Annotated in this window: 49 protein-coding genes, 2 pseudogenes and 1 riboswitch (1 of these 52 running past the window's edge); of the genes and pseudogenes, 28 read left to right on the forward strand and 23 right to left on the reverse strand. The window is 73.9% G+C overall.

Features of this window, described 5'->3' with window-relative positions; genetic code table 11:
* Positions 1 to 395 precede the first annotated feature (395 nt).
* Both ACIGW4_RS15565 and ACIGW4_RS15570 read left to right on the forward strand, forming a co-directional pair.
* The gene (locus ACIGW4_RS15565; protein ID WP_399580871.1) at positions 396 to 1,556 is read left to right on the forward strand and encodes an enolase C-terminal domain-like protein; all 1,161 of its coding nucleotides are present in this window, start codon (positions 396 to 398) and stop codon (positions 1,554 to 1,556) included.
* A 259-nt stretch (positions 1,557 to 1,815) separates the two neighbouring features.
* The gene (locus tag ACIGW4_RS15570; protein ID WP_399580873.1) at positions 1,816 to 3,012 is read left to right on the forward strand and encodes a Rieske 2Fe-2S domain-containing protein; all 1,197 of its coding nucleotides are present in this window, start codon (positions 1,816 to 1,818) and stop codon (positions 3,010 to 3,012) included.
* A 53-nt stretch (positions 3,013 to 3,065) separates the two neighbouring features.
* Here the strand turns inward: ACIGW4_RS15570 and ACIGW4_RS15575 are convergent, their stop codons facing one another.
* Together ACIGW4_RS15575 and ACIGW4_RS15580 are read right to left on the reverse strand one after the other, a co-directional pair.
* Positions 3,066 to 4,364 carry a zinc-dependent alcohol dehydrogenase gene (locus tag ACIGW4_RS15575; protein ID WP_123458171.1) on the reverse strand — a complete coding sequence of 433 codons (1,299 nt, stop codon included), beginning with the start codon at positions 4,362 to 4,364 and terminating at the stop codon, positions 3,066 to 3,068.
* Positions 4,365 to 4,592: 228 nt separating this feature from the next.
* Positions 4,593 to 4,829, reverse strand: a complete 237-nt coding sequence (locus tag ACIGW4_RS15580; RefSeq protein WP_399580876.1) for a hypothetical protein — start codon at positions 4,827 to 4,829, stop codon at positions 4,593 to 4,595.
* 219 nt (positions 4,830 to 5,048) lie between these two features.
* Between ACIGW4_RS15580 and ACIGW4_RS15585 the strand changes: the two genes are divergently transcribed.
* Complete coding sequence (locus tag ACIGW4_RS15585; RefSeq protein ID WP_398709585.1) at positions 5,049 to 7,505, forward strand: molybdopterin oxidoreductase family protein; 2,457 nt, start codon at positions 5,049 to 5,051, stop codon at positions 7,503 to 7,505.
* Positions 7,502 to 7,996: a hypothetical protein gene (locus ACIGW4_RS15590; RefSeq protein WP_123458174.1), complete on the forward strand. Its 495-nt coding sequence runs from the start codon at positions 7,502 to 7,504 to the stop codon at positions 7,994 to 7,996. The genes ACIGW4_RS15585 and ACIGW4_RS15590 overlap by 4 nt, the downstream gene beginning before the upstream one ends.
* Positions 7,997 to 8,117: 121 nt before the next feature.
* On the opposite strand, the gene ACIGW4_RS15595 is transcribed toward ACIGW4_RS15590, so the two are convergent.
* On the reverse strand, positions 8,118 to 9,029 hold the full coding sequence (locus ACIGW4_RS15595; RefSeq protein WP_399580879.1) for a UbiA family prenyltransferase: 912 nt from the start codon (positions 9,027 to 9,029) through the stop codon (positions 8,118 to 8,120).
* Between the two features lie 78 nt (positions 9,030 to 9,107).
* Between ACIGW4_RS15595 and ACIGW4_RS15600 the strand changes: the two genes are divergently transcribed.
* The 4 genes from ACIGW4_RS15600 to ACIGW4_RS15615 all read left to right on the forward strand — a co-directional run bounded on the left by ACIGW4_RS15600 (position 9,108) and on the right by ACIGW4_RS15615 (position 12,969).
* The gene (locus tag ACIGW4_RS15600) at positions 9,108 to 10,190 is read left to right on the forward strand and encodes a type III polyketide synthase (protein ID WP_399580880.1); all 1,083 of its coding nucleotides are present in this window, start codon (positions 9,108 to 9,110) and stop codon (positions 10,188 to 10,190) included.
* Positions 10,191 to 10,203: 13 nt separating this feature from the next.
* A complete protein-coding gene (locus ACIGW4_RS15605; RefSeq protein ID WP_399581281.1) occupies positions 10,204 to 10,740 on the forward strand; it encodes an isoprenylcysteine carboxyl methyltransferase family protein in 537 nt (178 codons plus the stop codon).
* On the forward strand, positions 10,737 to 11,768 hold the full coding sequence (locus tag ACIGW4_RS15610) for an NAD(P)/FAD-dependent oxidoreductase (protein ID WP_399580882.1): 1,032 nt from the start codon (positions 10,737 to 10,739) through the stop codon (positions 11,766 to 11,768). Before ACIGW4_RS15605 ends, ACIGW4_RS15610 begins: the two co-directional genes overlap by 4 nt.
* Before the next feature lie 148 nt (positions 11,769 to 11,916).
* Positions 11,917 to 12,057: riboswitch (SAM riboswitch) on the forward strand.
* A gap of 189 nt (positions 12,058 to 12,246) precedes the next feature.
* Complete coding sequence (locus ACIGW4_RS15615; protein WP_123458178.1) at positions 12,247 to 12,969, forward strand: IclR family transcriptional regulator; 723 nt, start codon at positions 12,247 to 12,249, stop codon at positions 12,967 to 12,969.
* Between the two features lie 25 nt (positions 12,970 to 12,994).
* On the opposite strand, the gene ACIGW4_RS15620 is transcribed toward ACIGW4_RS15615, so the two are convergent.
* Together ACIGW4_RS15620 and ACIGW4_RS15625 are read right to left on the reverse strand one after the other, a co-directional pair.
* Positions 12,995 to 13,363 (reverse strand): VOC family protein, encoded by a 369-nt coding sequence (locus ACIGW4_RS15620; RefSeq protein ID WP_399580885.1) that lies wholly within the window; start codon positions 13,361 to 13,363, stop codon positions 12,995 to 12,997.
* Between the two features lie 169 nt (positions 13,364 to 13,532).
* Positions 13,533 to 14,258: a DJ-1/PfpI family protein gene (locus tag ACIGW4_RS15625; RefSeq protein WP_398709595.1), complete on the reverse strand. Its 726-nt coding sequence runs from the start codon at positions 14,256 to 14,258 to the stop codon at positions 13,533 to 13,535.
* 141 nt (positions 14,259 to 14,399) lie between these two features.
* Between ACIGW4_RS15625 and ACIGW4_RS15630 the strand changes: the two genes are divergently transcribed.
* From ACIGW4_RS15630 to ACIGW4_RS15640, 3 genes are read left to right on the forward strand one after another with little or no spacing between them, the layout of a single operon-like run.
* Positions 14,400 to 15,035: a metal ABC transporter ATP-binding protein gene (locus tag ACIGW4_RS15630; protein WP_399580887.1), complete on the forward strand. Its 636-nt coding sequence runs from the start codon at positions 14,400 to 14,402 to the stop codon at positions 15,033 to 15,035.
* Entirely contained in the window at positions 15,032 to 15,910 is an 879-nt protein-coding gene (locus tag ACIGW4_RS15635) for a metal ABC transporter permease (RefSeq protein WP_123458182.1), read from the forward strand. Before ACIGW4_RS15630 ends, ACIGW4_RS15635 begins: the two co-directional genes overlap by 4 nt.
* A complete protein-coding gene (locus ACIGW4_RS15640) occupies positions 15,859 to 16,668 on the forward strand; it encodes a metal ABC transporter solute-binding protein, Zn/Mn family (protein ID WP_359586945.1) in 810 nt (269 codons plus the stop codon). The genes ACIGW4_RS15635 and ACIGW4_RS15640 overlap by 52 nt, the downstream gene beginning before the upstream one ends.
* 61 nt (positions 16,669 to 16,729) lie before the next feature.
* On the opposite strand, the gene ACIGW4_RS15645 is transcribed toward ACIGW4_RS15640, so the two are convergent.
* Together ACIGW4_RS15645 and ACIGW4_RS15650 are read right to left on the reverse strand one after the other, a co-directional pair.
* Positions 16,730 to 18,388, reverse strand: coding sequence for a class I adenylate-forming enzyme family protein (locus ACIGW4_RS15645; RefSeq protein ID WP_399580891.1), 1,659 nt, complete (start codon positions 18,386 to 18,388; stop codon positions 16,730 to 16,732).
* Positions 18,385 to 20,202, reverse strand: a complete 1,818-nt coding sequence (locus tag ACIGW4_RS15650) for a CoA transferase (RefSeq protein WP_399580894.1) — start codon at positions 20,200 to 20,202, stop codon at positions 18,385 to 18,387. Before ACIGW4_RS15650 ends, ACIGW4_RS15645 begins: the two co-directional genes overlap by 4 nt.
* A gap of 24 nt (positions 20,203 to 20,226) precedes the next feature.
* Here ACIGW4_RS15650 and ACIGW4_RS15655 point away from each other — a divergent pair, with 24 nt between their 5' ends.
* Positions 20,227 to 21,540, forward strand: a complete 1,314-nt coding sequence (locus ACIGW4_RS15655) for an acyl-CoA dehydrogenase family protein (RefSeq protein ID WP_399580896.1) — start codon at positions 20,227 to 20,229, stop codon at positions 21,538 to 21,540.
* On the opposite strand, the gene ACIGW4_RS15660 is transcribed toward ACIGW4_RS15655, so the two are convergent.
* Complete coding sequence (locus ACIGW4_RS15660; RefSeq protein WP_399580899.1) at positions 21,527 to 22,699, reverse strand: sugar ABC transporter permease; 1,173 nt, start codon at positions 22,697 to 22,699, stop codon at positions 21,527 to 21,529. The genes ACIGW4_RS15655 and ACIGW4_RS15660 overlap by 14 nt on opposite strands.
* A complete protein-coding gene (locus ACIGW4_RS15665) occupies positions 22,696 to 23,904 on the reverse strand; it encodes an MFS transporter (RefSeq protein ID WP_399581283.1) in 1,209 nt (402 codons plus the stop codon). Before ACIGW4_RS15665 ends, ACIGW4_RS15660 begins: the two co-directional genes overlap by 4 nt.
* Before the next feature lie 229 nt (positions 23,905 to 24,133).
* Between ACIGW4_RS15665 and ACIGW4_RS15670 the strand changes: the two genes are divergently transcribed.
* The 4 genes from ACIGW4_RS15670 (at position 24,134) to ACIGW4_RS15685 (ending at position 28,390) form a co-directional block, all read left to right on the forward strand.
* Positions 24,134 to 24,856: a hypothetical protein gene (locus ACIGW4_RS15670; RefSeq protein WP_399580901.1), complete on the forward strand. Its 723-nt coding sequence runs from the start codon at positions 24,134 to 24,136 to the stop codon at positions 24,854 to 24,856.
* Between the two features lie 152 nt (positions 24,857 to 25,008).
* Positions 25,009 to 25,707: a sigma-70 family RNA polymerase sigma factor gene (locus tag ACIGW4_RS15675; RefSeq protein WP_398709608.1), complete on the forward strand. Its 699-nt coding sequence runs from the start codon at positions 25,009 to 25,011 to the stop codon at positions 25,705 to 25,707.
* A 152-nt stretch (positions 25,708 to 25,859) separates the two neighbouring features.
* Positions 25,860 to 26,105: a hypothetical protein gene (locus ACIGW4_RS15680; protein ID WP_399580902.1), complete on the forward strand. Its 246-nt coding sequence runs from the start codon at positions 25,860 to 25,862 to the stop codon at positions 26,103 to 26,105.
* Between the two features lie 65 nt (positions 26,106 to 26,170).
* Positions 26,171 to 28,390: a heavy metal translocating P-type ATPase gene (locus ACIGW4_RS15685; protein WP_399581285.1), complete on the forward strand. Its 2,220-nt coding sequence runs from the start codon at positions 26,171 to 26,173 to the stop codon at positions 28,388 to 28,390.
* A gap of 88 nt (positions 28,391 to 28,478) precedes the next feature.
* Here ACIGW4_RS15685 and ACIGW4_RS15690 read toward each other — a convergent pair whose 3' ends face one another.
* Positions 28,479 to 28,697 carry a hypothetical protein gene (locus ACIGW4_RS15690; protein ID WP_123458191.1) on the reverse strand — a complete coding sequence of 73 codons (219 nt, stop codon included), beginning with the start codon at positions 28,695 to 28,697 and terminating at the stop codon, positions 28,479 to 28,481.
* Between the two features lie 532 nt (positions 28,698 to 29,229).
* On the opposite strand from ACIGW4_RS15690, the gene ACIGW4_RS15695 reads away from it, so the two are divergent.
* The 7 genes and pseudogenes from ACIGW4_RS15695 (at position 29,230) to ACIGW4_RS15725 (ending at position 36,838) form a co-directional block, all read left to right on the forward strand.
* Positions 29,230 to 29,742, forward strand: coding sequence for a hypothetical protein (locus ACIGW4_RS15695; protein ID WP_399580906.1), 513 nt, complete (start codon positions 29,230 to 29,232; stop codon positions 29,740 to 29,742).
* Positions 29,743 to 29,848: 106 nt separating this feature from the next.
* Positions 29,849 to 31,305, forward strand: a pseudogene (locus tag ACIGW4_RS15700) (PepSY-associated TM helix domain-containing protein).
* Between the two features lie 117 nt (positions 31,306 to 31,422).
* A pseudogene (locus ACIGW4_RS15705) lies at positions 31,423 to 31,710 on the forward strand (molybdopterin-dependent oxidoreductase); the annotation flags it as partial.
* Between the two features lie 110 nt (positions 31,711 to 31,820).
* On the forward strand, positions 31,821 to 32,210 hold the full coding sequence (locus ACIGW4_RS15710; protein ID WP_399580908.1) for a molybdopterin-binding protein: 390 nt from the start codon (positions 31,821 to 31,823) through the stop codon (positions 32,208 to 32,210).
* 95 nt (positions 32,211 to 32,305) lie between these two features.
* Complete coding sequence (gene modA, locus ACIGW4_RS15715) at positions 32,306 to 33,121, forward strand: molybdate ABC transporter substrate-binding protein (RefSeq protein WP_398709617.1); 816 nt, start codon at positions 32,306 to 32,308, stop codon at positions 33,119 to 33,121.
* Between the two features lie 93 nt (positions 33,122 to 33,214).
* Complete coding sequence (locus ACIGW4_RS15720) at positions 33,215 to 35,179, forward strand: ABC transporter permease (protein ID WP_399580912.1); 1,965 nt, start codon at positions 33,215 to 33,217, stop codon at positions 35,177 to 35,179.
* A gap of 150 nt (positions 35,180 to 35,329) precedes the next feature.
* Positions 35,330 to 36,838: a DUF4246 domain-containing protein gene (locus ACIGW4_RS15725; RefSeq protein ID WP_399580914.1), complete on the forward strand. Its 1,509-nt coding sequence runs from the start codon at positions 35,330 to 35,332 to the stop codon at positions 36,836 to 36,838.
* A gap of 114 nt (positions 36,839 to 36,952) precedes the next feature.
* Here the strand turns inward: ACIGW4_RS15725 and ACIGW4_RS15730 are convergent, their stop codons facing one another.
* Positions 36,953 to 37,807 carry an RNA polymerase sigma factor SigF gene (locus tag ACIGW4_RS15730; protein ID WP_398709622.1) on the reverse strand — a complete coding sequence of 285 codons (855 nt, stop codon included), beginning with the start codon at positions 37,805 to 37,807 and terminating at the stop codon, positions 36,953 to 36,955.
* Positions 37,808 to 38,066: 259 nt separating this feature from the next.
* Between ACIGW4_RS15730 and ACIGW4_RS15735 the strand changes: the two genes are divergently transcribed.
* Positions 38,067 to 38,489, forward strand: coding sequence for an ATP-binding protein (locus ACIGW4_RS15735; RefSeq protein ID WP_123458198.1), 423 nt, complete (start codon positions 38,067 to 38,069; stop codon positions 38,487 to 38,489).
* A 31-nt stretch (positions 38,490 to 38,520) separates the two neighbouring features.
* Here ACIGW4_RS15735 and ACIGW4_RS15740 read toward each other — a convergent pair whose 3' ends face one another.
* The 4 genes from ACIGW4_RS15740 to ACIGW4_RS15755 all read right to left on the reverse strand — a co-directional run bounded on the left by ACIGW4_RS15740 (position 38,521) and on the right by ACIGW4_RS15755 (position 42,781).
* Complete coding sequence (locus ACIGW4_RS15740) at positions 38,521 to 38,925, reverse strand: STAS domain-containing protein (RefSeq protein WP_359589727.1); 405 nt, start codon at positions 38,923 to 38,925, stop codon at positions 38,521 to 38,523.
* Positions 38,922 to 40,040: a B12-binding domain-containing protein gene (locus tag ACIGW4_RS15745; protein ID WP_399580917.1), complete on the reverse strand. Its 1,119-nt coding sequence runs from the start codon at positions 40,038 to 40,040 to the stop codon at positions 38,922 to 38,924. Before ACIGW4_RS15745 ends, ACIGW4_RS15740 begins: the two co-directional genes overlap by 4 nt.
* The gene (locus ACIGW4_RS15750; protein ID WP_398709627.1) at positions 40,037 to 41,719 is read right to left on the reverse strand and encodes a PP2C family protein-serine/threonine phosphatase; all 1,683 of its coding nucleotides are present in this window, start codon (positions 41,717 to 41,719) and stop codon (positions 40,037 to 40,039) included. Before ACIGW4_RS15750 ends, ACIGW4_RS15745 begins: the two co-directional genes overlap by 4 nt.
* A gap of 231 nt (positions 41,720 to 41,950) precedes the next feature.
* Positions 41,951 to 42,781: a DUF1206 domain-containing protein gene (locus ACIGW4_RS15755; protein WP_399580919.1), complete on the reverse strand. Its 831-nt coding sequence runs from the start codon at positions 42,779 to 42,781 to the stop codon at positions 41,951 to 41,953.
* A gap of 154 nt (positions 42,782 to 42,935) precedes the next feature.
* Between ACIGW4_RS15755 and ACIGW4_RS15760 the strand changes: the two genes are divergently transcribed.
* Entirely contained in the window at positions 42,936 to 43,193 is a 258-nt protein-coding gene (locus ACIGW4_RS15760; RefSeq protein ID WP_399581288.1) for a WhiB family transcriptional regulator, read from the forward strand.
* Positions 43,194 to 43,314: 121 nt separating this feature from the next.
* On the opposite strand, the gene ACIGW4_RS15765 is transcribed toward ACIGW4_RS15760, so the two are convergent.
* Together ACIGW4_RS15765 and ACIGW4_RS15770 are read right to left on the reverse strand one after the other, a co-directional pair.
* On the reverse strand, positions 43,315 to 43,851 hold the full coding sequence (locus ACIGW4_RS15765; RefSeq protein WP_398709630.1) for an ATP-binding protein: 537 nt from the start codon (positions 43,849 to 43,851) through the stop codon (positions 43,315 to 43,317).
* A 46-nt stretch (positions 43,852 to 43,897) separates the two neighbouring features.
* Complete coding sequence (locus ACIGW4_RS15770; RefSeq protein ID WP_399580921.1) at positions 43,898 to 45,112, reverse strand: PP2C family protein-serine/threonine phosphatase; 1,215 nt, start codon at positions 45,110 to 45,112, stop codon at positions 43,898 to 43,900.
* Between the two features lie 107 nt (positions 45,113 to 45,219).
* Between ACIGW4_RS15770 and ACIGW4_RS15775 the strand changes: the two genes are divergently transcribed.
* The gene (locus ACIGW4_RS15775) at positions 45,220 to 45,732 is read left to right on the forward strand and encodes a MarR family winged helix-turn-helix transcriptional regulator (RefSeq protein ID WP_123458205.1); all 513 of its coding nucleotides are present in this window, start codon (positions 45,220 to 45,222) and stop codon (positions 45,730 to 45,732) included.
* A 118-nt stretch (positions 45,733 to 45,850) separates the two neighbouring features.
* Here ACIGW4_RS15775 and ACIGW4_RS15780 read toward each other — a convergent pair whose 3' ends face one another.
* From ACIGW4_RS15780 to ACIGW4_RS15795, 4 genes are all read right to left on the reverse strand, one after another.
* Positions 45,851 to 47,026 (reverse strand): PP2C family protein-serine/threonine phosphatase, encoded by a 1,176-nt coding sequence (locus ACIGW4_RS15780; protein WP_399580922.1) that lies wholly within the window; start codon positions 47,024 to 47,026, stop codon positions 45,851 to 45,853.
* A gap of 80 nt (positions 47,027 to 47,106) precedes the next feature.
* Positions 47,107 to 47,475: an STAS domain-containing protein gene (locus ACIGW4_RS15785; protein WP_123458207.1), complete on the reverse strand. Its 369-nt coding sequence runs from the start codon at positions 47,473 to 47,475 to the stop codon at positions 47,107 to 47,109.
* Positions 47,476 to 47,528: 53 nt separating this feature from the next.
* Positions 47,529 to 50,012: a SpoIIE family protein phosphatase gene (locus ACIGW4_RS15790; protein WP_399580924.1), complete on the reverse strand. Its 2,484-nt coding sequence runs from the start codon at positions 50,010 to 50,012 to the stop codon at positions 47,529 to 47,531.
* A gap of 120 nt (positions 50,013 to 50,132) precedes the next feature.
* On the reverse strand, positions 50,133 to 53,906 hold the full coding sequence (locus ACIGW4_RS15795) for a HAMP domain-containing protein (protein WP_398709639.1): 3,774 nt from the start codon (positions 53,904 to 53,906) through the stop codon (positions 50,133 to 50,135).
* A gap of 287 nt (positions 53,907 to 54,193) precedes the next feature.
* Between ACIGW4_RS15795 and ACIGW4_RS15800 the strand changes: the two genes are divergently transcribed.
* Positions 54,194 to 54,421: a DUF5133 domain-containing protein gene (locus ACIGW4_RS15800; RefSeq protein ID WP_030690924.1), complete on the forward strand. Its 228-nt coding sequence runs from the start codon at positions 54,194 to 54,196 to the stop codon at positions 54,419 to 54,421.
* Positions 54,422 to 54,533: 112 nt separating this feature from the next.
* Here the strand turns inward: ACIGW4_RS15800 and ACIGW4_RS15805 are convergent, their stop codons facing one another.
* Positions 54,534 to 54,695: a DUF5670 family protein gene (locus ACIGW4_RS15805; RefSeq protein ID WP_030690925.1), complete on the reverse strand. Its 162-nt coding sequence runs from the start codon at positions 54,693 to 54,695 to the stop codon at positions 54,534 to 54,536.
* An 82-nt stretch (positions 54,696 to 54,777) separates the two neighbouring features.
* Entirely contained in the window at positions 54,778 to 55,161 is a 384-nt protein-coding gene (locus ACIGW4_RS15810) for a hypothetical protein (protein ID WP_399580928.1), read from the reverse strand.
* Positions 55,162 to 55,265: 104 nt separating this feature from the next.
* Between ACIGW4_RS15810 and ACIGW4_RS15815 the strand changes: the two genes are divergently transcribed.
* Positions 55,266 to 55,460, forward strand: the 5' portion of a protein-coding gene (locus ACIGW4_RS15815) for an FMN-binding glutamate synthase family protein (RefSeq protein ID WP_399580931.1). It continues 1,398 nt past the right edge of the window; 195 of the gene's 1,593 nt are visible here — the first part of the coding sequence; it begins with the start codon at positions 55,266 to 55,268; its stop codon lies off the right edge, out of view.

The following is a 55,460-nucleotide window of genomic DNA, read 5'->3' on the forward strand; positions in this document are numbered from 1 at the left end:
CCCTCCGTCGGCTCGTGCGCGAGGGCGAGGTCGCCCCCATCGGGGGGGGGGGGGGGGGGGGGGGGGGGGGGGGGCGCGCGCCGCCCCCCCCCCGGGGGGGCGGGGGGGGGGCGGGGCGGGGGGGGGGGGGGGGGGCGCCGCCCGCGGGGGGGGGGGGGGGGGGGGGGGGGGGGGGGGGGGCGGGGGGCGGCGGGGGGGGGCGGGGGGGGGGGGCCCCCCCGCCCCCCGGGGGCCGCCCCCCCCCCCCCCCCCCCCCCCCCCCCCCCCGCCCGGAGCGCGCGGGCGCGGCGGGGCGAGGCCGAGCGCTGCCGTGCCGTGCCCTCCTCGGCCCGTTTGCCGACGCCTCCGACGGGTCACCTGTGACGACGTCGGGGGTACGCGCGAGGGAGTACGCGATGGCCGGAGCCGGACGGAACGAGTACCGCGTCGACGCGGTCGACGTACACGCCTTCGAGGTGCCCACCGACGGCCCCGGCGGCAGGGAGCAGGACGGCACCCTGGAATGGGACTCCACGACGATGGTCCTGGTCCGGGTGCACGCCGGCGGCAGCACCGGTCTCGGCTACACCTACGGAGACGTGTCGGTCGCCTCCTTCGTCACCTCGCGACTCGCGCCGCTCCTCGAAGGGCGGGGGGTCCTGGCACCACCGGCCCTGTGGCAGCTCATGGGGACGCACATCCGCAACGCCGGCCGGCCCGGTGTCGGCGCCATGGCGCGCTCGGCGGTCGACGTGGCGCTGTGGGACCTCAAGGCCCGGCTGCTCGGCCTGCCGCTGGTGCACCTGCTGCCCGCCCCTCACGACCGGGTCCCGGTGTACGGCAGCGGCGGCTTCACGAACTACCCGCTCGACCGGCTCACCGAGCAGCTGGCCGGGTGGGCGGACCAGGGCATCCCACGGCTCAAACTGAAGACCTCGCGCGAGCCCGAACGGGATCCTCGGCGTCTGACGGCCGTGCGCGAGGCGATCGGCGACGAGGTCGAGCTCTTCACCGACGCCAACGGCGCGCTCTCCCGCAAGGAGGCCCTGTACTGGGCGCGCAGGTTCCACGAGGAGTGGGACGTGCGCTGGTTCGAGGAGCCCGTCGGCTCTGCCGATCTCGAAGGGCTGCGTCTGCTGCGCGACCGGGGCCCCGAACGCCTGGAGATCGCCGCCGGCGAGTACGCCTTCACCGCGCAGGACTTCGTCAACCTCGTGGAGCCCCCCGCCGTGGACTGTCTGCAGGCCGACGTGACCCGCTGCGGCGGCATCACCGGCGTCCTGGAGATCGCCGGTCTGGCGGCGGCCCGGCACCTCGACCTGTCCGCCCACTGCGCCCCGGCGGTCTCCGCCCACGCGTTCTGCGCCGTGCGCCGGCTGCGGCATCTGGAGTACTTCCACGACCACACACGGGTCGAAGAGCTGCTGTTCGACGGCACCCTGTCGCCCGTCAGCGGCATTCTGCGGCCCGATCCCACCCGCCCCGGTCTGGGCCTGGACGTCAAGTGGGCCGACGCCGAGCGCTTCCGCGTGTACGAGGCGCACCCTGTCGGCTCGCGGGCGCGCGAGGAGGGATGAGACCCGCCGAGGAGCGGCGCTCCGGCCGTGCGAGGCCGGAGGGCCCGCCGGTCGGTCCCGGTGGCTGCGGAGGAGGACCGATGCGTCGGTCACCCGCGCGGACCCGCCCTCCGGGCGTCGCCGACGGCGGGAGGCCAGGATGGAACGGTGCCGGGACGCCGTCGGTCGCCCGGCGGGCCGGCGCGGACCGGCTCGACCGGACCTGCGCGCTGGAACCCGCGGGCCCGATGCCCCACTCGACGGAACAGAGGGAGTGCGCATGGTCGAGACGCAGTCTGGCGGCGGCATCACGCCGCCCGTCCCCGGCGGCGACGGTGGCCGGCTCTCCCGGGGCACGGAGCCGCGGCCCGCGGGCCTTCCCGACCTGCGGCGCGTGGGCGCGCACCCCGACCACTGGTACCCGGTCGCGCTGTCGAGGAAGGTGCGCCGGGGGCGGGCGTACGCGACCGCGTTCGCCGGGGAGCGGATCGCGCTCTACCGCGGTGAGAGCGGCGCCGTGCACGCCCTGGAGGACCGGTGCGCGCACCGGCAGGTCCCCCTGAGCATGGGCGTGGTGGAGGGCGAGACGCTCCGCTGCTGCTACCACGCCTGGGCCTACCGCGGTGACGGCCGCATCTCCCAGATCCCCTATCTCTCCAAAGGAGACGGCCGGCCGCCGCGCGGGGTGCGCGCCTACCCCGTGCGCGAGGCGTACGGTCTGGTCTTCGTCTTCCCCGGGGATCCGGAGAAGGCGGCGGAGACCGCGTTCCCCGAGCTGCCGGCCCACGCTTCGCCGAAGTACCGGACCATGACCTTCTCCCGGACCGTGCGCTGCCACTACTCCTTCATGCACGAGAACCTGCTCGACATGAACCACCAGTTCCTCCACCGCGGCGTCGTGGGCAAGCTGCACCCGGAGCTCCTGAGCCACCGGGTCGACGGGCGGACGGTGGAGGCCCGGTACCTGTTCACGCACACCGGAGGGAAGCGGAACCGCAGCGCCGGCCTGCTGGCCGGTGAGGGCATCGGCGGTTCGGCCTCCAGCGACGTCATGACCATCCGGACGCAGTACCCGTACCAGACGCTCGACCTGGTTCCGGAGAACGCCGACCACCCGGCCTTCCGGCTCTGGGCGGCGTACGTGCCCGAGGACGCCGAGCAGCGCACGTGCCACGCCTATGGCCTGCTCATGATCGAGAAGCCCGGGATCCCCGCCGCCCTCCACGTGGCGTGGCCGTTCATCCGCCGTTTCGCCGAGCGCGTCTTCGCGGAGGACCGGATGGCCGTCGAGGCGGAGCAGAGGGCGTGGGACGAGCAGGGCGAGGACCGCAACCACGAGGTCTTCCCGCTGATCCTGGACGTCCGCGAGGTGCTGCGCACCCACGGCGTCCCGCTGGGGCCCCGGGCCGCCGCCTGTGACCCCGCCGCCTGCGACGGCGCGCTCGCCGGACACACCCGCCACGACGGGGGGAGGTGACGCCTTCCGGGCCCGCGGCCTTCCCGCAGGGGGCGGTCCGGGCCGGGGCGGAGTCAGCCCGCGTTCCCCTCGTGGGAGCCGGCCGTGGTGGCCGCTCCCGTGCCGGCCTCCTCGCCCATGCCCGGCGCGACGGCTCCTCGGTCGTCGAGGCCGAGCGCGACCTTCGTCCAGCCGGCCTCCCTGCGGTCGAAGGCCCGGTAGGCGGCGACGGCGTCCCCGAAGCCGGACCAGCGCGTGACGAGGGGGGTCGGGTCGAGCGTGCCGGAGCCCACCAGGGAGACGAGGCGGGGCACATAGCGGCGGTGGTTGCAGTTTCCCGTCTTCAGCGTGAGGTTCTTCATGAACGCCTCGCCGAACGGGTAGTGCTGGACCTGCGGCGGATAGACCCCGACCGTGCCGATGGTTCCCGCTTTGGCCACCATCCGCACCGACCACCGGGCCGCGAGGGACGGCGCGTCCCCGACCACCCAGGTGTCGCCGTCGGGGTTCTGTTCCGGTGCCGCTTCGGCGCGTTCGTGCGCGAACTGTCGTGCCTGGTCGTGCAGCGCCTCGGCCGCCGGCCCGTGCGACGGACGCCGGGCGTCCACGCCCACGGCGTCGATCACACGGTCCACGCCGATGCCACCGGTGAGCTCCAGCACGGCTTCGACCGGCTCCTCGCTGTCGAAGTCGACGGTCTCCGCGTGCTGGCGCCCGGCGAGGTCCAGTCGGTCGGCCACCGCGTCGACCACGATGATCCGGCCCGCACCCCTCAGACGCGCGCAGGCGATCGCCGCCTGCCCCACGGGCCCGGCCCCCACGATCGCGACCGTGTCCCCGTCACCCACCTCGGCGAGCTCGGCGCCGAACCAGGCTGTCGGATAGATGTCGGACAGGAGGACGGCCTGGTTGTCGTCCACGGTGTCGGGCAGCGGCACGAGTCCCACGTGCGCGAAGGGCACCCGGGCGTACTCCGCCTGGAGTCCGTCCAGGCCTCCCGCCGCCTCGGGACCGCCGAAGAAGACGGTGCCCGCCCGCGGGCCTCCCGGGTTGGCGTTGTCGCACTGCGCGTAGTAGCCCGCCCGGCAGTAGCTGCACGCGCCGCACGCCACCGTCGACGGCACGACCACCCGGTCACCGGCCCGCAGGTTGCGCACACCGGGCCCCACCTCCTCGACGACGCCCACGGCCTCGTGGCCGAGGATCCGGCCCTCCTTCATGCCGGGCATCGTGCCGCGGACGAAGTGGATGTCGGTTCCGCATATCGCGGAGGTGGTGATGCGTACGATCGCGTCGTACCGGTCCTGGATCTCGGGGTCCGGCACCTCGTCCAGACGTATGTCGCCGGTGCCGTGCCACACGACTGCCTTCATGACGGTGTCAGCCTTCCGTGCGTGCGGGTGGGAGTCGCTCGCCCGGTTCGGCGCCCTTGCGGCTGTCCGCCGGGCCTTGCGGGAGGGTTCGACGGCTTCGCCGTCGCCCTCGCGTTCCGCGTCCTGGGTGCGGGTCTCCAGCCGCGGCGCGTCGGCCGGGCGGCTCTCGACGTACCAGCGGTACCCGGTGCCCCGTCCCCGTATGCGGACCTCGGCGCCGTCCGGCGGTCACATCGGCAGGGCGGCCCGGAGGCGCTCCCGGAGTTCCGCCCCGTGGAGGTCGGCTATCGGCGCCAGGACGTCGGGATGGCGCAGGAGGGCCGCCGACCGGTGGTCCTCCTCCGTCGGGTGGGTCAGGCGGCGGAAGGCCACGGGCGCGGTGTCGCCGTGCGCCGCGGCCACCGCCTCGGCCGCGAGGGAGGCCAGGGCCGGGGAGCCCAGCAGGCAGGCGGCCCAGCTGGTCACGACCTCGTCGACCCAGGAGCGCCACGCTTCGGGGTGCTCCGGCGCGCCCCGGCATGGGCCTCGTCGACCGGCTGCGGGACGCCGTGACCGGGCGCGGCAAGGACTGAGGCCCGCCCCCCCGGCCCCGCTGACACCGGGGGTTTTCGGGGCCGCTTGGTCGGAGGACCCGGGGGTAGACGCGGGCCACCGAAAGGCGAAGGGGAAAGGCGGAGGTGCCGGATGGATTCTCCGAACGACCGGATCGCACGGCCCTGGGGCGGGCGGACCGCCTACGGCGCCGGCGGGACGTGGCCGACCCGGGTGGACACGCATCTCGCCGAGGGCGTCACGGCGGCCGATGTCGAGCGGTGGGTGCAGTCCGCGTCGGTGCTGCATTCGAACGGGGATGCGATGGACATCGCGGTGCGGGACGGCCGCATCGTCGGTGTCCGGGGGCGGGCGGCGGACCGGGTGAACCGGGGCCGGCTGGGGCCGAAGGACCTCTTCGGCTGGCAGGCCAACCACGCCGCCGACCGGCTGCGCAGCCCGATGGTCCGGGAGGGCGGCCGCCTCGTCGAGTGCGACTGGGACACGGCCATGGGCCGCGTGGTGGAGCGCTCCCGCGAGCTCCTCTCCGCCCATGGGCCGGGAGCGATCGGGTTCTACACCTCGGGGCAGCTGTTCCTTGAGGAGTACTACACCCTGGCCGTCCTGGCCCGCGCCGGGATCGGCACCAACCACCTCGACGGCAACACCCGGCTGTGCACCTCCACCGCGGCCGAGGCGCTGAAGGAGTCGTTCGGCTGCGACGGCCAGCCCGGCTCGTACACGGACGTCGACCACGCGGACACCCTCGCCCTGTTCGGCCACAACATGGCCGAGACGCAACCGGTCCTGTGGATGCGGGTGCTGGACCGGCTGGAGGGCGAGGACCCGCCGCGGCTGCTGTGCGTGGACCCCCGCCCCACCGTGGTGGCCCGGCGCGCCGACGTCCATCTGGCGCCCCGGCCCGGAACCAACGTCGCCCTGCTCAACGCGCTCCTGCACGAGGTCGTCCGGAGCGACCGGATCGACCACGACTTCGTGGAGTCGCACACGGTGGGCTTCGAGGAACTCCGCAAGCGGGTCGCGGAGTGCACCCCCGCCTGGGCCGCGGACATCTGCGACGTGCCCGCCGCGGCCATCGGCCGGGCCGCGGAGCTGCTGGGCGGCGCCGAGCGCCTCCTGTCCACGGTGCTGCAGGGCGTCTACCAGTCGCACCAGGCCACGGCGGCCGCCGTCCAGGTCAACAACCTGCACCTGATCCGCGGGATGCTGGGCCGGCCGGGCTGCGGCGTCCTGCAGATGAACGGCCAGCCGACCGCCCAGAACACCCGCGAGACCGGTGCCGACGGCGACCTGCCGGGCTTCCGCAACTGGCAGAACGACCAGCACGTGGCCGATCTGGCCCGGGTCTGGAACGTCGATCCGTCGGCCGTCCCCCACTACGCCCCGCCGACCCCGGCGATGCAGATCTTCCGGTACGCCGAGCAGGGGTCGGTGCGGATGCTGTGGATCAGCGGCACCAATCCGGCCGTGTCCCTGCCGGAGCTCGCCCGCATCCGCGACGTCCTCGGGCGGGAGAGCCTCTTCACCGTCGTCCAGGACCTCTTCCTCACGGAGACCGCGCAGCTGGCCGACGTGGTCCTGCCGGCCGCGACGTGGGGCGAGAAGACCGGGACGTTCACCAACGCCGACCGCACCGTCCACCTCTCGGAGAAGGCGGTGGAGCCGCCCGGGGCGAGCCGCCCCGACCTGGACATCTTCCTGGACTACGCGCGGCGCATGGACTTCCGCGACCGCGACGACGGCCCGTTGATCAAGTGGAGCACGCCGGAGGAGGCGTTCGAGGCGTGGAAGCGCTGCAGCGCCGGCCGGCCGTGCGACTACACGGGTCTGACGTACGAGAGACTGCGGGGCGGCACCGGCATCCAGTGGCCCTGCAACGAGGACGCCCCCGACGGCACCGAGCGCCTCTACACCGAGGGCATCGACTGGGCGCATCCCGACGTCTGCGAGAGCTACGGCAAGGACCTGGTCACCGGCGCGTCCGTCGAGGTGGTCGAGTACCGCTCCCTCAACCCCGACGGCAAGGCGGTCGTCAAGGCCGCCGAGTACCTGCCGCCGCACGAGGACACCAGCGAGGAGTACCCCCTCCAGCTGACCACCGGCCGCACCCTCTACCACTTCCACACCCGCACCAAGACCGGCCGGGTGCCGCAGCTGAACGCGGCGGCCCCGGAGGTGTGGGCGGAGCTGAGCCCCGCCGAGGCCGCCGCCCTGGACCTCCGCGAGGGGGACCTCGCCCGGATCACCACGGCGCGGGGGTCGCTGCAGGCCCGCGTCCGGGTCACCGACATCCGCGACGGGCTCGTCTTCGTGCCCTTCCACTACGGCTACTGGGACACCCCCGGCGGCCACGGACCCGCCTCGCCGGACGAGGGCAGGGCCGCCAACGAGACGACGGTCACCGACTGGGACCCCGCCTCCAAGCAGCCCCTGTTCAAGACGGCCGCGGCCCGCGTGGAACGCGTCGCTCGCGGTGACGGCACGCCGGCTCCCGCCCCGACCAACACCGCCTCCGCGCCGGCCGTGCCGGACGGCGTTCCGGCCACCGCCGGAGGACCACGGGCCCACGCGACGGAGGAACGGTCATGAGCGGCGTCACCCTCACCCTGCGCGCGCTCCATCACGGCGAGCGCCGTCTGGAGAAGGAACTCGTGGCCGTCGCGGACCGCCATCGCACGGAGCACGAGGTCCACCACGTCGCCACCGACCTCGCCCGCTGGTCCGGCGAGCACGCCGACCGCATCGCGGACGCGGCGCGGGCCTACGAGCTCGACCTGAAGGGCGGGACGGAGGAGAAGCCGGGCGAAGGCCTGCTCTCCGCGGTGCGGGAGAAGACCGCCGAGCTGCTGGGGCACCGGCCGGAGCCCGGTCTTCTCCTCCTGCGCGACCTGCGCTCCCTCCACCTGGCGGCGGCCGAGAACTCCCTGTACTGGGAGATGCTCGCCCAGTACGCCCAGGCGGCGAAGCAGGACCGGCTCCTGGCCCTGTCCTCCGACTGCCATCCGCAGACGCTGCGGCAGATGCGCTGGACCAACACCATGATCAAGGTGCTCTCGCCGCAGATCCTCACCTCTCTCTGAGCCGACGCTCACCCGTCTCCGAGCGTGACGCCCGCCTGCCTCTGGGCTTGTCCTCGCCCGTTTCGAGCCCGCGGGACGCCGGCCGCCCGCGCACGTCCGCCGTGCGTGCCGCCGCCGTCGGTCACGGCCAGCCCCGGCCTGCGGGCGCCGCGCCTCCGGCCAGCACCAGGAGGGCGGCGTCGAGGCCGGCCATGGCCAGGACGGCGACGAAGGGCACGCGTCCGCGCATCAGAGCGGGCGGTCCGGCCACCGCCACCACGCAGAGCGCGAGGGTCACGCCGATCAGGCCCGCCCCGGCCGGGGACACCCGGCCCGTCGGTCCCACCGTCAGCATCACGCAGGAAGCCAGTGCCAGGACCGCTGCCGACGCCGCGGACCCGCGCCTGCCCGCCCTCTGCGGGAGCCCGCGCACCCCTCCCGCCAGGTCGTCCTCGATGTCCGGCAGGACGTTGGCGAAGTGGGCGCCGGTCCCCAGGAGCGCCGCCGCGACGGTCAGCCACAGGGGCGGCCACGGACGGCCCGGGAGGGCCAGCGTCAGGAAGGCCGGCAGCAGTCCGAAGGCGACGGCGTACGGCAGCCAGGAGAGGACCGTCCGTTTGAGCCACAGGTTGTACGTCCACCCCGCGGCGACGCAGCCGAGGTGCACCGCGCCCGCCAGGAGTCCGCAGCCGAGCGACAGCGGGACGCAGGCCAGCAGGGCCAGGCAGGCCGCCGCACCCACCGTGCCGGGCCGCGCGGCCCCCGTGGCCAGGGGCTTGTCACGGCGTCCCGCGGCCCGGTCGCGGCGCAGGTCCAGCCGGTCGTTGCACCAGCCGATCGACAGCTGTCCCGCGGCGACCGCGGCGACCGCGGCGACCGCCGGGGCGGGGCCCAGCCCGGACGCGGCGGCCAGCAGCGCCGCGAGGACCGTCACCGTCGCCGCCGGCCCCGGGTGACTCGCCCTCAGCAGACCGACGACGGCCGGGGGTTCCGTCGAGCCGGGAACGGCCGGGGCCGCGAGGGGGTGGGTTCCTTCGTCCGTGGTGGGGCGCACCGCACCACGCTAGGCGACGGCGCGCCCATGACCTCCGGGTTGTGGGTGTCGGCGCCTCACCGTCCCTATGTTGGAGCAATGACCCGCGTCCTCGCGGTGAGCACGGCTTTCCCGCCGCACCGCTACATGCAGCACGAGATCACCGAAGACCTCGTCGCCGGCCTGCCGCCCGGATCCGACAGGGAGCTCGTGCGCCGGCTGCACGCGGCGGCCGGCGTGGAGAGCCGTCATCTCGCCCTGCCCCTCGACCGTTACCGCGATCTCGGTGCTTTCGGCGAGACCAACCGGCTCTTCGTCGAACTGGCCACCGCGCTGGGCGCCGAAGCCGTCACGCGGGCCCTCCACGAGGCCGGCGTACGCCCGGAGGACGTCGACCTGGTCGTCTCGACGACCGTGACCGGCATCGCGACGCCGTCCCTGGAGGCCCGCCTCGCGGCACGGATCGGTCTGCGGCCGGACGTCAGGCGCACGCCCCTGTTCGGGCTCGGGTGCTCCGCGGGCGCCGCCGGCCTGGCCCGCGTCCACGACTTCCTCGACGGCCGGCCGGGCGGCACCGCGCTCCTCCTCTCCACCGAGCTGTGCTCGCTCACCCTGCAGCGCGCCGACATGTCGACGGCGAACCTGGTGGCGGGCGGTCTGTTCGGGGACGGGGCCGCCGCGCTCGTGGCCGTCGGCGGTGGCCGCTCCTCCGCGTCCTCGCGTACGACGTCGCGGTCGGCCGGGTCCTCCGTGCCGAGCGTCGTGGCGGCCCGCAGCCGCCTGTACCCCGGGACCGAGCACCTGTTGGGGTGGGCCGTCGGCGACTGGGGCTTCCGCATGGTCCTCGGGCCGGAACTCCCCGGACTCGTCAGGCTGCACGTGACCGAGGAGGTGGAGTCCTTCCTCGCCGCGCACGACCTCAAGCCCGCGGACGTGGGGGCGTGGATCTGCCACCCCGGCGGCCCGAAGATCCTGGACGCGCTCGCCGAAGGGCTCGGCCTGCCGGCCCCGGCCCTCGCGGCGAGCCGTCGCTCCCTGGCCGCCCACGGCAACCTGTCCTCCGCGTCGGTGCTGCAGATCCTGAAGGACATCCAGGCCGACCGGCCGCCGCCCGGGACGATCGGCCTGATGCTCGCCTTCGGGCCCGGCTTCTCGTCCGAACTCGTCCTCCTGGCCTGGTGAGACCGCCGTGACCCTGCCGCTGTACACCCTGTTGGTCCTGCTGGTCGTCGCCGAGCGCTTCGTGGAACTCGCCGTGGCGCGACGCAACGGCGCCTGGAGCCGGGCCCGGGGTGCCCGCGAGTACGGCGCCGGGCACTACCCGGTCATGGTCGTCCTGCACGCGGCGCTCCTCCTCGGCTGCCTCGTCGAGCCCTGGGCCGCCGACCGACCCTTCCTGCCGCTGCTCGGCTGGCCCGCGCTGGCCCTCGCGCTGGCCGCCCAAGCCCTACGGTGGTGGTGCGTCGGCACGCTCGGGCCCCGCTGGCACACCCGGGTGCTGATCGTCCCCGGCCTCCCGCTCGTCACCGCCGGTCCCTACCGCCGCCTCCGGCACCCCAACTACGTCGCGGTCGTCGTCGAGGGCGCGGCCCTGCCCCTGGTGCACACCGCCTGGCTGACCGCCCTGGGCTTCTCGCTCCTGAACGCGGCCCTGCTCACCGTCCGCATCCGCTGCGAGAACACCGCCTTGGCGCCGTCGCACGTCCTCTCCTCCCCCGGGGCCGCGTCGTGATCGACCTCCTCGTCGTCGGCGGCGGCCCGGCGGGCCTGGCCACCGCGATCCACGGAGCGCGGCGGGGCTTCGACGTCGTGGTCGCCGAGCCGCGGCCGGCGCCGATCGACAAGGCCTGCGGGGAGGGGCTGATGCCCTCGGCGGTGCACGCCCTGAGGGCCCTCGACGTGGAGGTGCCCGGGCCGCTTCTTCGGGGCATCCGCTACGTCGACGCCGCCGGCGACCGGAGCGCCGAAGCCCGGTTCCGCACCGGGCCCGGTCTCGGCGTGCGCCGGACCGTGCTGCACGAGGCACTCGCAGCCCGGGCCGCCCGGCTCGGCGTTCCGGTCGTCCCCCACCGCGTCCGCCGGGTGACCCAGTCCGGGGCGCACGTGACCGCCGACGGGATCAACGCCCGGTATCTGGTGGCGGCCGACGGACTGCACTCACCCACCCGGCGCGCGCTCGGCCTGACCGTACGGCCGGCCGCCGGCCGGCGGCACGCGCCCCGGTACGGACTGCGGCGCCACTACGCCGTCGAGCCGTGGACCGACCTGGTCGAGGTGCACTGGTCCGCCGACTGCGAGGCGTACGTCACCCCGCTCGGGCCGCGGCAGGTCGGCGTCGCCCTCCTCACCTCGCGCCAACTGCCCTTCGACGACCAGCTGAGCCGTTTCCCCCGCCTGCTCGCCCGTCTGCGCACCGCCGACAGGACATCTGTCAGGGGTGCCGGGCCGCTCCGCCAGCAGGCCCGTTCCCGGGTGGCCGGCCGCGTGCTGTTCGTCGGCGACGCCGCCGGGTACGTCGACGCGCTGACCGGCGAGGGCCTCACCCTCGCGCTGACGGCGGCGGACGCCCTCGTACGCTGCCTTCGCGAGGGCAACCCGCAGGCGTACGAGCCCGCTTGGTGCCGCTTGTCCCGCAGCTACCGCCTCCTGACGAGGTCCCTGCTCTGGGTCCGGAACCAGCCACCGCTGGCTCCTCTGATCATGCCGACGGCCGCCCGGTTCCCGGGCCTGTTCCAGAGCGCCGTGAACCTGCTCGCCTGACCGTCACCGTCACCACCGCCGTCGCCGTCGTTGTCGCCGCCGCCTTCGCAGCGGCGGCGGGGGGGATCCCGCGAAGGGCACGCTCCGGCCGCCGCGTGGCCGGAATGCCGTTGGCGGGTCGGCCCGGGAGTCTTGTATGGTTCCTCGCGAATCATCCAGAGGGGTGGAGGGACCGGCCCTACGAAGCCCCGGCAACTCCCCGTCGACTCGGCGCTCCATGTTCGCGCCGCGCCGTCGGGATCAGTGCCAACTCCGGCCCGCGCCAACGTGGCGCGGGAAAAGATGAGGAGACACGGTGCTCTCTGTGCTGCCTTCCGCCCAGGCTCTGTCCACTCCGGGCTTCTCCCGTACCCGTCTCGTGGCCACCGCGGCGTATCGGCCGACCGCTTCGGCCCTTTCCCGCTGACCACCCCTGCCCTCCCCCGGGCGAGGTCTCCGCGCGTCAGGACGCGCGGACGAGACTGGAGTACCCCTTTTCGTGAACGTATCCGACATTTCCAGTGGCGTGGGTGTCCTCGACAAGGCCGCGGTGATCCTCGGCGCGCTGGCGTCGGGCCCGGCCACTCTGGCCGAGCTGGTCGCCGCCACCGGCCTGGCGCGGCCCACGGCCCACCGGCTCGCCACCGCGCTCGAACGCCACCGCATGGTCGGCAGGGACCTGCAGGGACGCTTCGTCCTCGGCCCCCGCCTCTCCGAACTCTCGGCTGTCGCGGGCGAGGACTGCCTGCTGGTCGCGGCCGGCCCGGTCCTCACCTCGCTCCGGGACGCCACCGGCGAGAGCACGCAGCTCTACCGCCGCCAGGGTGAGGTGCGCGTCTGCGTCGCCGCCGCCGAACGGGCCTCCGGCCTGCGCGACATCGTGCCCGTCGGCTCCGCGCTCCCCATGAAGGTGGGCTCCGCCGCCCAGGTCCTGCTCGCCTGGGAGGACCCCGAGCGCTACCACCACGGTCTGCAGGGGGCCCGTTTCACGGCCACGGCCCTCAGCGGCGTACGGCGCCGGGGCTGGGCCCAGTCGATCGGGGAGCGCGAACCCGGGATGGCCTCCGTCTCGGCGCCGGTGCGCGACCCGGCCCATCGTGTCGTGGCCGCCATCACGGTGACCGGCCCGATCCAGCGCCTCACCCGTCATCCCGGCGCCCGGCTCGCGAAGGCCGCCGTCGACGCGGCCGACCGCCTCACCGACGCGATGCGCCACGCCTGACCGTGACGAGCGGTGAGCTGCGGCGTCACCGGACCGGGATCGACTGGGTGAGGTTCACCGGGTTGCCGTCGGGGTCCTGGACGTGGGCGACGCGCTGCCCCCACGGCATGTCGTTGGCACCGCCGCGGACGGAGCCTCCCAGCGCCGCCACCCGGCCGAGCGTCTCGTCGACGTCGTCGACGTCGATGCTGAGCAGGATCCGCGGCGCCTCCCGGTTCCCCGGGGCCTCCTGGGCCACCAGGCCGAGGTCGGTGTCGCCGATGCGCAGGCCGAGGTAGAAGACCGGGCCTTCCTCCGGCACCCGGGAGGTCTCCTCGGCGCCGAACAGTTTCGTGTAGAAGCCGAGCAGGGCGTCCGGGTCGGCGGTGAGGATCACGGGCTGGATGGTGGACATGGCACTCCTGTCGAGAACGGTCGTGTCACGGGGTGGACCGGCCGGGGACGGAGAACTCATCGGTGGAATCGCCCCGCCCGACGGTCCCTCTGCCCGGCGGTCCCCCTCCCCGGTCGGCCTCACGACCGACCGGATCGCGGCCGGGCCTGCCTCAGCGGGCGGACCTGCCTCAGCGGGCAGGGCGTGCACTCCAGACGGTGCCCCGGGCCTCGTACTCCAGCATCTCCTCCAGGTTCGTCGCCGTGTCCGCGCCCAGTTCGCGGCGGACCAGCCAGAGCGCGAGGTCGAGGCCGGAGGTGATGCCGCCGGCGGTGACGAGGTCACCGTCGTCGACGACGCGGGCGTTCTTCACCAGGCCGCCCTGCCGTGCGAGGTCGGGTTTGGCCTTGTGGTGGGTGGTGCACGGGCGGCCCTCGGTGAGTCCGGCGGCCGAGAGGAGCATGACGCCGGTGCACAGGGCGCTGACCGTGAGCCCGGGCCGGACGGCGGCCGCGAGCGCGCGGGGCAGGGTGCCGCGATCGATCTCGGCCCAGACCCCGGGGCTGTCGCGGCGTGCGTAGCCGCCGCCCGGGACGACGAGCAGGTCCGCCTCCTCGGGGGCCCAGGGACGGATGCCCCGGACGGCCGTGCCGTAGGCGGCGGTCACGGCGCGGGCGCCGGTGGCGGAGACGTACCGGACCTCGATCGGGCGCGGGGTGAAGAACCCGGCGCCGGAGAGGACCTCGTACGGAGCGGCGAAGTCGAGCTCCTCGACGCCGTCGAACATCGCGACGTGGACGCGGAGGGGGCGGCTCGGGTCGGGGGTGGCCCCGGACGCGGGCGAGGCCGCCGTGGCAGCCAGCGCGCCCGTGGCGCCGAGGGCGGTGGTGGCGCGGAGTAATGCCCTGCGGTTCATGTGGTGCTCCTGTTCCTGGAGTGGCGGTATGAGAGGGGTCGGGCGGCGGCGGTCCACGGTTCCCGCCTGTTTCCGGGAACCCGGCACCCCTTCCGTCCGACTCCTCCACCGCACGAGCACGGTGGCGCTGAAGGGCACGGGATGGGCGGACTGGACATACAGATGCGGGGGGTCGCGTGCCGGCACGGCCGTACCGAGGCGGTCGCCGAGGTCGATCTGGAGATCGCCGCCGGTGAGCGGGTGGCGCTGACGGGGACGAACGGATCCGGGAAGACGACGCTGCTGCGTGCGGTCCTCGGGCTGCACCGGCAGGTCAGCGGCACCATCGAGGTCGGCGGGCGGCCCGCCCGTACGGCGGCCGAGTGGGCGTGGCGGCGCCGGTCCTGTGCGTGGATCCCGCAGAAGCCGGCCGCCGGCCGGTTCCCGCTGCGTGGGGACGAGCTCCTGGCGAGCAGCGGCGCGCCGACCGATGCGGCCGGGGCAGCCGAGCGGCTGGGAGTCGGAGCGCTGGTCGGGCGGCCCGTGGACACGCTGTCCGGTGGGCAGTTGCAGCGCATGTACCTGGCGCGTGCCCTCGGCTGCGTCGCGGCGGGCGCGCAGGTGCTCCTGGCAGACGAACCGACCGCCGCCCTCGACTTCGCCGGGCAGGAGGAGGCAGCCGACGTGCTGACCGCGCTGCCGGTGACGCTCGTCGTGGTGACCCATGACCGGGCGCTCGCCGAGCAGTGCGACCGGGTCCTGGAGATGGCTGCCGGGCGACTCAGGGAGGTCCGGTGAGCACGCTCGCGGCGGCCGACCTCGGCACCGTGCTCCAGCTCGTACCGGTCCGGCGGGCTGGCGTCGCCCTGCTCCTGGCGGCCGTCGGGCTGCCGGTGATCGGTGTGGTCATCGTCGGGCTCGACATCATGCCGGTGCGGTTCGCGATGATGCACGTGGCACTCCTCGGCATCGCGATCGGCCTGCTGACCGGGATCGATCCGATGCTGTGCGCGCTGGTGGCCTGTGCCCTGTCCGGGGCGGGGGTCGCTCCGCTGGCCCGTACGCCCGACGGGCTGTCCGGCGCCATGGGCCTGTTGATGAGCCTGGCCGTCGCGGCCGCGCTCCTGGTCCTCGCCGTCTCCGGCGTCAACGCCTCGGGCGCGTTCGCGCTCCTCTGGGGCTCGATCCTCTCGGTCGGCACCGCCGACCTCGTCGTCCTCGGCGCCCTCGCCGTGGTCGTCCCGTCCCTGTTCCGGTGGAAGCGGCGGGACGTCGCCCTCCTCCTGTACGACCGCGAACTCGCCGAGTGCTCGGGCGTACCGGTCCGCTTCCTCACCACCGCGCTCCTCGTGCTCGTCGCCGTCGCGGTCGCAGGCGCGATCAAGCTGACCGGTGCCCTGCTCGTCGACGCGCTCACCCTGCTGCCCGCGCTCGCCGCGCGACGGCTGGGCCGCTCGCTGTGGTCGATCATCCTGTGGGCGGTCGGCATCGGCGTCGCCGTCAACCTCACCGGCTTCCTTCTGGCCCTCTGGCTGGACTGGCCGCCCGGCCCGGTCCTCGTCCTCACGGCGGGGGCCGTCGTCCTCGCCGCGCACCTCTTCCCCGAACGGAGAAACAGCTCATGGCGCGCACCCGCGTCCGTAACGCCCGCGTCGCTTCCCTCGTCGCACTGACCACGGTCCTTCCGCTCCTCGCCGGATGCGGAAGCGAGGAGGCACCGGGGCCGGAGGCCCACAAGGGGGCCGGCCACAAGCCGGTGGTGGTCGTGACGACCACCTGGGAAGGGGCCTTCGCCAAGGCCGCCGGGGCCGAGGACGTCACGGTGATCGTCCCGCGGTCCGTCCACCACGCCCCCGACTACGACCCGAAGCCCTCGGACCTCGCCGCCGTCGCGAAGGCCGACTTCGTGCTGTACGCACCGTTCGAGCCGTACGCCGCGAAGATCAAGGAGGCGGCCGGTTCGAAGGCGAAGCTGGTGGAGGTGAACCTCGACAACGACCCGGCGAAGGCGGGCGCCGAAGTCACCCGGCTCGGCGGGATGTTCGGCACGAAGGAGGCCGCCGCGCAGTTCAGGACGCGCCTCGACGGCGAGGTCGTGAAGCTGAACGGTGAGCTCAAGTCGGCCTGGCCGGGCGGCAAGAGCCCGTCCGCGGTCGCCCAGGTCTTCACCGGGTGGGCGGCGGGCCTCGCCGGCGCGACGACGGTGGGGACGTACGGCCCCGAGCCGGTCACCCCGGCACAACTGGCCTCGCTCTCCGCGAAGAAGCCCGCGTTCGTCCTCGACAACGCCCACATGTCGACGGGAACCGTCCTCCCCGACACCGGCGCCGAGCAGGTGGAGATCGTCAACTACCCGGGCGAGGACCTGGACCTGCTCGCCGTGTACCGGAACGCCGCCGCCGAGCTGAAGAAGGCGATGAGCGGGGCCTGACCGCACGCGGAGACGGAAGGGCGAGGGGAGGGCCGCGCGTCGGCGCGGCCCTCCCCTTCCTTCACCGCTGGGCCGGTACGGCGGGTCGCTCCTCCACGGCCCGGAGCCTGAGCGCGGCCCGGTCCGGCTTGCCCGCGGCGGTGAGCGGCAGTGCGTCCAGGACCAGCACGTGCTCCGGGTGCTTGTACCGGTCCAGGCCATGGGTGGTCAGGTACGTGCCCAGGTCGTCCGGAGTCGGACGCTTCCCGTTCCTCGTCACCACGCAGGCCACCAGCCGCTCCCCCATCAGCGGGTCCGGAACGCCCACGCAGACGACGTCGCGCACGGCCGGGTGGCCGGCCAGTTCGCGTTCCACCTCGGCGGGGCTGATGTTGGCGCCGCCGCGTATGACGACGTCCTTGAGCCGTCCGACGACGTGCAGCACGCCGTCCCCGTCGAGGTAGCCGAGGTCACCGGTGCGGACCCAGCCCTCGGGGGTGCGGTAGCGGGCGTCGAGGTCCGGGGAGGCGACGTAGCGGAGCGGGGTCATGGGGCCGCGCGAGACGATCTCGCCGATCTGCCCGTCGGGCAGGGGCTCGTGGGTCTCGGGGTCGGCGACCCGGATCTCCGCGACACGGGGGTCGGGCCGGCCCGCGACGACCCCGGAGCGGTCGGTCGGCGGGACCTTGTGGTCCAGGCCGGTGTGGCAGTTGACGCCGTCGGCGGATCCGTACAGGTTGACGACGGAGCATCCGAACGCGTCCGCCGCGGCGGACGCGGTGGCCTCGTCGAGCGGGGCGCCGCCCAGGACGAGCGCCGTCGGGGCGGGCACGCTCTCCCCCGTCCGCTCCAGGTGCTCCAGCATCATCCGGATCATGGTCGGGACGCCGAGGACGTGGGTGGGCGCGTGCTCGCGCATCGCCGAGAGGGCGGCCTCGGGGGCGAAGTGGTCGATCAGGACGAGGGATCCGCCGTGCCGGGCGAGGGTGACGGCCGTACCGTTCGAGCCGAACGCCGAGCCCAGCGGGACGAGGAAGAGGCACCGGGGCGGGGTGCCGTCGGGGATCAGGGAGGCGAGGAAGTTGCCCCGTCCGCCGGCCAGGGCGTTGTGGGAGTACGCGATCATCTTCGGCTCCGCCTCCGATCCGGAGGAGACGAGGATGCGGGCCGCGCTGTCGGGGTCGGGCCGGGCGGCGACAAAGCGGGCGGGGTCGGTGCGCAGGAGCTCTCGGAGAGGAATCGTTCCTTCGGGTACGGTGCCCGGTCCGGCGGAGATCACGTGCCGGAGCGCCGGCAGGGCGGTCCGGAGCGCGGCGAGGTCGGCGGCATGGGTCTGGCCGCGGTGTTCGGTGGCGACGATGACGGCGACGGCCTCCGCGCGGCGCAGCAGGCACTCGGCCTCCACGGCCCCGCGCCCGACGGGGAAGGGCAGGGCCACGGCGCCGAGGGCGGCGACGGCCAGGTCGGCGATGACGGCGTTGCGGTGGTTGGGAAGCTGGACGGCGACGACGTCTCCCGGGCCGATGCCCAGCCCGCGCAGGCCCTCGGCCAGGCTTCTGACCTTGCGGTCGAGGGCCGTGTAACAGAGTGTGCCCTTGGCGTCGAGGATCGCCGTCCGGTGCAGGTCGGCGATCTGGCGGGCCCGGAACAGGCTGTAGAGGTCGAGGTCCGGGCAGGTGCCGTCCACCGCCCACGAGCGGCGGAGGCCGGCGGGCAGCAGGTCGGTGAGGGTGACGGTCACGCGAGGCTCCAGGGGTCGAGAACGACGGGGGCACCGTGCGCGTCCCGGCCGATCGGGCCGGACAGACGCGGGTCGTGGTGGAGGTCGGACAGTTCGGTGGTGACGGCGGTCGCGGTCAGGCCGTGGGAGCGCAGCCGGTGCAGGGCCTCCTCGGTACACATGCCGCTCAGGTCGTGCGCGGAGGCGGCCGCCGCGCACAGGTCGCTCGGCGCGATCCAGCCGTCCGAGGTACGGATCGGGTGCCGGAATCCGGCCGGCGGGCGCGGGGCGCGCCCTCGGCGGACCCGTTCCAGGGCGGGGCCGAGCAGTGTGTCGGCCGCGCCGAGCAGCGAGGAGTCGACCCGCACGCCGTGACCGGTGCGCTCGCGCAGGAGCAGCCCGGCCAGGACGGCCTCGGTGCCGTGCAGGCCGCCGAGAACGTCGAGAAGGGTCATGAGGGAGGGCGCGGGCGGCTCGTCGCAGGGGTGAACGGCCTCACCGACTCCGGTCCGGGCCTGGACCATGAAGTCCGTACCCATCGGGGCGTCCGCGATCCGGTCCGCCCAGCCGCCCGTGTAGGCGTAGACGAGCGCCGGGTTGGCGGCGGCCAGGTGCTCGGCGTCGAGCCGCAGCCCGGCCGCCTTTCCCGGGGCCCAGTTGTGCAGGAACACGTCTGCTTCGGCGGCGAGTTCGCGCAGCCGGTCTCGGTCGCCGGGCGACTTGATGTCGATCTCGACGGCCTCCTTGTCCCGGTTCAGGGCGAGCCAGCGCGCGGAGACGCCGGAGCAGGCGGGCGGCATACCGCGCAGCGGGTCGCCGCCCGGCGGCTCGATCCGGATCACGCGAGCACCGAGGAGGCCCAACAAGTGGGCGGCCAGGGGCGCTTGGATGCGTCGGCCCGCCTCCAGGACCGTCAGCCCTTCCAGCGGTCCGACCGGGGAGACCGGCCGCGTGGCCGCGGGAACGCCGGGCAGGAGCCGGCGCAGGGACCAGGGATCCGCCCCGTCGTCCTCCGTCGCGCGCTCCGCGAGCGTGCGCAGGCGACACACCTCGGCCCCGGAGACCGTGGCCGCTTGCCGTATCCGTTCCAGGGAGTGCGTCCGGGTGACCTCGTGCAGGACCGCCGCGAAGGGCGCGCAGGCCGTCGCGTAACGGAACTGGAAGGGCCGCCAGCCCGCCCGTATCGCCCCGTCGGGTGCGCCGAGGGCACGCCAGAACTCCGCCCAGGCTCCGGGGTCGAGCGTCTCCAGCTCGAAGACGATGCCGTCGGCCGAGGTGAACGGCGGTCCTCCGGCATCGAGTTCGACGGCTTCGGGCTCGTCGGCGCCGGAAGCGGCCAGGTACTGGGAGACGGCGAGCAGGCCGGCCCGGTCGGCCGTGGTGGTCACGTGGCGGGGTCCGTCGCCGCCTCGGGCCCGGGCGACCAGCGCGGCGAGGAGCCCCTGGACGGCGAGCACGCCGGTGGCGGTGGCCAGGTAGTCGACGCCCAGGCCACGCGGCGCACCATGGCGGCGTCCGTGCACGGCCATCACGCCGGTGACGGCTTGGGCCGTGGCCTCGTCCTCGATCCCGGAGCCGTGGACGCCCCAGGCCGTACGGGCGGTGACGGGCGCGAACCCGGCGCCGCCGAGAGCGATCTCCCCCGAGTCCGAGTCGGAGCCGGAGCCGGAGGCCCGGTCCGATTCCCGTACCCGCCCGCCGAGGCGTCTCAGGTGATCGGCGGCGACCCGGGTGAGGGTCGGGGGACCACCGATGTCGAGGTGCAGGGCGTCGAGCGGACGCGGGACGTCGAGCGGGCGGCGGACCGCGGTGTGCGGGGGCGCTGATGACGCCATGCCTCTCCTCTCCTCGCGCGGGCGATGGCTGGCGCACGGGACTGTCACGATCGCGGGAACCGGAGGGCGGGTACGCCCGACCTCTTCCACGGGCAGGCAGTCGGACGCGCGTTCTGTCGAGTTCCCCGAACGGAGGAAACAGTGACGGATCATGACGTAACGGTTCGGGATGCCGACCTCGATCTGCTGCGGAAGCGGGTCTCGGCATTCGTCCGCGACCGCGTGTACCCGCACGAGCCCCGGCTGGACACAGGCGGTCCGGCCGCCCGGGAGCTGCGGGGCCTCTTGCGGGCGGAGGCTCGGGAAGCCGGACTGTGGGCTCTGCCCCTGTCGGCCGAACTGGGCGGCGGAGGGCTGCCGTTGCGCGCGTACGCGTCGATCGCCGAGGCCGAAGGCGCCAGCGATCACGGACCGGCCGCGCTCGGGTCGGCTTCGCTGTCGGACGTGACCATGCTGTCGCGGCACGGCTCTCCCCGGGTGCGCTCGGAGTACCTCCGCCGCCTGGTCTCGGGCGAGCTGCGCACGTGTTACGCGATGACGGAGCAGGGCGTTCCCGGCACCGAGCCGCTCCTCACCGCCACCCGGGCGGAGCGACGGCCCGGTGGCGGCTGGACGGTCACGGGCCGCAAGTGGTTCGTGTCGAACGCGGCGGACGCGGACCTGGTGACCGTGCTCGCCCGGACGAGCGGGACGGCCGGGGACCGCGGCGGGCTGTCCCTGATCCTCGTCCCCACCGGCTCGCCCGGTTTCCGGATCGTCCGTGACCTGCCCGCGCTCGGGGCGACCGGTCAGTACGAAATCGAGTTCGACCACGTGGACGTCGACGAGGACCACGTCGTCGGCGAACCCGGCCAGGCGCTCACGATCGCGGGCGAGCGTCTCCAACTGGGCCGGACCCTGAGGGCGTTGCGTTGGGTCGGCCAGGCGCAGCGCGCCTTCGACCTCCTGTGCGAGCGCGCGGTGGAACGTCAGGGGGCACGCGGACCTCTCGCGGACCGGCAGCTGGTCCAACTGCACGTCTTCGAGTCGCTGTTGGCGCTGCGGAGCGCCCGTCCCCTGGTGCACGAGGCGATGGCGGCGGTCGCGGAGGGACGCGACGCGCACGTGGAGGTGGGCCTGGCGAAGACCGCGGCGGCCCGCACGCTCCAGGAGGTCGCCGACCGGGCCGTTCAGGTCTTCGGCGCCGCCGGTCTCGGCCCGGACACCCCGCTCCCCGCCCTGTTCCGTACGGGGCGGACGGCCCGGATCCTCGACGGTCCCGACGAGCAGCACGTCTCCTCGGTCGCCCGGCGCGTACTGCGGAGCCGGCAGCCGGGGCCGGCCGTCACACCCGCGTGAGGTCGACGCGGCCGAGGAGCCCGGCCAGGCCGAGGGCGAGGAAGAAGTCTCCCCAGACGAGTTCGTGACGGACGGCGGTGCCGCTCTTCGCTTCGTAGCAGCCGTCCAGGAGCATGCCGGCCGGGCGGGTACCCGCCGGACCGGCACCAGCCGGGCGGTTGCCGGCCGACCGGGTGAGGTGAACCTCCACGAGGTGGTGCAGGACGGCCTCGGAACGTGCCGCGCATGCCGTCGCCCACGCGGCCCCGGAGAGCTGGGCGAGCTTCAGCAGGGCGACCGCGGCGATGGCTGCGGCGGAGGTGTCCAGGTGGCCTCCGGGGTCTCTGGGGCCTCCGTGGTCTCCGGGGTCTGCGGCTTCTGCGGATTCTGCGGATTCTGCGGGCGGGACGAGTGGTCCGTCGAGGAACTCCCCCTGCTGGAACAGCCGTTCCGTTGCCGCAGTCAGCCTGTCCGTGCGCCAGGGTGTTCCGCCCTCCGCTCGCAGCAGTCCGTCCGCGACCGCCAGCAGCAGCCACGCCTCGCCCCGGGCCCAGCCGGGCGCGGGCTCGGGCTCCGCCGCCCAGCCCCCGCGCGCCTCGTCCCAGCGCCAGGACGGGCGGGGCCGTCCTGGCGCCTCTCCCGACAGGCACAGGTCGAGGTGGCGGTGCAGGTGCGTCGCGGCGGCCGTCCGCCCCTCCGGTCCGGCAGACGCCAGGAGGGGTACGAGCCCGGGGACGCCGTCCGCGCGGGCCCGCAGCCGTGGGCCGCCGAGCGCCGTGCCCCACGGGACCAGGCCGAGCTCCGGGTCCCACGCGGCGAGCGCGGTCTTCGCCGCGCGCTCGCGCAGGCCGGCGGCCGCATCGTCCTCGGCGGCCGGGGCCGTCCCGTACCAGAGGATGAGGCCCCGGGTCGCGGTGTCGGCCTCGGCCCAGGGGGCGAGCCGGGCGGTGACGGCGGCCGCCGCCGATCGGTCCGCGGCCACGCCCGTGTGCCGGGCACGCAGCCAGAGCAGCCCGGCCCAGAAGCCTCCGGTCCACGACCCCCGCCCGGTGGTCGTCCAGCGGCCGTCGTCGGGGTCCGCGTACAGCGGGAAGCGGGCGCCCACCTGCCCGGCGGTCTCCTCCACCCGCCGGAACAGAAGCTCCAGCGCCTCCTCGGCCCAGCCCCTCGCGCCGGTCACGCCGCGCCCACCCGTCCCGTGCGCCGGTCCCTGACCGCCCAGACGAAGGCGACGGCCCCCGCCACGGCGAACTCCGCCGCGACCAGGGCCCACCCGGCGCCGTACCGGCCGTGCTCCACGAGGAGTCCGAAGAGCGGCGGTCCCAGGGCGAACCCGGCGAAGAAGCCGGCCGCGACGAGCGCGGAGTCCTGCCCGGCCCGCCCCGGTGCCGAGCGCTGCATGACGAGGACCATCGACACGGCGTTGCCGGAGACGGCGAACACGCCCACCGCCACGGCCGCCACCCACACCAGCGGCTCGACCCGGACGGCGGCGGCGAGCAGCACGGCGGCGCCGACGGCCCCCGTGGCGAGCAGGCCGGGGAGCCACGGGGCCCGCCCGGGCGTGGCGGCACGCGACCAGCCGACCCGGCCGGCGATCCCGGCGACGCCCAGGACCGCGACGAGGGCGCCCGCCACCGTCGGCCCCATGCCGAGCCGCTGGGCGCCGAACAGCGCCAGGTAGGTGTTGACGGAGGCGATCCCCGCGCCGAGGAAGAGCGAGAAGCCGGCCAGCCACGGCACGGGGCCGTCGGGCGGGGCCGGCGTGGAGGCCGCGCTGCCGGTCTTCGGCGGCGGGTCGGCCGGCAGCGCCCGCCAGGCCCACAGGGCGGCGGCGAGCGCGGCCACGGCCGCCACCCACACCGCACCCCGCCAGCCGAGCAGGCCCGCCACCGCCGCGAGCGGCAGCCCGGCCGCGAAGGCACCGAGTTGCACGCCGGACTGCTTGGCACCCGTGACCGCGCCCCGGCGCGGGGCCGGGACGGCCGCGAGGATCGCCTTGTTCGTCGCCGGATTGGCGAGCGCCTGCGGAAGTCCGCCCAGCGCGACCGCCGCGAGGAGCAGGCCCGGCCCCGGGGCCGCGCCGATCAGCCCGAGCGCCGCCGCCGAGACGGCGAGCAGGGCGACGAGAGCTCGCCGCGGACCGACCCGGTCCACGGTCCGGCCGCCGCCGGGCGAGAGCACGGCGGCGGTGCCGAACCCGACCGTGGTCGTCAGGCCCAGCAACGTCTCCGACAGGCCGAGACCGGCGACAAGACGCGGTCCGAGCGCGCCGAGAAGGAAGAGCTGCACCATCGAGAAGGCCATGGCCGTTGTCAGCAGCGCGGTCAGCCCGCGCGGCGTGACACGCTCGGATCCGGCCGTCGAGGCCGGCGTGGCCGCCATGGCCGCGGCCGCCTCCCTTGCGGACTTCACGCGGTTACCCCCTCCCCTGCGACGGCGGTTCCGTCGTCGACATGGAGAAGTCGTCGCGAGCGGGCCGTGAGTTCCCGAGGCGCACTTGTGGGGCGCGCCACAGTCGCGTACTCATGGGACGACGGGCCGAGGGGGCGGCCTCGCCCCACGACGTACCCGCCCTCATGCCGCCGGAGAAGGGTGCAAGGATGGGCGCGCCATGACCCCAGGCCGATGTTCGCGAGGAGTGCGGGCCGCGTTGTTCGCGGCCGTCTGCGTGCTGCTCGCGGCCACCGGCCACGTCCTGATGTCGGGTCAGGACCTGCCCGCGCCGGCGCTCGGTCTCGCCTTCGTGGGAACGCTCGCCGTCGCCTGGATCCTGGCGGGCCGCGAGCGCGGTCTCCTCGCGGTGACGACGGCGACCGTGGCCGTCCAGAGCGTGCTGCACGCGGTGTTCTCCTGGTACCAGCAGGACAGCGTCACGCCGATGCCTCACCTGCAGGCGGTTCAGGTCGAGACGGTCCGTGCGGACATGGCTCACACCGGCATGGGACACGCGTCCATGGGCCACGAGGCCATGGGGCACAACATGCCCATGGGCCACATGGCCATGGGGCACGCGACCATGGACCAGGCTGCCGCCGCCCACGACATGACGGACATGTCCTCGTCCTTCGGCATGCTGTCCGCGCACCTTCTCGCCGCGCTCCTGAGCGGTCTGTGGTTGGCGTACGGCGAGCGGGCCGCCTTCCGCCTCGTACGGGCGCTCCCCCTGGCGCTCTTCCGCCCCCTGCGGCTCCTGCTCGCCGCCGTCGCCCCCGTACCGTCGCGGCCTCCTCGGCTCCGGCCCGTCCGCGCCGGTGACGAGCGCGCTCCCCTCCAGCTCCTGCTCGCCCATTCCGTCGTCTCCCGAGGCCCACCGAGGGCGGTCGCTGTCGCCTGACAGCCGGCTCCCCGAGCCCGACGGCACGCGCTCCGCGTCTCCGTCGCTCGGGCATCGGCCCTGCCGCGACGGCAGGCCGTGACCCCTCACCGGCGCCGCCGTACTCCTGTGCGCGCCGCCGGATTCCCCTTGCCTCGTAAGGACGTGTGGCGATGACTCCTGCCCATGACACCCTTCCCCAGGGACCCACCGGACCGCCCCGCTCGGCGCACGCGCCGGACGCCGACACCGACGCGGCGACCACCCGGCTCGCCCTCGCCGCGCGGGACGGCGACCCCGCCAAGGCCGATCTGTTCGTTCGCGCCCTGCACCGCGACGTGTGGCGGTACGTGGCCTATCTGAGCGCCGACCGCCAGGCGGCCGACGACCTCGCCCAGGAGGTCTTCCTCCGGGCGATCGCCGCGCTGCCCCGCTTCCAGGGGCGGTCCTCGGCCCGCACGTGGATCTTGTCGATCGCCCGGCGGACCGTGGTCGACAGCCTCCGGCACGCCGCCGCCCGCCCCCGGCTGTCCGACCGCGACGACTGGCAGGCGGAGGCCGAGCACACCCAGCCCCTGGGTCTGCCCGGCTTCGAGGACGGGATCGCCCTCGCCGAGCTGATGGACTCCATCCCCGCCGAACGGCGCGACGCCTTCGTCCTGACCCAACTCCTGGGCCTGCCCTACGCCGAGGCCGCGGACGCCATCGGCTGCCCGATCGGCACGGTCCGCTCGCGCGTCGCCCGCGCCCGGACGACCCTCGTCTCCCTGCTGCGGGGCGACGAGGAACCCAGCACTGCGGCTGATCCGGCGGTGCCGCGGGCCGCGGCGCCCACGAGGGGGCGGGGCACGAAGGCACTCGCTCTCGCCTGACCTCCGTAGCGAGCGGATGAGGGGACGGGGCCGCCCGCACGGGGGTGATCCCGCCCCTCCCGCCGGAACCCGACAGCCCGGTCGTCCGACGACTCCTCCAGAAGCGCGCCCTGTCCGAGCGGCGCCACAGTCGTGCTCTGGAGGAACGGCCGGTGGACACCACCCGAGAATCCTCGTCGCGCCCGCGGCGACCACGTGAGGAAGCGGCCTCCGGCACGTACCGGCCGCCCGCCGCCCTGTGGGCGTACCTGGTCCTGCTGGTGCTGGTCTTCGGGGGGTCGTACGCGCTGGGGACCGCGGTCGGGCCCGTCGGTCCGGGCGCCCGGCCATCGCCCACGGACGGCCCCCGGGACACCGGGCACGGGAGCGGGCACGAGCACGCGGGAGCACACCGGTGACGGCCGAGGCTCTGGCGTCCCCCCTCACGACGGACCTGATCACCACGGATCTGGCCGTCGGAGGCATGACGTGCGCCGCGTGCGTCAACCGGGTCGAGAAGAAGCTGTCCCGACTGGAAGGGGTCACGGCGACCGTCAATCTGGCGACCGGACGGGCCCGCGTCCGGCACCCGCCGGGGGTCCTCGTCGACGAGCTCGTCGCCACCGTGGAGAAGGCGGGCTACACCGCCACGCTGCCCGAACCGCCCGCACCCCAGCGCTCCGAACCGGCCGCGGGCCTCACGGCACCGGTTGCGGACGAAGGCGACCGGCTCCTGATCACCGCCCTGTTGGCGGTTCCCGTCCTGGTCCTGTCCATGGTGCCCGCGCTCCAGTTCCGCCATTGGCAGTGGCTGTGCTTCGCGCTGGCGGCCCCGGTCGCCGTGTGGGGAGCGTGGCCGTTCCACGTGCGGGCTCTCCGGGGACTGCGGCACTCGGCGTCCACCATGGACACGCTGGTGTCCCTGGGCGTGGCGGCGTCGTTCGCCTGGTCCTCGTACGCGCTGTTCCTCGGTGGCGCCGGCGAGCCGGGGATGCGCATGCCGTTCACCCTGTTCCCCGACGCACCCGACGGGATGGCGCACGTCTATCTCGAAGCGACCGTCGGCGTACCGCTGTTCGTGTGGGCGGGTCGGTTCCTGGAAGGGCGGGCCCGGCACGGGACCGGCGCGGCCCTGCGGTCGCTCGCCCAACTGGCTGTCAGGGAGGTGTCGGTACGGGAGAGCGGGCGCGAACGCGTCGTCCCTCTGGAGCAGTTGCTCACCGGGCAGGAGTTCGTCGTGCGCCCCGGCGAGCGGATCGCCACCGACGGCGAGGTGGTGGAGGGCGATTCGTCGGTGGACCTGTCCCTGGTCACCGGGGAGAGCGAGCCCGTCGGCGTCGGACCGGGTGCCGCGGTGATCGGTGGGTCGGTCAACGTCGGTGGCCTGCTGCTCGTACGGGCCACGGCGGTCGGCTCCGAGACGCGCCTCGCCCGTGTCGCACGCCTCGTGGCCGACGCCCAGGCCGGCAAGGCGCGCGCCCAACGGCTCGCCGATCGAGTCGCGGGCGTCTTCGTCCCCGTCGTCCTGGCCCTGGCCGTCGGCACCCTCGGATTCCGGCTCGGCAGCGGAGGCGCCGGGGGCGCCCAGGCGGCGATCACGGCTTGCGTGGCCGTTCTCGTGGTCGCCTGCCCGTGCGCCCTGGGCCTTGCGACGCCGACGGCGCTGCTGGCCGCGACCGGTCGGGGTGCCCGGCTCGGCGTGCTGGTCGGTGGCCCGAAGGCCCTGGAGGGGTTGCGGCACGTCGACACGGTCGTCCTCGACAAGACGGGCACGCTGACTTCAGGACGGATGGCCGTCATCCGGGTCACGGCCGTGCCCGGCGGGCTGGGCGAGGTGGCGGCCCTGCGGTTGGCCGGGGCGGTCGAGCAGGGCTCGGAGCACCCCCTGGGTCGCGCGATCGTCGCCCGTGCCCGAGGGGAGGAGGCCGGGTCGGCGCTGCCGGCCGTCACCGGGTTCCGCGCCGTGGCGGGACGGGGTGTCCGGGGCCGGGTCGACGACCGGGTCGTGGAGGTCGGCGCCCCGTCGCCGGACGGTGCGCTGCCCGCCGCCCTCGCGGACGCGCTCACGTCGGCCGAGGCGAACGCCCGTACTCCGGTCCTGGTCCGCGTCGACGGGGAGGCCATGGCCCTGATCGAGATCGGGGACGCCGTACGCCCGGGGAGCTACCGGGCGGTGCATACGCTCCGCCGGCTCGGCGTGCGTCCGGTGCTCGCCACCGGTGACGCCGAGGGCCCCGCCCTGGCGGTGGCGACGGAACTGGGCATCGAGGAGGTGCACGCCCGCTGCGCCCCGGAGGACAAGGCGGCTCTCGTACGGGCGCTGCGGGAACGCGGTCATCGCGTCGCGGTCGTCGGCGACGGCGTGAACGACGCCGCAGCTCTCGCCGCCGCGGACCTCGGCATCGCCCTGGCCGACGGGACCGACGCCGCCATCGGTGCGGCGGACGTGACGCTCGTACGCACCGGGGTCGAAGCGCTCGCAGACGCCGTACGCCTCGCACGCCGCACCCTGGCCACGATCCGCGCCAACCTCGTCTGGGCCTTCGGCTACAACCTGGTGACCGTGCCGCCGGCCATGGCCGGGCTGCTCAACCCGATGGTGGCCGCCGCCGCCATGTCGGCGAGCTCGCTCCTGGTGGTCGGCAACAGCCTGCGCCTGCGCGCCTGGCAGCCCTCCCCCATGCCCCGACCTCGGAGGAGGTGACACCGGCGTCCGCCGACGGGCGCGGGTCGCATGTGCTCCGTGTGTTCCATGCGCACGGAGCAGGCCGGCCCGTCGGCGGACGCTCGCCTCAGGCGGCGGCCGCCACGAAGCGGTCGAGGGCGCCGGCCTTGGCCTGGGCGACGAGGTCGGCGAACTGCTCCTCGCTCATCTGCACCTGCTGGCCGAAGTCGTCGGTGATGCGGACGCGCCTGTCGTCGGGCGCATCCGCGTCCACGAAGAGCTGCGGGCACCCGCAGTCGCACTTTCCGCAGAAGGTCGCGATCGGTTCGGGAGTCGTATCGGGCATGTGGCCACCTCGCCCCTTCGGTGTTCGGGATCCAGGGTCCGGGATCCCCGGTCTTTCCGGCACGTCGATGCTGCCCAGCCACTGATACTCCACAAACCGCCCTAAAAAGTGAGAAAAGCCACCGCCCTTCGCGGGAACCGACCGGCGTCCGCAGACGACGGAGCGCACCACTCGGAAACGTCCCACTCGGCCCGTTCCATCCCTTTCCTTCCGCTGTGATTCCGCCCACCCCGAAGGACCGCTCCGCCGCTCTCACCACGACACCGCCCGAGCGTTCCCGGCCGAACAACCCTTCTACGAAGGGATCATGACGGTACAACAGGTCATTCCGTGTCGCCCCGGACGGTCGAGGGTGCCGCTCGAAGGCGACAGCGGCCGGACAGCCGCTGGATACCTTGTGCCGGTGGGGGGACGGGACAGCCGGCAGAGGCGGACTTCGAAGGGTCTGCTCTGTGCTTCCGCGTCCCTGTTTCTGGGAGCGGTCGGCCACGTCGCCGCCGGTGGTTCGCTGCCGGGCGCTCGCGGGCTCGGGATGGTCTTCACCGGGCTGACGCTGCTGGGCACCGTGCTCTTCGGCGGTCGCCGCCGACGCTTCGACGTCACGGTGCTCACCCTGGGCGCGACGCAGTTCGCCCTGCATCTGGTGTTCCACCGGATGACGATGCCGTCGGCCGACGGCTCCGGTCACGGTGCCATGGCCACCGGACACCACCATGGCACGGGGATGACCATGCCGGCAGACATGGCCATGCCGGCAGACATGGGTGCCGCCGGCCCCGGACACGCGATGAACGCCCCGATGACGTCCGCGCACGCCCTGGCCACGCTCGGCACCGCCCTCTGCGTGATCTACGGAGAACGGATCCTGCGGCGGCTCGCCGCCCTGCTCCTGCCCCGTCTCCCCCTTCTCGCCCCCGCAGGATCCTGCCCGGCCCCGCCCGAGGGACGGCCGCCGGCGCCGTTCACCGCCGGCCACGTACGCCTCGGCGTCCTCCTGACCCGCTGCCGTCCCCGACGAGGCCCTCCCCCGGTGATCCCCGCCTGATCGCACGGACGCGATCACGCCACCCGCCCTCGCGGCGGTCCACCTCACCTTTCGGATTCTTCGCACGCGCGCCTTCGTACCGCGTGCGCACCTTTGGGGATCACGCATGTCCGCAACCATCGATCAAGACCCGCAGAGAACGGCTCCCGCCGCCGGGGCGGCGCCCGCCGGACGCTCCTGGCAGGGCGTACGGGCCCTGCTGGTCCGGCTCCACTTCTACGCCGGGGTGTTCGTCGCCCCGTTCCTGCTCGTCGCCGCGCTCACCGGCCTCGTCTACACCTTCACCCCGCAGCTCGACCAGCTCGTCTACGGCGACCAGCTGCGCGTCGAGCGGGTCGGCGACCGGCCGCGCCCGCTGTCCGAGCAGATCGCCGCCGCCCGGGCCGCGCACCCGGAGGGCAGCCTCGCCTCCGTCGTCACCCCGGCCGAGCCGGAGGACACCACCCGTGTGGTGCTCTCCGTGCCCGAGCTGGGCGAGAAGCAGCGCACCGTCTTCGTCGACCCCTACACCGCGAAGGTGAAGGGCGACCTCACCACCTCATGGGGCTCCACCCCCTGACGACCTGGCTCGACGAACTGCACCGCAGCCTGCACCTCGGCGAGACCGGCCGCCTGTACGCCGAGGTCGCGGCCGGCTGGCTGTGGGTGCTCGTCGTGGGCGGCCTCGTCCTGTGGCTCGGCCGCAGCCGAGGTCAGCGCGCGAAGTCCGTCCGGGGCGTCCTGCTGCCCGACCGTGCCGCCCGCGGGGTGCGCCGGACCCGGAGCCTCCACGCCGCGACCGGGGTCTGGCTCGCCCTCGGCCTGCTCTTCCTGAGCGCGACCGGTCTGACCTGGTCCACGTACTCCGGCGAACGCTTCGGGCGGCTCCTCGACGCCGCCAAGGGCCACGCACCGGAACTGGACACCGTGCTGCCGGGCGCCCAGCCGGCCCCCGAGGCCGGTGACGAGCACGCGGGCCACGCGGGCCACGGCGGGCACGGCGGGGCCGCCGAGCCCGCCGACCCGGATCCGGCCGCCTTCGAAGCGGCGCTCACCACCGCCCGCGGGGCGGGCCTGGGCGGCACGGTCCAGCTCACTCCGCCCGCCGACGCCTCCAGCGCCTGGGTCGTGGCACAGAAGGACGACGTCTGGCCGGTCCACTACGACCAGGTCGCCGTCGACCCCGCGAAGGGCGAGGTCACCGCACGCACCCGGTGGGCCGACTACCCGCTCCTCGCCAAGCTGTCGAAGCTCGGCGTGCAGGGCCACATGGGCGTGCTCTTCGGGATCGCCAACCAGGTCGTGCTCGCCGTCGTCGCGCTCGGCCTGATCCTCATCACCTTCTGGGGCTACCGCATGTGGTGGCAGCGCCGCCCGAACCGCGAGGGCCGCCCGGCCCTCGCCGGCCGCGCTCCCGCCCGCGGCACCTGGCGCCGCATCCCGCTGCCCGCGCTCGCCGTGGGCGTCCCGCTGGTCGCCGCCCTCGGCTGGGCACTCCCCGTCCTGGGCTGCACGCTGCTCGCCTTCCTGGTGGTGGACGTGATCACCGGTCTCGTGCACCGGACGCGGACGGCCCGCGCGTAGGAACGGCCGCACCGAGCCCGTACGACCGAAGGGGGTGGCACGGCGTCCGCCGTGCCATCCCCGCCCCGTCCTCGTCACGCGTCCGCGCGGTGCCGCCCGCACGCCGCGGGGGCCGGGGCGCGCCCCGGCTTCGACCCCGCCCGCCGCAAGGAACGCTCCCGCTTCCTGGTGGCCGTGAGCGACGGCGACGGGCACCACACGGTTCTGCCGTGGGCGGAGATCGACGCCGACTTCGGCAACGCCCCCGTGCTGCTCGCGACCCGCATGGACGACGAGGAGCTCGACGCCGCCGGCACCCGGCTCGTCGTCCCGTCCGACCGCTGCGGCGCCCGTTACGGCAGCGCGGGCACCGGGATCTGGATCGGCGCCCACCGGCTTCCCGACCCCTCTCCGTCCGAGGGCTGAGACCACCGGGCGCCTCTCCTCGTCCCTTCCTCCAAGCCCCCTCTCATACGCGATGGAGGGTCCTACGTGTTTGTTGCAGATAAGAGGCAGGGAGCCCTACGGTGTCGCATATGCAGTCCTACACCATCGGGCAGGCCGCTCGTCTGCTGGGCGTGAGCCCGGACACCGCCCGGCGCTGGGCGGACGCGGGCCGGGTCGCGACCCACCGCGACGAGAGCGGCCGGCGCGTCATCGACGGCACGTCGCTGGCCGCGTTCTCCGCGGAGATCGCCCAGGGCGACGACGAGGACGTGCCGTACACGACGGCACGCAACGCGTTCCCCGGCATCGTCACGGCGATCAGGCTCGGTGACATCGCGGCCCAGGTCACCATCCAGGCCGGACCGCACCGCCTGGTCTCCCTCCTCACCCGCGAGGCCGTGGAGGAGCTGGGACTGGAAGTCGGCATGCAGGCCACCGCCCGCGTGAAGTCGACCAGCGTGCACATCGACCGCACCTGATCCCCCGACCCCTCACGCACCACCGGTACGCCCCGGCCGCCAGCACGGCCGGCCTCCCACCGCACCTTCCGTTCGTCCCCAGGAGACCAGACCTCATGTCCCTCGTCCTCACCCCCGCCGGACGCCGTACGGCCGCCGCCGTCCTCACCGCCGCTCTGCTGGTGCCGCTCGCGGCCTGCTCGTCGAGCGACGGCGGCGAGAAGGACACCGGCGGCCCGGCGGGCTCCGGTTCGAGCTCCGCGCCGCAGGCGAACCTGACCGTCCTCGCGGCCGCGTCCCTGACGGACGTGTTCAAGACGGCCGGTGCCGCCTACGAGAAGGCGCACCCGGGCACGAAGATCACCTTCTCCTTCGCCGGCTCGCAGGAGCTCGTCGCCCAGGTCGCCCAGGGCTCGCCCGCCGACGTCCTGGTCACCGCCGACACCAAGAGCATGGACAAGGTGAGGGCCGACACGAGCGCCCCGGCGGTCATCGCGAAGAACCGGCTCGTCATCGCCACCGGCAAGGGCAACCCCTTCAAGATCGACGAGCTGAAGGACCTCGCGGACACCAAGCTCAAGGTCGTCCTCGCCGCCCCGGAGGTGCCGGCCGGCAAGTACAGCAAGAAGATCCTCGACGCCCAGAAGATCACCGTGAAGCCGGTCTCCCAGGAGCCGAACGTCCGCGCGGTGCTCAGCAAGGTCGAGCTGGGCGAGGCCGACGCCGGACTCGTCTACAGGACGGACGCCGAGAGCGCCGGGGACAAGGTCGACGCCGTCGAGATCCCCGACGCGCAGAACGCCGTCGCGCAGTACCCGGCCGCTACGCTCAAGGACTCCAAGAACGCCCGGGCGGCCGCCGCGTTCGTCGCCTGGCTCTCCTCCCCGGAAGGCCAGAAGATCCTCCAGGACGCCGGCTTCCAGAAGCCGTAACCGTCAGGGAGCACCCAGATCGCGAGGGGCTGTCCGTACCGGGGGGACGGACAGCCCCTCGCCCTCCATGCCCTCAAGTCTTCGGGACCATCGATGAAACGAGCAGGCGTACGCACCTCCGGCACCCGCCCGCCCCTCCTGCTGGCGCTGCCCGCGCTGGCGGCCGTGGCGTTCCTGACGCTGCCCCTGATCGGGATCCTGGCGCGGACCGAGTGGGGCGAGCTCGCCGGCCATCTGAGCTCGCCGGGCACGGTCCGGGCGCTGAAGCTCTCGCTGCTCGTCTCGTTCTGGGCGCTCGGCCTGTCGCTGCTGCTCGGCGTCCCGCTGGCCTGGCTGCTCGCCCGGGTGTCCTTCCCCGGCAAGGCGTTCGTCCGCTCGCTGGTACTGCTGCCGATGGTGCTGCCGCCGACCGTCGGCGGTGTGGCGCTGCTGCTCGCCTTCGGGCGGCGGGGGCTCCTCGGGCCGTGGCTGGAGTCGACGTTCGGCGTCACACTGCCGTTCCACACCTCGGGTGCCGTGCTCGCGGCCACGTTCGTGGCCATGCCGTTCCTGGTCATCAGCCTGGAGGGCGCGCTCGGCGGACTGCGGCCGCGGTACGAGGAGACGGCGGCCTCGCTCGGCGCCTCACCGGTCCGGGTCTTCTTCACCGTCACCCTGCCCATGGTCGCGCCCGGGGTCATCGCCGGCGCCGCCCTGACCTGGGCGCGGGCGCTGGGCGAGTTCGGCGCCACGATCACCTTCGCCGGCAACCTGCCCGGCACCACCCAGACCCTCCCCCTCCAGGTCTATCTGCTGTTGCAGGACGAACCGGAAGCGGCGACCTCCGTCTCCCTGCTGCTGCTCGCCATCGCCATGGCCGTGCTCGTCGCCCTGCGCGGACGATGGACCGGCGCCCCGGCCGACCGCGTCCGCCGTGCCGCCGCCCCCGGGGCCGAACCCGGCCCGGGGGAAGGCCTCCCGTCCGCCTCTCCCGAGACGAACGGGTCCGGGGCGAACGGGGCCGAGACGGACGGGCCCGGGGAGCGCTGGGCGCTGCACGCCGAAGTCACCGGCTTCACCCGGCTCACCCTCGACGCCGAACCGGGCACCACCATCGCCGTCGTCGGCCCCAACGGCGCCGGCAAGACCACCCTCCTCCGCGCCCTCCTCGGCCTCACGCCCCGCGCCCACGCCCACCTCACCCTCGGCGCCGTCGACGTCACCGGGCTGCCCCCGCACCGCCGCCGGGTCGCCTGGGTGCCGCAGGACGGCGCCCTCTTCCCCCACATGACGGCGCTCGCCAACACCGCCTACGGCCTGCGCTCCCAGGGCGTCCCGCGCGCCGAAGCCCGGCGCGAGGCCCGGACCTGGCTCGACCGGCTCGGCGTCGGCCACCTCGCCCACCGCAGGCCGTCCCAGCTCTCCGGCGGCCAGGCCCAACGCGTCGCCCTCGCCCGGGCCCTCGCCGCCCGGCCCCGGCTGCTCGTCCTCGACGAACCGCTCGCCGCCCTCGATCAGACCACCCGCGCCCACGTCCGCCACACCCTGCGCACGCACCTCGCGCGCTTCGGCGGCGTCTGTCTCATCGTCACCCACGATCCCGTCGAGGCCGTCTCCCTCGCCGACCGCGTGCTCGTCCTCGACGACGGCCGCGCCCTCCAGGACGACAGCCCCGCCGAAGTCACGCGTCACCCCCGCTCGCCATGGGTCGCCCGGATGCTGGGCCGCAACGCCTGGCCCGGCACCACCACCGCGGAAGGCCTCGCGCTCGACGGCGGCGGCACCCTGGTCGCGGCCGACCCGCCGCCTCCCGGAGCCCCCGCGCTCGCGATCGTCGCCCCCGAGGCGGTGTCCCTCCACCGCGAGAAGCCGGCCGGCAGCCCCCGTAACGTCTGGCCCGGCACCGTACGCGAGATCACCACCAGCGGCAGCCGACTGCGCGTCCTCGTCGTCTCCGACACCGCCCCCGACCTCGTCGCCGAGATCACCCCGCAAGCCGCCGCCGAACTCGGCCTCGCCGACGGGGTGTCCGTCTGGACCAGCGTGAAGGCGACCGAGACGACGGTCGTCACCCTCTGAACGTCCCCCTCTGACCGGCCGGGTCGTCAGAGGCCGGGGTCCCGGCCCCACACGCCGTGGCCCTCGACGGCGTCCGCGGTGACGGCGGCGGTGTCAGTGCGCTGAAGTATCGTTCCCGCCACCGCACACCGACCGGGAGGACCAAGAGAATTGACCGGCCTGTCCGCTTTCCCGCTGCCCTTTCACGCTTCCCGTTCCGCAGCGTTCGCGACGCCCCGAACGCTGCGGGAGCTTCAGATGATGCAGTGCAGCTCGCACATCCGGGCGAAGCCGGGGTGGTTCGACAAGATGAACGATGCCGGCGTCGTCGCCAGGTGGACGCGGGAGGCGATCGCCCAGGGGCTCACCGAAGCGCAGGTTCGCTACGTGCTCGCCGAGCTCGCGCACTACGCGGCGCTGCGGGACGAACGGACCGGCGTCGAGGTGTCCGCCGTCGACGGGGTGTGGCAGTCGGACACCCTGATCGACGACAAGCTCAGGTCCCGGCTGCGCGAGGCCGTCCGGGTCCTGGAGCAGGTCCCCGAAGCGGAGCGGGACTGGCATCCCGGATCCGACGGCCAGGTGCTGGATCTGGTCCACCCCTCCCTGTTCTGCCTGGTGCGGGAGGTGAGCGGCGCGCCCGAGCGGGCTTGGCGGAACCCGACGGACCGCTACTCGAAGTACGAGTTCTCGGAGAGGTTCCAGTGGCTGCCCACGGACGTCGACGTCCGTGACGACGGCGAGGTCGTCTTCCGTTCGTACGTCAACAACGTCCACCCCGAGGCTCATCACGAACTCGCCTCCGTCCTGCCGGACCTGTTCGCGCGCATGCGCCCGCTGCTGGAGAACGTGCTCACCGATCTGCGCCATCCGCGGCCCCTGCGGATCGAGGCCGATCCCTACGGGTGGTACGACTCGGAGCCGGTGTGTCCGGACAGGTCCTCCTACGGCGACGACGAGGCCTACGCCGAAGCCCTCCGTGCATGGGAAAGCGCCCAGGACGACTGGTGGGAGAACCGCCGCCCGGTCGTACCGGACGCCCCGGACTTCACCCCGCCCGAGGTGCCCGACGAGTCCGCCCGGATCGATCTGCGCGGCCGCGGTCTCCAGGTCGTCGTCAAGCTCGCCACCCTTCACCTGACCCCGGAGAGGCCCGAGTACGCCGGCGGTTCGTGGCACGTCGAGGGGATGCTGAACGAGCGGATCGTCTCGACCGGCATCTACTACTGGGACAGCGAGAACATCACCGAGAGCCGGCTGAGTTTCCGGGCGGCGCTCGACGACCCTGACTACGAGCAGAACGACGACAACGGTCTGCGTGAGGTGTACGGACTGGAGGACGAGGACGCGCTGAACCAGGTGCTGGGGTCGGCGTCGACACCGGCGGGCCGCTGTCTGGCGTTCCCGAACGTCCTGCAGCACCGCGTCGGCCCGTTCCGCCTCGTGGACCCCACTCGGCCGGGCCATCGCAAGATCCTCGCGTTCTTCCTGGTCGACCCGTCGGAGAAGATCGTCTCGACCTCCGACGTGCCCCCGCAGCAGCCCTGGTCCGCCACCTCGACCATGACGCGCGCCCAGGCCGAGGAGTACCGCGAACAGCTCATGCGGGAACGCAAGTTCTTCGTCGACGAACACAACGAGCAGCTCTACGAGCGGGAGTTCTCCCTCTGCGAGCACTGACCCCCTTCGCTCCTGAACAGGCACGGGCCCGAACAGGTGCGGACCAGGAGGCGCGGCCGGTCCGGCCCGAAGGGTGGGTTCCCCCCTTCGGGCCGGCTCCCGTGGGCCCCAGGATCAGCTGCTGTCGGCGAGCATGCCCTCACGCAGGCGCTTCAGCGTGCGCGAGAGCAGACGGGAGACGTGCATCTGGGAGCAGCCCAGCCGTTCCCCGATCTGGGCCTGGGTGAGTTCTTCGACGAACCGCAGGTGGATGATCCGCCGGTCGCGCTCGTCGAGGCCGCCGAGGAGCGGAGCGAGGGCGTGGAAGTCCTCCACCAGCTCCATGGCGGGGTCCTCACTGCCGATGTAGTCGGCCAGGGAGGCGTCCCCGTTCTCCTCCTCGCCGCCCAGTGCGGCGTCGAGCGAGGAGGAGTTGTAGCCGTTGGAGGCCAGCCGCGCCTCGGTGACCTCCTCCTCCGTGAGGCTCATCAGTTCGGCCAGTTCCTTGACCGTCGGCATCCGGCCCAGGCGCGTGCTCAGCTCTTCGGTCGCCTTGGCCAGCTCCACCCGGGCCTCCTGCAGGCGGCGGGGCACGTGGACCGCCCAGGAGGTGTCCCGGAAGAACCGCTTGATCTCCCCGACGATGTAGGGGACGGCGAACGTGGTGAACTCGACCTCCCGGGAGAGCTCGAAACGGTCGATCGCCTTGATCAGGCCGATCATGCCGACCTGGACGATGTCCTCCATCTCGTCGCCGCGGTGACGGAACCGCCCGGCCGCGTAGCGGACCAGGCTCATGTTCATCTCGATGAGGGTGTTGCGCGCGTACTGGTACTCGTGGGTCCCTTCCTCCAGCACCGTGAGCTGCTGAAAGAAGACCTTCGACAGGGCTCGGGCGTCCTTCGGCGCGACCGCCGACGGGTCCGGGACCTCCGGCAGTGTCCCCGTCCCGACCTCAACGTCCGTGGTCGACATCGTGGTGACCGTCACACCTGTCCCCTCTCTCCCTCATCCCGAACCCCGGTTCGTGGTCCGCTGGCAGCCGCCTACCCCGACCGTAAAAGTCCATTCCAAATTTTTTTCCCGGGATGTGTCCGCCAGGCGTGAGGTGTCGTCAGCGGCCGCTGACGCGGGCGCCGTTGCGGCCGTCCCGGTCGTGTTCGGACCGGGCCCGGTCGCCGGCTCCCGGGTTCTCGCGCCGAGGGGCGGGGCAGACGGAACGTGCAGCGTGGCCGAGCGGAGGAGAGACATGGCGCGGGACCCCTCACTGAAAGCGGTCGGATGGGCGCGGTCGCTGCCCGTCAGCAGCGGCGTGAAGTCGGCGCGGGACTGGACGCGCGAGCACCTGGCGGCCCTCGGCTGGGACCGTACGGCGCCGGACCTGGTGGACTCCGTGGTCCTGGCCGTCTCCGAGATGGTCACCAACGCCCACGTCCACGCCCACAGCGACGCCCAGCTCATCCTGACGTGGGACGAGGAGTGTCTGCACGTGACCGTGCACGACGCGTCGTCCCACGTGCCCGAGCAGCGCCGTCCCGACGAGGGTTCCCTCGGCGGGCGGGGCCTGCTCCTGATCGACGCCCTCGCCGACGACTGGCAGGCCCGTCCCTGCCCCCGGGGCAAGGACGTCACCGCCTGCTTCCGGCCGCCCTCGCCCGACCGGCCTTCCTGAGGGCCTCGCCGGCGCGGCGGGCCGCGCCCCGTCAGGGGCCGGGCAGCTGAGGGCTGTCCGTCTCCTCGCCCGGGGCGACGCCGTCGGACTCGGCCGTCCCGGGTATGCCCGTCAGGTGCCGGTACGTGCCGGTGAGCAGGAGCAGCCTGTCGAGGAAGGGCGGCCTGCGGTCGATGTGCAGCCGTGCTCCCGCCGCCTCGGTGTCCCGGTGGAGGGCCAGGAAGGCGGAGAGGCCCATCGAGTCGCACAAGGTCATCCGGGCGCAGTCGAGGTGGACGTCCGAGAGGCCGGGGGCCGAGGAGAGGCGGGCGCGGACGGCGTCCAGCAGTTCGTCGGCGACGTCCCAGGCGAGGTCGCCGGCGAGCTCCGCGTACAGGACGCCGTCCTCATCGGTGACGATCGCCAGTTCGAAGGTGTGGTCGGGGAGTGCGGTCATGCGTGGAGTCCGGAGGCCTGGGGGTCGGGTACGCGGATGAGGGCGCGACGTCCTGCGGCGAGGTGGGCCTGTGCGCGGGGGAAGTCGCGCTGGGCTTCGGAGAGGAGGTCGAGCGCGGCGAGCAGAGCGCCGGTCGGGACGCCGCGGACGCGGAGGACCTCCGCGGTCCAGGTGAGGAAGCCGGTGAACAGCTCGGCGTCGTCGGTGTAGAGGGACGCGGCGAGGAAGTCGACGATGTGGGCGATGTCCTCGGCCGTCCGTTCTCGCTGTTCCCCGGTGTACGCGGCCATGGCCGGGACCTTGGCCTCCAGCCCTTCGAGAACGCCGCGGGTGAGCCGGGTCCGGGTGCGGGTGACGAGGGTGTACTCCTGGTCGAGCAGATGGGGCAGGCCGCGGTCCGAACCGGCCAGGACTCCCGCGGGACGCCGCGGGCCCTCGGCCAGGAGGGAGGCGGCGGCGCGGGCGTCGGGCGCCCACCCGTCGGCGCCGAGCAGACGGGCGTATCTGCCGTCGGGACCGAAAGCGGCTCCTCCGACGATGACGGGGAGCCCGATGGCCTGGACGGCGGTGACGGCCGCGTGGGCCGTCGGCAGGCGGACGGGCAGGGAGGAGGAGAGCGCGACCACGTCCGCCCCGGTCTGGTGGAGGTGCGCGATCAGGTGCGGGGTGGGGACGTGCGCCCCGAGGTAGTCGACGAGGAAGCCGCGGCCGCGCAGGACCTCGGCGAGGAGGCGGGCGGGCAGGGCGTGCCATTCCCCGTCGACGCAGGCGACGGTGACGCGCCGCGGGGCCGTCCCGTCTCCCCCCGGACCCGCCGGCCGGGGGCGGCGGGAGGGCGGGGTCCGATGGGCGAGGGCCGCGATGAGGCGTTCCTGGATGGCCGTCGCGGCATGCTCCTGGGCGACGCTGATCCGGTCGGCCGCCCATGCGCGGCCGACCCGGGCCTGCACGGGACCGATCACGTCGAGCAGGATCTCCTCCACGGGTGTGCCGGCGTCACAGGCGTCGAGGACCGCCGCGGCGGCCGCCGCCTCGTCCCTCTCCCCCAGGGCCGCCCACAGCCGCTCGCGGGTGCCGGCGAGGTCGGGGGAGGAGGTCGTGGTGTGTGTGGTCATGCGGTGTACCTGCCCCGGGTGTGCCCGTTGACCGCGGACAGATGGGTGGTGTGCGGTGCGGTGATCGCGACGATCGCCATGTCGTCGTGCGGGCCGCCGCCCACCCAGTCGCCCGCGATCATCTGCATGCGTTCGACGACGGCCTCCGCCGGCAGTCCGACGCAGTCGGCCAGGGCGGTCCGGAGCCGCTCCTCCCCGAACATGGCCGACCCGAGCGGCCCGCCCCGGGCCTCGGTGATTCCGTCCGTGTAGAGCAGGCACGTCTCTCCGGGCGCCAGGTGCACGGTCGCGGACCGGGAGGTGACCTCGGGCAGCGCTCCCACCAGGGTTCCGCTCGTGTCCACCTCCTCCACCTCTCCCGTGGTGCGCAGGATCAGCGGCCCGGGGTGGCCGGCGCTGGTGAGCCTGAGCCGTACCCGTCCGCCCGTGCGTCTCACCGAGGCCAGGACCAGCGTGGCGAACCGGGTGTGGCGGGCGGTCAGGAGGGCTCCGTTGAGCAGCCTCAGGACGTTCTGGTGGTCGTCGGCGAGGGGCAGCAGCGCGTGCAGGGTGCTGCGGATCCTGCCCGTGAGCACGGCGGCGTCCAGCCCCTTGCCGCACACGTCCCCCAGGACGGCGAGCGACTCCTGGTCGGCGTCGGTCCCGGCGTGCACGTCGTAGAAGTCGCCGCCGATCCTCTCCGTGTCGTGGGAGGTGCGGTAGCCGCCGGCGAAGTCGACCCCGTGGACGTGGTGGAGCTGCGGCGGGAGGAGTTCGGCGATCAGCGCACGGGTGATGCGCGCCTGTTCGGCGTACATCCGCGCGGCCGACAGTGCGGCGCCGGCGCGGGCGGCGAACAGCCGGGCGAAGAGTTCTTCCGAGGCGTCGAAGGCCGTCCGGCCGCTGCGCCGCAGCAGGATGAGGGCGCCCGCGGGCACGCCGTGGCCCGGCAGCGAGGTGATGGAGACGGATCCCGGGGGCCCTTCCACGCCTTCGGGCACGGCCCATTCCGGCAGCTCGGCCGGATCGATCCACCGGGCGGGCACCGGCGGGAAGCCCTGGAGGGCCTCGGCCAGGCCGGGAACCGCCGTGGGGTCCATCGTCACCTGGTGCCCGGTGACCCGGTCCCCCACCGCGATGACCACACCGTGCCGGTTCCGCACGGGCGGGGAGATCACGAGCGCCGCGTCGGCGAGGTGGGCCGCCGCGAGCAGGGCCGTCTTCTCCAGGCACCGGTCCGGGTTGAGCGAGGACAGCAGCTGCGTGGAGACCTCCGCCAGGAGCGCGGTGCGTTCCTGCTCGGTCCTCAGGGCCTCCTCCGCCGCGGTCAGGTCGGAGTCGTCGACCAGCCACCAGGCGACGTCGCCGTGGCCGGAGTCGGTGGGGTGGGCCCGCAGGAGGCGGCCCTCGTGACTCCCCCGCAGAGCGGGGCGCCCCGCGCGGACGGACTTCTCAACGGGCCGCTTCCGCGGAGGACGGGTGAGTCGCCGGTGCGCATCGGCCAGCCAGCCGGGGACGACCTCGTCCAGCCACGCGCCGACGTCCATCCCCGGGAAGAGGTCCGCCGCGGCGTCGTTGAACTCCACGACGCTTCCCCGGCCGTCGGCCACCAGGGCCGGGTGGGGCGAGCGGAGCCAGGAGGTGCCCGCGACCGTGGGAGTGGCCCGTGACAGGCCCGGATCGTCTTCGAAAACAGTCATATGCGTGGCCGCCCATGGGGGCCCGCCACCTTCCCGCTCGACGACAACTCGCTCGTCCACCCTCCCTCAGTACGGACCGCACATCAAGTGAACCCCCCTCTTCCGGTACGGGCCGGGCCCATGTCCGCCATACCCCCACCTCCAGGGCACAGGAACTTCACGGAAGGACCGCTCCCCGGAACCCTCCCGACCGGAACCCTCCCGACCTGAGCCGGACGCGACGGAGCGGGATCAGAGGTCGCGCCACTTCGCCTGGCCGAAGGAGAAGGCTCCGAAGAGGACGAGGCCGGCGGCCACGACGAGCAGCAGCCAGGGGCCCGCCGGGGTCTGCGCGAACGAACGGATCGCGTCGTCCATGCCCTTGGCCCGGCTCGGGTCGAACGCCGTCGCCGCCCGCACGCCGGAGAGCCCGAGCGCGGCGAAGACGAGGCCGCGCCCGATGCCGCCGGCCACGCCGGTCACGTCCATGAAGCGGCGCTGGTACGTCTCCAGGCGCCCCCACGCCAGGTGGTCCCGGTACTTCCGCAGGACCGCCCGGACCGCGATCCACAGCCCGGCCGCCAGAACGCCGACGGCGACCGCGCCGACCCACCAGCGGCCGCCCGGGAGTTCGAGCAGGCGGGCGGTGAGGTCCCGGCTCTGCCGGTCGGTCGAGCCCTCGCCGCTCCCCCGCTCCCCCATCGCGAAGGAGAGGACGAGGAAGGCGGAGCCGGCGTAGAAGACGCAGCGGCCGGCGGACAGGGCGCGGGTGTACACCTTGTCCCCCTTGGGTCCGGCCGCTCCGAGGACCGCCTCCGACAGGCGCCACGCCGCCATTCCCGCGAGGCCGGCGCCCAGGGCCCAGAGGAGGACGGCACCGAACGGGGTGGCCGCCAGGTGCGCGACGGCGCCTCCCCGGTCGGCCTGCTCGTCCGTCCCCGTCAGGGCGATGCGTACGGCCAGTGCCCCGACGAGCAGGTACAGCACGCCCCGTGCCGCGAAACCGGCTCGGGCGCCCGCCCGTACGGCCTCCTCGCGGACCGCTCTCCCCGCCCCGGGCATGTGGGCCTTCACTGTGGTCATGTCGGCTCGCTCCTCTCGCTCGACCTCCGGATGCCCTGTCCGTGCCGGACGAATCGCCGCCGGGCGGTTTCGGCCGCGGGCGGGCGGTGAGGCGAACGGAGACGAGTGACGACGCATGCACCAGGAGGATCACATGGACACCCGGGAGGCCCACATGGACGGCTGGCGGGCGGCGGCGGCCTGCCGCGAGGTGGACCCCGACCTGTTCTTCCCCGTGGGGGTGGGCCCCTCCGCGGTCGTCCAGGCCGACGAGGCCAAGGAGGTCTGCCGGCACTGTCCGGTGCGGGCGGAGTGCCTGCGCTGGGCCATGGACGACTCCCGTCAGGTGACGGGTGTGTGGGGCGGTCTCACCGAGAACGAGCGCCGTTCCCTCCGGCGGCGGTCGCGCCGCACGTCCGGCGAGCGGCGCTGAGGTCCGGCTGACGGCCCCGTGACGTCCCCGAGGGCTTCTCCCGGCCGGGTCCGACGCCCCTAGGGCTTCGGCCCGGCCGGTTCCGTCGCGGAGCCGGTGCGTCGCGTGGGCGCGCCTGCCGTCAGGCTCCCGCCCCGGCGTCCGACGGCAGGAGGGAGAGGAGGGCCCGGACCCGCTTGCCGTCCGGCTCCGGCTCCACGCGCACGCTCTCGCAGACGGCGACGACGATCTCGACGCCGTGCTGTCCGATCCGGCGCGGGTCGTGTCCGCGGGGTACGGGGGCGGCCGCCGCACGGTCGAACACCGAGATCTCCAGGGCGTCCTGGCGCAGTTCGAGGAGCAGGCGGCAGGGGCCGGAGGTGTGCCGGAGCGCGTTGGTCACCAGTTCGCTGACCACCAGCTTCGCCAGGTCGACGCGTTCCCGCGTCACCGGTTCCCGCCGGACGGCCGGCGCGGCCGCGAGGAAGTCGGCGGTGAAGGCACGTGCGGAACCGATCGCTCCGCCGTCGGCGGTGCTGTCGAACACGGCACTCGCGGACAGCAGGGGCTCCGGTACCGCACGCTCCGCGGTGATGGCGTCCGTCATGGCCCTGGCACTCCCCTCGTACGGATGGGCGGGCGCACTGGGCACCTCGTACTCCGCCTTTCCCCTCTTCATGGATTCCACACCGCCCGCATCGGGGATCACGCCCACCGCGGTCGTGTCAGGGGGAGAGGGACGGCGGGAGCGGGCCGCCGTCCCCCTCCGGGGCCGCACCGGATCGTCCGGCCCCGGGTCCGTGCCAGTCGAGGCAGACGACGAGGACGGCGTCCGGTACGTCGCGGGGCGTCTCCCGCAGCGCCCGGACCACGGCTCTGGGGGCGTCCGCGCAGTTCAGGCGGGCGGTCCGCGCCAGGGCGCGGGCGACGGGGCCGTCCAGCGCCTCGTTCTCCCCGCCGTGCGGGGGACCGCCCGGGTCGCAGGCGACGAAGACGAGCCGGTCGCCGGGCAGGAGGCGGAGGCGCTGCGTGGCGTAGACGGTGTCCTCGAACATGCCGAGGGGCAGCTGGCGGTCCAGTTCGATGCGCTCGGTCGTGGTTCCGCGCGTCCGCCAGAGCGTCGGCGATCCGGCGTCGACGGCCTCGGTCCCGCCGGTGGCCAGGTCGAGGCGGAGCAGGAGCGCGGCGAGCGGGCTCTTCCCCCGGTACTGGCCGTAGAGCGCCTGGTCGGTGAGGCTGGCCTGCCCCACCAGGTCGAGTCCGGCCCGTCGGGCGTTGCGGATCGCGTTGAGGGCGAGGGTGCTGACCAGGGCGGCCGGGGTGCCGGGTCCGGCGCCGTCGGCGACGACGAGGAGCAGTTCGTCCTCGGTCACGCTCCAGTCCAGGAGGTGGCCCCCCGAGGTGTAGGCGGGTTCCCAGTAGGCGTGCAGGTCGAAGGCCGGCCCGGTGCAGGACCGGCCCGGCAGGCTGTCCCACTGCATCTCCCCGGCGACGGTGAGGGCGCGCGTCCGGCGGGTGCTGCGGTACAGGTCGGTGTGGCGGTCGGCGACGCGCAGGGCGTGTCCGAGGGTCTCGGCGACGCGGCCGAGGCTCTCGACGGTCCCCGGGGTGGCGCGGTCCGGGGGCAGCAGGACCACGAGGACGCCGAGCCGGTCGCCGCGGACCGTGACGGGAAGGCAAACGGTCGCCGTGGGCCCGTCATCACGGAAAAGATATGGTTGCTGCGTGCGGAAGGCGCGACCGGCGGGCCCCGTGTCCACGGGCACGTGTCGCACCCCGGCGGGTGCCTGCACGGGCCGCACGGGGCGCAGGGACGTGAACCCGTAGTCGATGAGCAGCAGGTCGGCGCAGGACGCGGCGTACTGCTGCGCGAGACTGGTACGGAGGGAGTCCAGGAGGAGGTGTGGTGCCGCCCCGCGCAGTGCGCTTTCCACTGTCACGTGTCGATCCACCGAGTCCGTACCGCCTTCTGGAGAGATGTGGAGATGACCGGTCCGTCGGAAGGCCGACGTCCTCGGCCCCGGACGCCCGAGGAGTGTCGGCAGGCATGAACACCAACCCCGCCCCGTCCCAACGGGAGCGGCAGCAGACGACTCAGGCCGCCCGGGAGATCATCGAGCTCCTGGAGGTGCTGTGGGAGCGCGGTCGGGACATGGTGTCGCCGACGCCGGTGTCGGCGAGTCAGCTGCGCGTGCTGTACAGCCTGGACCGCGAGGAGGGGATCAGCCTCCGTACGCTGGGCGACCTGCTCGGGTCCGCGCCGCCTTCGGTGAGCCGCATGTGCGACCGGCTGGAGGCGCTGGGCTTCGTCCAGCGGCTGCCCAGTCCGGTGAGCCGGAGGCAGCTGGAGCTGCACCTGACCGTCCACGGCAAGGCGTACCTGCGGGACCTCCGGGCCCAGCGCGAGGAGGCTCTGCTCGCGGTCGTCGCCGCCATGTCGCCGACGAGCCGCAAGGCGCTGCTACGGGGGCTCATCGGGTTCCAGGAGGCACTGGGAGAGGGCGCGCCGACGGTCTCGTCACGCCCTGACACGCCGCTGAAGGACGTCAGTTCGGCCTGATTCCCGCGCGCCGCCGGCGCCGGCCGGCCGCACACTCCATGTCCTCACTGCCACTCTCCGGTCATCCTCGATGCGTTCAACCGGGCACGAGCCAGGTGTTGCCCCAAGGATACAGTTGTCACACGGCAACTGTTGACGGGGTCCCGTGCCAGTCGAGGCAGACCACGAGGGCGTCGTCCTCCAGCGGGGTGCCGCCGTGGTACGCGGCGAGCTCACGCAGCACCGCCTGCGGCACGTGCGTGGGCGGAAGCAGCCGTGTCCCGCTGAGCGCGCGGGCCAGCGCCCGCTCTCCGTAGCTCTCCCCGTCGGGCGAGACGGCGGCGTAGACCCCGTCGCTGCCGAAGAGCAGACGGTCCCCCGGGCGCACGGTGAACCGCTCGGGCACGTAGAGGCTGTCCTCGAACATGCCGAGGGGGAGCTGCGCCTCGAAGGAGACGGACTCGACGGAGTGGCCCCGCAGCCGCCACAGCCGGGGCGAACCCGCGTCCACGGCCTCCACCTCGCCGGTGGCGAGGTCGAAGCTCAGCAGGAGCACCGACACGAAGGCGCTGCCTCGGTACTGCGCGTACACGGCCTGATCGGCCAGGGCGGCCTGGTCCGCGAGGCCCAGACCGGCCCGGCGGGCGTTGCGGAGCGCGTTGATCGCCAGGTTCGTCAGCAGGGCGGCCTCGATGCCCTCCCCCATGCCGTTGGTGACGGTCAGGGTCAGCCGGCCGTCCGAGACCGACCAGTCGTAGTTGTCCCCGAAGATCGCGTAGGCGGGCTCCAGATGGGCGCCGAGGGCGAACTCGGGACGGGCGCACGAGCGGCCGGGCAGGAGCTGCCACTGCATCTCGGCCGCGAGGGTGAGCCGCGTCGCCCGCCGCGCCAGCACGTACAGGTCCGTGTCCCGCTCGGCCACCAGGATCTCGTGCCCCAGCGCCTCGCAGACCTGGGCGAGTTTGGGCAGCGCGGCCCCGACGTCGGACCCCGGGGGCAGGCCGACGGTGAGGACGCCCAGCCGGTCTCCCCGCACGGTGACGGGAAGGTGGATCAGGATCCCGTCGGGCCCGTGGGTGACGTACGGCTCCTGGGCGCCGAACGCGCGCCCCTGCGGGCTGTCGTGGATCGGGATCGACGGTGCCGCCCCGGGCGCGCGCTCGACGGGCTGGAGGGTCCGCAGCCCGTAGTCGGCCAGACGGAGCTCCACCCGCCGGGCGCCGCAGTGCTTCCGCAGGGCGTCCTCGACGACGTCCACCAGCCGGTGCGGAGCTGCCCTGCGGAGCGCCTGCTCCACGTCGGCGATCTCGTGCACGTTCTCCCGCTTCCTTCCCGTTCCCGCTTCCTTCCTGCCCTGGGCGCGGTCCCGTGCCCAGGGACCGCACCGTCCTTCGTCTACCTCGCGCCGCCGGCCGCGGCCAGCGCCTCGGCCACACCGGCGTGCGGCGGGATCGTGGTCGTCACTCCGGTGATGTCCAGGATGCGTCGCACCGGCGACGTCGGCGCGGCGAGGTACAGGTCTCCCCCGAGGGCGCGCGCCTTGTGGACCCCCCTGATCAGGACGTTCAGGCCGGAGGAGTCCATGAAGCCCAGCGCGGACAGGTCGAGGACGAGGCTGGCCCGTCCCTGCCGGAGCTGATCCGCCAGGTGGTCGTCGAGCAGCTGGGCGGTCTCCATGTCGAGTTCACCCCCCAGGGACAGCACCGCCGTGCCGGTGTCGCGGATCGTGACGTCGACGTTCAGGTTCGGTTCTCGCTCGGACATGTTCCCTGCTTTCCACGGTGGTGGGGACGGGCGGTGCGGCGGGCGGTCGGCGATCAGGTCACCTGGACACCGACCAGACACGTGTCGTCGTCCGTGTCCGACTTGCTGCGCGACAACAGCAGGTCCAGCCGGCGTTCGAGACAGTCGGCCGGCAGCTGGGCGGTGGCCAGCAGCTGGGTGACGGAGTCGTGCACGGAGGTGTCCCGCCGTTCGACGAGTCCGTCGGTGTACATCAGCACGGTGTCGCCGGGTTCGAGCCGGAGCTCCGCCTCCTCGTACTCGGCCTCGGCGAGGGCCCCGAGCAGCAGCCCCCGGAGCAGCGGCAGATCGGCCGCCCCGCTCCCCCGGACCAGCACCGGCGGGAGGTGCCCCGCCCGGGCCCAGCGCAGCGTGCGGCTCTCGGGGTCGTAGATCCCGCAGACGGCGGTGGCCGTGACATGGGCCGTGAGGTGGTGGGCGACGCTGTTCAGCCAGGACAGCAGCTGCCCCGGACCCGCGCCGGTGACGGCGAGGCCGCGCAGGGCGTTGCGCAGGACGACCATGCCGGTGGCGGCCTCCACGCCGTGGCCCGCGACGTCCCCGACGCACAGGAGCACCTTCTTGGACGGCAGCACGACGGCGTCGTACCAGTCGCCGCCGACCAGGGACTCGGTCTCGGCCGGGCGGTAGCGCACGGCGACGTCGAGCCCCGGCGCGTCGAGCGGCGGTTTGGCCGGGGGCATGATGGCGTGCTGGAGCTGGAGGGTGAGCCGGTTGCGCTCCTCCGCCTCCTCCTCCGTGGCGACGAGACGGTCGCGGGTGGCCGTGAGGGCGACCTCGGTCCAGTGCTGCGCCGAGATGTCCTGGTAGGCGCCTCGGACCGCCTGGAGCCGGTCGTCGGCGCCCAGGGCGGGTTCGGCGATCACCCGGATGTGGCGCGTGACCCCATCCCTGCGCAGCAGGCGGAAGGCCGTGGAGCCCGCCCGGCGCTGGTGCAGGACGGAGTGGAGGAAGTGCCGGATGGTGTCGGCGTCGTCGGGGTGGACGTGCGCCGCCAGGTCGCGCAGGGGGACGGGCGGTTCCGTCTTCTCCCGGCCGAAGAGGTCGAAGAGCTGGCCGTTCCAGGTGATCTCTCCGGTGAGGACGTCCTCCTCGAAGGCGCCGACGCGGCCGAGCCGCTGGGCGTGCTGCAGCAGGCTGGCGAGGCGGGCCGACTCGTCCTCGATGCGCCAGATGAGGAAGACGCTGTCCCCGTGCCGGCTGATGCTGATGTCGGCGAGCGAGGAGAGCGGCACCTGGTCCACGAGCGCGGTCAGCCGTGTCCGCCGGGAGCGGAAGGGCTCGCCCGTGGCGTAGACCCGCTCGATCTGTTCGAAGAGTTCGCTCCCGCCCGCCGTCGCGGGGTATGCCTCCAGGAGCAGTGCCCCGTCGACGGCGCTCCGGGGCCGGCCGGCCGGATCCTGGAAGTGGGCGTTGGCGTGCCGGATGCGGAAGTCGGCCAGCCTGCCCTCCTCGTCCAGGTGGGGGGTCAGGACGAGGACGGGGTCGTAGAGCCCGTCGGCGAGTTCGGCCAGTTCCAGCAGTCCGTCCCCGCCGGGGACGAGGGGACGCGTCGACACGGCCTGGGCGGGGAGCGCCTCCAGGGTGTGGGCGCAGAGCTCGGCGAGGGCCTCGATCTGGCGCTCCACGGCCTGGGGCTGGGGGTCCAGCGGGCGGGCCCAGCAGACCTCCAGGACGCCGTGGATGCGGCCGCCGGTCCCGGCGGGGACGACGACCCGGCCGCCGTCGGGGTGGCGCGTGCGTCCGATGGAGGGGATGCCGGCGGCCGCCAACGAGGGGTACCAGACCGCACGGCGGCCGGTGAGCGCCTGCCGGGCCGCGGTGGTCACGCCCGGCGGCACGTGGTGCCAGCGGGCCGCCTCCTCGGCGCCGAACCCGGCGTGGCCGCGCAGGCTCAGCGAGGCGTCCGGGCCGGTGGTCCAGATCGCCACGGCGACGGCGCCGAGGGGTTCGAGGGCGTGCGCCAGCAGCGACTCGGCCACGGACTGGGTGTCGTCCGCGCTGAGCGCCGCGCTCTCGGCCGTACGCAGGCGCACGGCGACCGAGTCGCCGGCCCCGGCGGCCGAGCCGGGGGTGCCGGGCTCGTCGGCGGTCACCCTGAGGAAGTCGCCGGCGGCCTCGGCGACCCGGTCGCGGGCCGCCTGGTTGATGATGTCCGCGGCCAGCTCCAGCTGGGAGAGCCCGGCCTGGTCGGCCAGCTCGGCGAGTTGCCGTGCCGCCCTGGCGGGGCTGCAGCCCAGGCGCTCGACGATCACGCCCTTGGCGAGTTCCACCAGGGCGCGCCCCTCGGCCGCCGCGTGCGCGGCGCGCACCTCGCCGCGCAGTCGTTCCACCGTGGCCGCCAGCCGGCCGGCCGTGAAGCGGTCCTGCGCCGACGGCCGGTCGCCGTCCACGGGTGCCTGGTCGGGGACGGCCGCCGCGATCGCCGCGGATGCCGGTGCGCCTTCCCCGTGGGGGCCGGAGTACGGTTCCCCGTCCCGGATGTGGGGGCCACTCACGTCGACGACTCCTCGGGTAGGGCGGTCTCGGCGCCGCCGGACGGACGGGGCCGGATCGCGCCGGGCGGGCGCGGTGCCCGCCGCGGGACGCGGTACGGGCCGGTGGGGGCGGCCACGGATCTATCCCTCGCTGCCACGGGACTGTCCGTCGTTCAGCCAGCGGCTGACGCAGGCGATGAGTTCGTCGGCGTCGACCGGCTTGGTCACGTAGTCGCTGGCGCCCGCGGCGAGGCTCTTCTCCCGGTCGCCCGGCATGGCCTTGGCGGTGACCGCGATGACGGGCAGTTCCGCGTACTGCGGCATCTCCCTGATCCGCGCGGTCGCCGTGTAGCCGTCCATCTCCGGCATCATCACGTCCATCAGGACCAGGTCGACGGTCGGGTGGGCGAGGAGGGCCTCGATCCCCTTCCGGCCGTTCTCGGCGTGCAGCACCGTGATGCCGTGCAGCTCCAGGATGCCGCTGAGGGCGTAGAGGTTGCGGGCGTCGTCGTCGACCACGAGGACGGTGCGGCCGCGCAGCGTGGTGTCGATGGCCTGCGGCTCCGGGGCCCAGTGCTCTCCCCGGACCAGGGGCACGACGTCGCCGGGCTGCTCCGCGGACAGGTGCAGGGCGATCCGCTCGCGCAGCTCGTCCAGGCTGGAGAGGAGTTCCAGCGGCCGTCGGCGGGCCAGCTCCTGGAGGGCGCGCTCCTGGTCGGTGGCGAGCCGGCGGTTGTTGTGGGCGAGGACGGGAACGGTGCGCAGGGCCTCGTCGCCGTCCATGGCGTCCAGGAAGCGCAGGGCGCCGCCGTCCGCCATGTCGACGTCGAGCACGACGCAGTGGAACGGCTGCGTGGCCAGGGCGGCGGCGGCCTCCTGGGGGCCGACGACCGCGATCAGCTCGATGCCCTCCTTGTCGGCGCGGCCGCCGTCGGCGTCGAGTTCCGTGAGGGCGTTCTCGGCGACGAGCGAGAGGAGCCCGCGGGGGCGCTCCTCGATGACGAGGAGGCGTCGCGTCGGCCGGGCCGAGTGCGGGGCGGGGCGCGCGGGGAGGGCTGGGGTGTCGTCCCGGTCCGGTGCCGCGGCCGGGAGGGTTGCCTGGCCGTCCGCCGCCGGATCGGCGAGGGCCGGCTGCTCCGTGAAGTCGGGGCGGGCGACGGGCAGGTAGAGGGTGAAGGTGCTGCCCTCGCCGGGCGTGCTGACGACCGTGAGGGCGCCGCCGAGCAGATAGGCGATCTCGCGGCTGATGGACAGGCCGAGTCCCGTGCCGCCGTACTTCCGGTTGGTCGTCCCGTCGGCCTGCTGGAAGGCGCCGAAGATCGCCTCCAGGTTCTCGCGGGCGATGCCGATGCCGGTGTCCGCGACCCGGAAGGCGACGACCGGGCCGCCCCGGTGGACGGTCGCCGGGAGTTCGTCGTCCGACGCCGGTTCGATGCGGAGTTCGACGCTGCCGTGCTCGGTGAACTTGACCGCGTTGGACAGCAGGTTCCGCAGCACCTGCCGGAGCCGGGAGTCGTCGGTGACCAGGTCGACGGGGACGCCCGCGGCGGTGGAGACCGTGAAGGCGAGGCTCTTCTGCGAGGTGAGGGGGCGGAAGGTGGCCTCGACGTAGTCGAGGAGCTTGCGCAGCGCCACGCGCTCCGGGTTGAGGTCCATCTTCCCGGCCTCCACCTTGGACAGGTCGAGGATGTCGTTGATCAGTTGCAGCAGGTCCGATCCGGCCGAGTGGATGATGCCGGCGTACTCCACCTGCTTGGCCGTGAGGTTGCGGGTCGGGTTCTGGGCCAGCAGCTGGGCCAGGATCAGGAGGCTGTTGAGCGGGGTGCGCAGTTCGTGGCTCATGTTGGCCAGGAACTCGGACTTGTACTTCGAGGCGAGCGCGAGCTGCTGGGCGCGGTCCTCGAGTTCCTGCCGGGCCTGCTCGATCTGCAGGTTCTTGGCCTCGATGTCGCGGTTCTGCGTCGCGAGGAGGGCCGCCTTCTCCTCCAGTTCGGCGTTGGAGCGCTGGAGTTCCTCCTGCCGCGCCTGGAGCTCCTCGGTGCGCGAGCGCAGTTCGGCCGCCAGCCGCTGGGACTCGTCCAGGAGTTCGTCGGTACGGGCGTTGGCGACGATCGTGCTGAGGTTGACGCCCACCGTCTCCATGAGCTGCTCCAGGAAGTCCCGGTGCACGGAGGTGAAGGGGCTGAAGGACATCAGCTCGATGACGCCGAGCACCTGGTCCTCGACGACGATCGGCAGCACCACCAGGCTGCCCCGGGTCGTCCGGCCGAGGCCCGAGGAGATGGCGACGTAGTCGGCGGGGACGTTCTCGGCCGCGATGGTGCGGCGGCTGCGGGCGGCCTGTCCGACGAGCGACTCGCCCAGCCGGAAGCGGTCCTTGCCCCCGTCGCCGGCGGGCCGGCCGTAGGAGCCGACGAGCCCTAGCTCGATGCCGTCCTCCCCCTCTTCCGCCAGGTAGAACGCGCCGTACTGGGCGGCCACGAGCGGGGTCAGCTCGTCCATGACGAGTTCGGCGACGACGGCCAGGTCGCGGGGGCCCTGCATCAGGGCGGAGATCCGCGCCAGACTGGACTTCAGCCAGTCCTGTTCCTGGTTGGCCCGCGTCGTCTCGCGCAGCGAGCCGACCATCGCGTTGATGTTGTCCTTGAGCTCGGCCACCTCGCCCGAGGCCTCGACGGTGATCGAGCGGGTCAGGTCGCCCTCGGCGACGGCGCTGGCGACCTCGGCGATGGCGCGAACCTGTCGGGTGAGGTTCCCGGCGAGTTCGTTGACGTTCTCGGTGAGCCGCTTCCAGGTCCCGGAGACGCCCTCCACCTCCGCCTGTCCCCCGAGCCGGCCCTCGCTGCCGACCTCGCGGGCCACGCGGGTCACCTCGGCGGCGAACGAGGACAGCTGGTCCACCATCGTGTTGATGGTGGTCTTCAGCGCCAGGATCTCGCCGCGGGCGTCCACGTCGATCTTCTTGGAGAGGTCGCCGTTGGCGACGGCGGTGGTGACCTGGGCGATGTTCCGGACCTGGCCGGTCAGGTTGCTCGCCATGGAGTTGACGTTGTCGGTGAGGTCCTTCCAGGTGCCGGCCACGTTCGGCACCCGGGCCTGGCCGCCGAGGCGGCCCTCGGTGCCCACCTCGCGGGCGACGCGGGTCACCTCGTCGGCGAAGGAGGAGAGCTGGTCCACCATCGTGTTGATGGTGTTCTTGAGCTCCAGGATCTCGCCGCGGGCGTCCACGGAGACCTTCTTCGACAGGTCGCCGTAGGCCACCGCGGTGGCGACGTGGGCGATCGCCCTCACCTGCGCGGTGAGGTTGCCGGCCATGGAGTTGACGGAGTCGGTCAGGTCGCGCCAGGTGCCGGAGACCCCCTGCACCTCGGCCTGACCGCCCAGCCGGCCCTCGGTGCCCACGTCCCGGGCCACCCGGGTCACCTGCTCCGCGAAGTTCGAGAGCTGGTCCACCATCGTGTTGATGGTGTTCTTGAGCTCCAGGATCTCGCCGCGGGCGTCCACGTCGATCTTCTGGGAGAGGTCTCCCTTGGCGACGGCGGTGGCCACCTGGGCGATGTCGCGGACCTGGGTGGTGAGGTTGCCGGCCATGGCGTTGACCGAGTCGGTCAGATCGGCCCAGGAGCCGGAGACGCCGGGCACCACGGCCTGCCCGCCCAGCGTCCCTTCCGTGCCGACCTCGCGCGCCACCCGCGTCACCTCGGAGGTGAACAGGGAGAGCTGGTCGACCATCCCGTTGAAGACCGTGGAGATCTCGCCCATCAGGCCGCCCGCCTCGTCGGGCAGGCGGGTGCCGAAGTCACCGTCCCGCACCGCCGTGAGGCCGGCCAGGAGCTGTCGGAGCTCGGGCTCTGCCACTGCGCCCGGCTCCGGCCGCTCCTCGATCGAGGAGCCCTTGATCGTCGTCTCAGACATGCCCCATCCTCGTTCGCCTTCAGGCATCTGTTCACGGGCCGTTCGGTCGCGTTCACACGGCGTACCACCCGCGCTCCCACGACGGCTCCGGCCTCGACCGTTGCCGCACGGCAATGATGACGACCCTACCCTTCCGTGATCGACAGGAGGAGGGCGGTGCCGCGTCAGGCGGCTGGAACACGCCGTCGAGCGGCTTTCGACCGCCCTCCCGGCATAGGACTCCGGAGCCCGGGTACACGGCGCGTCGAGCCGGGCGGTCGACGCCCTGACGACGAAGGGAGCACCACGTGCTGATGGCCCATCCCGCGGTTCTGCGCAATCTCATCGAGCAGTACGAGACGCTCGAGGTACTCCGGGCGGAGAACGGCAGCGACGAGGTGCGGCGGCGCATGGACGACCTGGCGTACACCCTGTGCGTCTCCACCGGTACGCGCGACGTGGACGCGGCGCTGATCGCGGCCCGCCACCGGCTGCCGGGCGCGCGCCCCGAGGACGACTCCGTGCTGACCGCCTGAGCGCGTGGACGAGCCCGGCACCCTCCTTCCGGAAGGTGCCGGGCTCGCTCATGCCGGGTGCGCGCCCACCGGGTGCGCGCCCACCGGGTGGGCGCGCACCGTGGGCGGCCGGCTACCAGCGGTACCAGCGGCCCGTGCTCCCCTTCGGCCGGGCCACGAAGCCCAGCAGCCACAGGACGAGCACGATCACGGCGATCCACCAGAGCGCCTTGACCGCGAAGCCGAAGCCGAAGAGGAGCAGGGCGAGAAGAAGAACCAGCAGCAGGGGAACCATGCGTATGACCTCCTGGGACGACACGTACTCATGAACAGTCGGACGGCGTGTACGGACGGACGGGCGGGAATCCCGCCGTCCCTCAGAAGCGGCGTTCGAAGAACCGGGCCGCCGGGCCCCGGCCGCGTCGCCCGGCCCGGTGGCCCAGCGCGTACGCGGCGGTGATCGCGGCCGTCGCGCTCACGGCACCGGCCGTCACCGCCGTGAGCGAGCGGACGGCGCTCCACGACCCGTCCCCGGCGCCACGGGCCGCCGGCGCGGCCGCACGGGCCTCCTCGGCGGGCGGGAGCGGAAGGAACAGGAGCTCCCCCATGGTCACCGGGCCGCGTGTCCCCGCGGTGCCCGTGCGCCCCTCCCCCGCCGACCCGGCGCGGTCCGCGCCGCGCGGCGTGCCGGCACGGTCGGACGCGAGGTGCGGGCCGAACCGGCGGGACGGGTTCTGTCCACTCTTCTCCGAAGCACTCATGAGGCTCGTCTCGCCGGACCCGCCCGTCGCAAACCTCCTCCGGCACGCCGGGCGCCCTCCCCGCGGCGCGCTTGGCCCGGCGGATCCGGGACAGACGGCCCCGCATGCTGACGCTTCTTCTCGTGGGCCTCCCGGTCGTCACCGCCCTCGCCACCGGCCTCCTGGCCGTCCTGTTGTCCCCGTGGTGGTGGTGCGCTGCGGGCCCCGCTCTCCTGCTCGCCGCGGTGGCGTCCTACGACCTGCTCCAGCGGCGTCACTCGATCCTGCGCAACTATCCGCTCCTGGGACACCTGCGGTTC

It is taken from the genome of Streptomyces sp. NPDC053513 (assembly GCF_044544765.1).
Taxonomy (GTDB): Bacteria; Actinomycetota; Actinomycetes; order Streptomycetales; family Streptomycetaceae; genus Streptomyces; species Streptomyces litmocidini.

Bases quoted from the DNA above. Each gene is read 5' to 3' on its own strand.
- ACIGW4_RS15695 (WP_399580906.1), top strand. From the start codon at position 29,230: ATGGTCTTCACCGGGCTGACGCTGCTGGGCACCGTGCTCTTCGGCGGT.
- ACIGW4_RS15690 (WP_123458191.1), bottom strand. From the start codon at position 28,697: ATGCCCGATACGACTCCCGAACCGATCGCGACCTTCTGCGGAAAGTGC.
- ACIGW4_RS15735 (WP_123458198.1), top strand. From the start codon at position 38,067: ATGGCGCGGGACCCCTCACTGAAAGCGGTCGGATGGGCGCGGTCGCTG.
- ACIGW4_RS15565 (WP_399580871.1), top strand. From the start codon at position 396: ATGGCCGGAGCCGGACGGAACGAGTACCGCGTCGACGCGGTCGACGTA.
- ACIGW4_RS15720 (WP_399580912.1), top strand. From the start codon at position 33,215: ATGAAACGAGCAGGCGTACGCACCTCCGGCACCCGCCCGCCCCTCCTG.
- ACIGW4_RS15620 (WP_399580885.1), bottom strand. From the start codon at position 13,363: ATGTCCACCATCCAGCCCGTGATCCTCACCGCCGACCCGGACGCCCTG.
- ACIGW4_RS15810 (WP_399580928.1), bottom strand. From the start codon at position 55,161: ATGAGTGCTTCGGAGAAGAGTGGACAGAACCCGTCCCGCCGGTTCGGC.
- ACIGW4_RS15575 (WP_123458171.1), bottom strand. From the start codon at position 4,364: ATGAAGGCAGTCGTGTGGCACGGCACCGGCGACATACGTCTGGACGAG.
- ACIGW4_RS15795 (WP_398709639.1), bottom strand. From the start codon at position 53,906: ATGTCTGAGACGACGATCAAGGGCTCCTCGATCGAGGAGCGGCCGGAG.
- ACIGW4_RS15750 (WP_398709627.1), bottom strand. From the start codon at position 41,719: ATGACTGTTTTCGAAGACGATCCGGGCCTGTCACGGGCCACTCCCACG.
- ACIGW4_RS15745 (WP_399580917.1), bottom strand. From the start codon at position 40,040: ATGACCACACACACCACGACCTCCTCCCCCGACCTCGCCGGCACCCGC.
- ACIGW4_RS15665 (WP_399581283.1), bottom strand. From the start codon at position 23,904: ATGGCGGCCACGCCGGCCTCGACGGCCGGATCCGAGCGTGTCACGCCG.
- modA (WP_398709617.1), top strand. From the start codon at position 32,306: ATGTCCCTCGTCCTCACCCCCGCCGGACGCCGTACGGCCGCCGCCGTC.
- ACIGW4_RS15755 (WP_399580919.1), bottom strand. From the start codon at position 42,781: ATGACCACAGTGAAGGCCCACATGCCCGGGGCGGGGAGAGCGGTCCGC.
- ACIGW4_RS15775 (WP_123458205.1), top strand. From the start codon at position 45,220: ATGAACACCAACCCCGCCCCGTCCCAACGGGAGCGGCAGCAGACGACT.
- ACIGW4_RS15650 (WP_399580894.1), bottom strand. From the start codon at position 20,202: ATGGCGTCATCAGCGCCCCCGCACACCGCGGTCCGCCGCCCGCTCGAC.
- ACIGW4_RS15760 (WP_399581288.1), top strand. From the start codon at position 42,936: ATGGACGGCTGGCGGGCGGCGGCGGCCTGCCGCGAGGTGGACCCCGAC.
- ACIGW4_RS15640 (WP_359586945.1), top strand. From the start codon at position 15,859: ATGGCGCGCACCCGCGTCCGTAACGCCCGCGTCGCTTCCCTCGTCGCA.
- ACIGW4_RS15685 (WP_399581285.1), top strand. From the start codon at position 26,171: ATGACGTGCGCCGCGTGCGTCAACCGGGTCGAGAAGAAGCTGTCCCGA.
- ACIGW4_RS15630 (WP_399580887.1), top strand. From the start codon at position 14,400: ATGGGCGGACTGGACATACAGATGCGGGGGGTCGCGTGCCGGCACGGC.
- ACIGW4_RS15785 (WP_123458207.1), bottom strand. From the start codon at position 47,475: ATGTCCGAGCGAGAACCGAACCTGAACGTCGACGTCACGATCCGCGAC.
- ACIGW4_RS15585 (WP_398709585.1), top strand. From the start codon at position 5,049: ATGGATTCTCCGAACGACCGGATCGCACGGCCCTGGGGCGGGCGGACC.
- ACIGW4_RS15765 (WP_398709630.1), bottom strand. From the start codon at position 43,851: ATGAAGAGGGGAAAGGCGGAGTACGAGGTGCCCAGTGCGCCCGCCCAT.
- ACIGW4_RS15590 (WP_123458174.1), top strand. From the start codon at position 7,502: ATGAGCGGCGTCACCCTCACCCTGCGCGCGCTCCATCACGGCGAGCGC.
- ACIGW4_RS15670 (WP_399580901.1), top strand. From the start codon at position 24,134: ATGACCCCAGGCCGATGTTCGCGAGGAGTGCGGGCCGCGTTGTTCGCG.
- ACIGW4_RS15600 (WP_399580880.1), top strand. From the start codon at position 9,108: ATGACCCGCGTCCTCGCGGTGAGCACGGCTTTCCCGCCGCACCGCTAC.
- ACIGW4_RS15625 (WP_398709595.1), bottom strand. From the start codon at position 14,258: ATGAACCGCAGGGCATTACTCCGCGCCACCACCGCCCTCGGCGCCACG.
- ACIGW4_RS15710 (WP_399580908.1), top strand. From the start codon at position 31,821: ATGCAGTCCTACACCATCGGGCAGGCCGCTCGTCTGCTGGGCGTGAGC.
- ACIGW4_RS15740 (WP_359589727.1), bottom strand. From the start codon at position 38,925: ATGACCGCACTCCCCGACCACACCTTCGAACTGGCGATCGTCACCGAT.
- ACIGW4_RS15655 (WP_399580896.1), top strand. From the start codon at position 20,227: ATGGCTGGCGCACGGGACTGTCACGATCGCGGGAACCGGAGGGCGGGT.
- ACIGW4_RS15570 (WP_399580873.1), top strand. From the start codon at position 1,816: ATGGTCGAGACGCAGTCTGGCGGCGGCATCACGCCGCCCGTCCCCGGC.
- ACIGW4_RS15675 (WP_398709608.1), top strand. From the start codon at position 25,009: ATGACTCCTGCCCATGACACCCTTCCCCAGGGACCCACCGGACCGCCC.
- ACIGW4_RS15805 (WP_030690925.1), bottom strand. From the start codon at position 54,695: ATGGTTCCCCTGCTGCTGGTTCTTCTTCTCGCCCTGCTCCTCTTCGGC.